Source organism: Vibrio sp. 10N.222.52.C12, assembly GCF_041474215.1.
GTDB lineage: Bacteria > Pseudomonadota > Gammaproteobacteria > Enterobacterales > Vibrionaceae > Vibrio > Vibrio crassostreae_C.
On the sequence record NZ_JBFRTR010000022.1, the window covers coordinates 1 to 51,653 of the forward strand.

Below are 51,653 nucleotides of genomic sequence, written 5' to 3' on the forward strand. Positions count from 1 at the left end.
TTTAGGCAACAACGCCGTTATTATATGTTCAGAAAATCAACTATTAGACGCTCGCCTCTCATTTGCCCTACAACACCAGACTACATAAAAATTTGCGTTTTTATATTTATTTCTACTTCAAAACTTCCGCAATATCCGCTGTACCGTTTAAGTAAATAATTGGCACTCCAAGTTTTTGGGCTAGGGGCTCAGCATGCTGCTTGAATAACTCGTACTTATCATTTTTGGATAACAACGTTTCTCCTTTCCAATCGGCTAAATCTTGGTGAGAGGCTGTTGGGGCGCTGTCGTTGAGGAAAAACCCTGCTATTTCCACCTTCTCGGTTGCCTTCTGCCCCTCGTGGAGATTTACACCTCCAGATGTACAGATAAGAATTTCATTGCGCATCCCATAGGTTTTCTTCAGGACTTCACTTGGAGTGTTGGTATGCCTTTGATGTCGCGGTAATTCCTTTTTTGCTAGTAACCCTGTACGTTCATAGTCAGGCATTGCCTCATAGCGGGTCTTTGTAGCGTTCTTATCTGAGACGTTGACAAGATCTTCAGTCCGATCAAGAAGACCAATGTTGGTTTCCGACATCAGATCGTTTGGACTAGCGGCAATAACATTTTGTTCCGGAACTTTCAGAATTACACCAACGGAGCCATAAGTGAAAGTCTTGCTCTGGTTTACGATACTAGTGCATGCTACATCCCAGGAGGTTAGCGCACTTTCTGCATCAATACTAAAAACGCCCTTCCCTTCCATCAAGTGAGTTATTGGTGCGGTGTGGACAATAAACTGAAAATCTTGTTTTGACTGATGCCCACGCACTCCCATTTCACCACTTACTACTGTAGGATCTGTAAAACCTCCACTATCCCACGAGCGCACAAAGTTTTCCTGAACTGCTGGGTTATCGGCTTTTTGGTGTAACGCTGCGGTCAGCTTTTTAGCATCTGAGGATGAAGCTCCTTGACCATGTAATGCTTTGATGAAACCTTCTTTCATCCGGCTTATCAAGCCCCCCTTGTTCTGTCTGATTACATGCATATCTCGAATTTCGAACTGTCGTCCGTCATCAAGAGTAAAACCTCCCTTCGCTTGTTCTTTGTTCATTGCTGTCATTGCTGTCATCGCTTCATCCATACTTATCGTGATAGCAGTTTTTTCTCCTGTGGTGGGTTGTTTCAGTGTAGGTCCTGTTGGCGCGATATCCTGCAGTAGTTTAGCTTTGTCAGGCTGAACCTTTAGTTCATATGGACTCTTGGTATGAGTTGAAGTGTTTGTGACATTAGTCGTTTGAACTGGATTCAATCCAATAGGCATGAATATTTATCCTTTTATAAACTGTTGAGAATAAGGCATGGTTACTTCATTTATCGGTTCTGATACCGAACTAAATTGAGTTCTAAGAGTACTCATAAGCACAATGAAGTTGTTCATCGTGTTCTCAAAGTCGATTTCATCGCAATCAACTAAGCTAAGCTCATGAATGAGAAGCAGTTTATTTTGATGCGTCGCTAACCAACAACGTTTCATCGTATCCTGTTGTCCGTTCAGTACCATACTGCTGCGGAGTATATACAATTCATCCTTCATAGAAATATCCGTTATCTCACCATGAAGTAGAAGCTCCTGTCCATCTTCAGAGAGTTGGACCAGGAGGGAATGAGCCTCGTCTACCCGCATATGGCACCGACGGTCAATTAGAGTTAGCTGCTCGTTGATATTTCTCAGCCAGTATTTGACATTACTTTCTCTGTCCATTTTATCCTGTTCAATTTGTCATGGTTTACCACTTAGATTAACGTGCAACAAAAAAACGGCAATCATATGTAGCCGTTATTTTTTATGTTTCTACGGGAACAGTTTCGATGGTCTCCGTAAAATGGTCGGAAATAGCATTTTCACCCTCAAATTACATCATCTTAATTATGTTTATCTAATTGAATTTTGTATACTTTTTTAAAGTTTTGGTAAATAATTATAATTTGCTTAGCCAGCCAAAAGCGAGACCCAATTCCATAGGCCTTGGAACGTAAATGAGTTGGTTAAGTGGTAAGATTAGCTTTGTTTCGCAATTCAGTGGAACTAAATTAAGAATCTACGACCTGAGCAGCTACGTCCACTCCCTCTCGTCGCCTTATTCCTAAACCTTGTTACAAAAAACTGGAAGCAATACAATCACTCATTAACCGCGGCTCTCTGACCTTTTGGATTGGTAAAGAGGCAATAAGTGGTAGACCTCGTCGATTCAGTGATTTAGCTATCACGACAGCACTCATGGTGAAACGAGTTTTTTCTATGCCACTGAGAGCGCTGCAAGGATTTATCGACTCGATATTTAGGTTAGCCCATGTACCGTTAAGTTGTCCGCATTACACCTGCATCAGTCGTAGAGCCAAGCAAGTTGAGGTCTCATTTAAGACTAAAGCGAGAGGAGCGATACAACACATAGCCATTGATGCAACTGGCCTTAAGGTTTATGGCGAAGGTGAATGGAAAGTCAAAAAACACGGGACGGATGGCAAGCGGAGAGTCTGGCGAAAGCTGCATATTGCAGTTGATACAAGCACTCATGAGATCATTGCCGCCGAGCTAAGTTTATCAACGGTTACAGATGGTGAAGTACTCCCGAACCTACTGAAACAAACACGTCGAAGCATCCTTGAGGTGTCTGGTGATGGCGCTTACGACACGAGAGCGTGTCGCGCTGCTATTAAGATGAAGCGAGCCGTTGCGCTTATTCCCCCAAGAGAAGGGGCAGCCTTCTGGGAGCGTGGTCATCCTCGAAATCTCGCCGTGGGTTGCTAGAAATTATACGGCTCAAATAAGTATTGGAAAGAGCGGTATGGATACCACAAACGTTCATTGTCAGAAACAGCGATGTATCGAGTTAAACAGTTGCTAGGAGGACGATTGAGCTTAAGAAATTACAATGCCCAGGTGGGTGAAACTTACGCGATGATAAAAGCGTTGAACAAGCTTACTGGGTTAGGTATGCCTGAAACTTGTCGTATTGATTAAGAAATACGCGAAACGGGGTTGTTCTATCTTTAAATTTAATTACGCAACAAAGCCCTATCACGACAACGCTCATGGTGAAGCGAGGTTTTTCTATGCCACTGAGAGCGCTGCAAGGATTTATCGACTCGATATTTAGACTTGCATCATGTTCTATTAAGCTGTCCGCATCAATGTGCATGATGCCCTCCCTAAAAAGGGAGCATATGATCACAGCTAAATGTGCTCGTCAAATCGAACGTAATTTTGTTTAAAAAACATTCGCGATCTCACCCTGCCTATGGGGTGGCTCTAAATTTAATTACGCAAAAAGCCGATTTTTATATCAAAGAGATAAACGAGACCGCCCTAAATGAGTTGTAACCTTACTCATCCATTAGCTACATAAATTTCACATTAATTAAAGCCAAATCAATATGAACATTTTCATTGCAGTCATCTAAAGCATGAACCTTATCTTTAATTAAATGCATGTTTTCAAAAATATTATTCAGCTCGTTATGGTCAAACTTATCCTTTGGTAAGGATACTCCTAAACATAGCTCTTTGTTATTTAGTCCTATCCAGCAGCTTCCAAGTAAGTCCCGCTGCATATTTAAGCTTAACCAATCACTCATTTTATAGCGGTCTACAGTGACATGTAGAGGGGTATACAAGGTAAATAAATCTGATTGATGTGGGAATTCTAGAACCCAAAGGCTTTCCTGATTATCGGTTATTTCAATCGCATCAGATTCAGTTGGGATCTCAATTCCCCATAGTTCAGCAAGCTCTGATAATACGGCTTCAAATTTCAACGTTACACCTCAATAATTTACTTTGCAAAAACAAGCAATCACGCGTGATCATCCAGTTTTACTTTTATGCTTTGCTCTGTGGCCATTCGTTTGATCTTAGCAGTGCATCTAGTTGTTTCTTCGCTGGCGAGGCGATGGTAAATGGCCCAAACTTATAACTTTGGCAATCCGATTTTAGTGATTCAACTTGCTTTGCCACTAAATATTGCATCCAAGGTTTATTCGATAGGTCGGTTAATTTCATTGCCTCCGAACTGGTTGATATATCATCTTTCAGTTCCTGTAAGTGTGAAATATCCATGTATTGATAAGAAAGACGTTCTGCTTCTTTTTCGGCCCCTTTAGGGTGAAATAGCTGAATTAGTCGACTTCTCCAACTTGGCTTTAGCTCTAACAGGAGAGTTTTTAGATTCGCTAATTTCGCCATCGTTTTATCTACATCAATATTTAATGGGCTAATGCCGAGTATGTTTATATTGGCGACTTCAGCTTCGTTTGGAAGTTTTTCGATATGGAAGCCAATACTCTGATTTAACCTTGATAGGTGGTTCTCGAATGAGTCTGTCTTTTCTTTGATTACAAAATTACTGCTTACAATATTATCAAAGTCGTCAATACCATAGGTTTTGTTCATATCGAAAAGCGTGTGTTTACTTTGAGCATTTACAGGTAAATCCATACTAGGGCTTATTTTTTTAAACACTACCCCTTGCCCTCTAAATACTGTTTTTCTTTGTAGTTCGTTATTTTTATCAGCAGAGTAAGTTCTGTTCACTGCTTTTACTAAAGCTTTGTGGAAGGTACGACATTTTAAGTCGGCTTCTGGAAACTTTTTTACATTAGACAGGTAGAGGTTAGTTTGAAGTTCAAGCTTTTGTAGCTGTGACGGTAATTGTTTCTGTTTTAGTGCATTAAGTTGTTCTTGTTCGCTCACTTCCTGTTTTACTACTTTTTGGAAGGTTGCAGCGGTTTCGGTAGATAAGTTGCTTTTTAATACCACCTTCAGTGTTGTAGGCAACAGTTGAGACATAGGACCTAGCGTAGAGGCCTTGTTAACTCTCAACATCTGCCCTAGCGTTGTCTTATTCGTTAACGCTTTTTTTACTAACTTCCCTAAGGAACCATTAGGGGAGTGCTCTTCAGTTAGCTTACAAAACTTACTTGCAAATTCTTCAGCCGTTTTAGGTAATGATTCAAGTTGGTAACACCCATTAGAGTATGTCATTGACCAATCATAAGAATAGCTCTGTGCGTATTCAGCATGTTTAGTGCTTGAGCTAGCATATGCGTTAAATAGTGATTCAAATTCTTTCTTGATAGAAGTGCTCTCATGCTCATAATAGTTTTGTAACTTAACGTCTGTTACTTGCTCTTTAGTCGCGTTTTTTTGATTGTCAGCTTGCTTGCTCTTTTCTATGGTTGTTTTTTCTGATGAGCTTATGCTGCCCTTAGATGTCTCTAGGCTTGGTTCTGATGTTACTCCTAGTGAAGTAGACGCGGTTTTTGATGTCACATTAGTATCTGACACAGGCCTATCAACTAAAGGTGATACGACCGATGGCGACTTGAGTTCGATAGTATCTTTATGGCCTTTCTTCGGTGCTAGAGAAATAATCTCGCTGAAAGATTGTTGGACTAGAGCTTTAAATTTAGGGTAGAACTCACCTTTAGTTGGAGAGTGTCCTTTTGTTATATCTGAAAGTAACTGTTTAAAGCCCCCGACTTTACTTGGAAGTGGGCAGGTGACGTTGAAATCTTTGCTTACCGTTACATTCGCAATGTTTGACAGTTCTTTTACTCTTTTCTTTTCACTGCCAGGTTTACTTATCAAATACTCGGATAAAAAGTTTTCTAGTTTTTGTGAAAAAGACATTTTGTTTTGCGAGTAGAATTCTTGTGTCCCTTTTGGTGATGTATAGGCGTGATTGAAATGAGACTTGCCAGTCGTTGGGCTTGCGACGCTTGAACCTATAGAGGTTTGTTTTGCTGATGAGGCATGTACACTTTTTACGATACTTTGAGTTGATTCTGCGTGGTTGCTTTTCTTTATTGCTGTTGAGTTCATCGGTTGATGAATCGCTGAGATAGTAGGCATTGTGACCTCTTAGAACCTATATAAACACCGAGAGGGTAGTATAGGTTAAGAGTGCCAAGGGGGGCTCTCAGTATTGGCCTATTTTTTTTATATATCGAAATGAAAGGGGGCGAGCTACCTCCTTACCTTGACTAAGAACAGCTAGATGAAGTAAAAACGATAATTTATAAGAACCAGTGATTTAGCCAGTTTGCTATACTCCCCCCTCCTGCTGTAAGTATGCTTGCAAGCTGGCAACTCACTAAATCCAATAGAACCGTTACTAAGCTCTGCTCTCGAATACTTCAGAGGGTAAACACAGACTCTGACGACAGAGTCCGATCCTTGTTTACCCACTGCGGTGAATCCAAACACTTCACAAAGAGCTTTACAGCATAACTCTTCTTGAGCATCAAGAACTGTTCAGGGGAACCTCACACTAGAGAGCTTAATTGCGTAACAAAGACGATTAAATTCATTTGTTCTTTGTGCTACACATCACGACAGTTTAGAAAATCAACAAAATAAAAGCCACTTTCGACATCGTAATTATACTATTTGTTGTTTACTAGTAAGATAAAACAGAAGGAATAAACGATGAACACATTACAAGTTCTAATAAAAGAGTTTTGTGAAATAAATGAACTACCTCCACTTTATTTTGCTGAAGAAAATCGTTGCCAATTATTAGTTGATGATCGTTACGTTATTTACTTTAGTGAGGCAGATCAAAACGATTTTGTTTTATCGGTGGTTTTTGGCGGTCTCGAAAAAAGCGGTGAACTGAGACTGAAAGGTCTTGAACTCATTGCGCATGCTAACTATTTCGGTATCGCGGATGGGAGCTTGACCCTTTCACTTGCACCAAATGGTAGGCAATTGGTTCTTGCGGGCAGAAAGCCGATTGAGTACTTAAACGCAGCGAGCCTATCAACTTGGTTTCACCTTCTAAATGAGCAAACCCTACTCTGGCAGGCTCGATTTGCAATGTTAGACCAAGACCCAACCCAATTTATCAATCCAGAACAATCCCACATTGAGACACTTAGAGTTTAAGGAGTTCACCCATGGTAATTTCAACTAGCCAAAGCCAGATTCCGAGCTTGGATCAATTTCGTACTGTCGCGGCACAAAAAGATAAGCGGGTGATCAGTAAGCACGGTAAAGCCAAAGAGCCGTCGACCTTTCATAAAGGGCAAAAGTTCACGGCAGTGAGTGACACCATATTGCGATCTACATATCAAAAGTACCACCAAGAAAATATTAAGACCCACCTTGATTTAAAACAGGCGCTGCTAAAAGAAGAAAAACCAGAAACGGCATTATTGGCATTCTCTCTTGTGAGCACAGCAGGGTATCGTGGCGAGCCTTTAACTGCGCGTAAGGTCCTCGAAGTCGTAAGCCTATTAGATGAAGTGAAGATTGACGATAAAGCTTATAAAAATCTAAAAAGCACGTTCGATTCGATCAGCAAAGACCCACGCTTACAAGTCAGCATCGAAAACCAATACCCAGGCAAAATGGACGGCTTAGGTGCTGAACTGCTTGAGATGGCAAAAGAAACAATTAAAGGGACTGGTATCAACGCAGTAATTAACTTGGCGTTACCAGGTGTTGGTTTGTTGATCGCCACGGGGCGTGAATTACATAAGTCGGCAGTCAATGGTGATGCTGAGGCGCACTATCACCAACTAGAACAGATTGCGCAATTGCCCGGTCATGACCAAAGGTTGGCATTGCCGATACAACAAGCATTAGCGCACGAGCACGCCACTCTATCTGCTGAAGGTGCGGTTGGAGCGACCTTAGGTATGGCGACGGGAAGCCTTGGTGCATTTGGTGTCACCTCTGTGGGCACAACTGGTGTCCTTGTTGTTGCAAAAGAAGCGCTAGGCAGTGTAGCAGCATCTGGCTTAATCACTGGTTCTGGGTTTGTAGCCGGTCAAGCGAGTTCCTACTGTCTGAACAACGAAGTTCAAGAGCAAATTCACCAAGAACCTATGTCTGGTGTGTTACCTCGAATTGAAGTGTCTAACAGCAAAGGGAAGTTCTCCTTTAGTATGCAAGATGCTGCATCAGGACGTGCTTTGATTGCGTACCTAGGCCCAAAAGAAGACAAATCTATGACATCACCTCAAGCACCGAAAGAAGCTCAGGATATGGAATTGGCGCGCTTAACGCTTAAGAAAATGTTGGGCTCTGATGCAAGTGAGAACTTGGTGCCAGATGTTGGATCAACGAATAAATTGAGTATCGAAGATACACCGAGCCAAACTGAGTCAGAGGCCAACAGTGCACTTAAGAAGTTGCTCAAAGAAGATTGGGACTGGCTAATGCCAGCAGTAAGATCTATCGACCAAGGAAAGGCACAGGATATCAATAAGACGTTGACTTACAAGCTCCCTCTAGATACACCGAACGGACGAGTATACTTGGATAAAAGCCCGAACCTCGATCAAGGCCAACTCTCGGCGCTAGAAAAGCTTGGTTCACCAAGTCAGCTAAGGTTGATGTACTTAGCAGAAGGCTGGATTTAATCGTAAATATCATACCCAAGTTATTGACGATGAAATTTTTCCGTTACACGCTCCCAAAGGACGAGTTCCCTTGGTTTGTATACCTTGTTTAACAGTTTTTGATTTAGAAGCATTGGCTCTACAAATTGTTGCCTCGCTTTCAAAACCCGACATTCTCGCCAAGCCAAGTATCTCGGGCAATAGATTTGAAAGAGGATAAGCAACTCAAGCTGAACTGAAGAACAGCTTCAATAGAATCATATATAAGGTTGGCCGTTGACGGATAGTCCCTCATTGTGTGCCAACCTTTGATATTCGAATAGCCTATTATTATCCGTTAATTTGATATCAGCGATGATTCCGAGCCTAGACGAGGTATTGAAAGGGCCCCGCGATAGTTAATCGCTATTGGCTTCGCAATCAAATGCCACTTAGCTTGTACTCAGTTTTTATCTGCTCCAACACGAGCTTATTTGATGAAGCATAAGCACTGATCATATGAATGGTGCCCGCTCTATCTTCACTATTGTATGAGCCTCGAAGCGTTTCGCCATTTATCGCAACGTCTTGGCCTTTGGTAAGAGTATAAATTGACTCCATCCAGTTGATGAAATACTCGTGAAACGGCTCGAGTTCAATCGTAGATATTATGCGAGCAATCGTCTCATCAGCGGGAATACCGTTCACAAAGACGCCATTACGCTTAAACCTATCATGGTGCCCGAGAATGTATTCACGAATATCAAACCAGCCTTTTGCGCCCGCACCGCACATAACGAGCCAAAAAGGACTTCAAACAGGCAATAAGTAACACCCATTAAAGTAAAAATATGATCTAATTGAGGTCGTCGAACTCTTGCAGAAAATAGCTATGGATAGCCTTAATAAGACAGATTTTAAAAAGCTAGCAAGCCAACAAAAAACCATTCAAATGAAGGTTTGTTTACTAGCACTTGCCCACTTCAAAGAAGGTCACTAGCACACTCAAATTGCTAAATACCTCAAAGTCAGTCGAACTAGTGTAAACAAATGGGTCCAGACATTTCTTGAAGAAGGATTGGAAGGACTTCAAGAGAAACCTCGCACAGGCAGGCCTGCATATCTCAATGTAGAGCAACGAAAACAACTCAGCGCGTTCATTAAGAAAGAAGCAGAGTCCCCTTCTGGCGGGCGCCTTGTCGGGAGCGATATACATGATTACATCGTGGAAAACTTTGATAAATACTACCACCCTAATTCTATCTATTATCTTCTCGACCACATGGGCTTTTCTTGGATAACTTCTCGATCCAAACACCCCAAACAATCACAGCAAATCCAAGACGATTTTAAAAAATTCAAAATAGAAACGATCCTTAAGATCCTCGGTCATATTGGGCTGGAGAGTGTTGATGTCTGGTTTCAAGACGAAGCTAGATTCGGACAACAAAACACAACGACACGCTTGTGGGCTGAAACAGGAACGCGCCCAAGGGCGACAAAACAGCAGCAATTTGAGTACGCTTACCTGTTCGGTTCTGTTTGTCCTAGCTGAGGGATTGGAGAAGCTATGGTTGTGCCTTGGGTCAATAAAGACATTATGATCGAACACTTAAAGCAAATATCCGATATCACAGACAAAGGAAGGCATGCTGTAGTAATAATGGATGGCGCAGGTTGGCATACCGATGATATCGCCCACAAATTTGATAATGTCAGTATCATCAAACTTTCCCCATATTCGACAGAGCTTAACCCGATAGAACAAGTATGGAGTTGGTTACGACAACACTACTTAGCGAACCAAAGCTTCGAAGACTATGAGGACATTGTTTCCAAGGTATGCGTTGCGTGGAATAGGTTTCTTGAAGTGCCGAAAAGGGTATCGAAAATGTTCGCTAGAGAATGGATAGACTTGAGCAGTTAATTTTCCAGATTGATATCACTTACATTAAAAAAATAAAAGGAGCAAAGTAATACTGCTCCTTTTTGGTAGTATATATTAGCAACCGATTATGGAATCTTTAGTCCAGTTTGTGGCTAGAAAAAATCACTTCAGATGGTGGGAACATGTTGGAAACCGGTGGATGAGCAATATCACCAAACATTCTCGCACCAAATGCTGAAGCTGCCCAAGGGTCTACAATTTTCACATCTTTATTCCATGAGCTTGGGTCTTTGATATCACTACCGTCCTGTCTACCAACCAAAACATACAAGTGCGTGCCTGAGTGTCCTTTCTTGAATGCCACTACTTCGACCTTAGTGTTTTGATTCGCATCACCCTGCATCCCTTGAATCATTTCAGCGGCCGCGGCAAAGGCAAACGTAGTACAGCAACCGGCTTTTGCGTCCTGAACGGATTTCGCAATGTTTTGAAGTGTCCCCATCTGAGGGCTATTGCCTCTTTGAGCCGCCACTTGAACCATGTTTGCTGACATGGTCGCTTTTTTATCTTGTTGAACTCTTGCTGGATTTGCGTAGAAGCCTTCTAGTCTTGGCTTCGCTTTCGCTTGATAGAACTCAGATCTCTTATCACCGAAGGTATTAAGGTCAGTACAAGCGAAATCACCCAACTTTTGCAGTGTAGCTTGGTGCTTTCTAATCAAGGCATCTGCTGGAGCGGTTTTACCTGCGCTGGATGGTTTTGAAGTGCTTGAAACACTTGGCCAATTCTCTCTAGGCCCTGTCGATAATCGCTCTAGGTCTTTAAGGTTTCCAAGAGTCAACTTATTTTCACCATTCAGTACGTTTTGCATCATAGCTTTGGCGACACCTTTTGGCAGACCTTGCTTAACCAATAGATCAACGACGATCGATTTCGCTTTGTTTTGGTGATTGATACGAGAGCTTACGCTTGTGTTTTTCGGCGCACCTTCTTTAACAAAGATGTCCTTGCCTCCGTGAGCCCGAACTTCTTTGTCGTCCGATTGGTTTTGTGTAGATAACTGTGCAGTGAGTTCGCTCAGCGAATGCATATGTGATGTATTGATATTTACCATAACCCTAACCTTTTAAACAGAGATGAAAGTATGCAGCTTTTTATGTTGCTCAATCGATTGAAACTGAGCCGTTAGATATTGCTTCCACAGTTCACAAAGCTCCATAAGCTGAGTAATCAGGATAGAAACACGACTCACTTCTGAGGTAAGTGGTATACTTATCTGCATGTGTACTTCATTGTTTTTAGGGTCTATACAGAACTGTACCCCACCTGACTCCCGGTATAAGAAGTTATATTCCAAAAGTGTTTTCAGTTTTTTAATTTCAAATGACTCTTCATCTTGGCAAACCTTGATTGAAAGTAACAGTTCTTCTCTCTCATCCAAGCCTTGAACTTCAATCTCTTTGCCAGCAGACATATATACTGTCCACATTTGATAATCATATGCAGTCACCCGTTCGATATCGAGTGTGTTACCAAGCTCAATTAGTAAGGTATTTACCTTATCCATACTCACCTACCATCCTGATATTTAATATTGATGTATCTATTTAAAATAACAGATATAAAATTTCTAATTTAAATACACCTATCACATTATTTTATTTTCCATTTCTGCTGGTTAATTTTGTTAGATTAACCGTTTTTAGAAAAACAAATTTAGTATTCTGAACGAACGTTACTCTCTTATGAGGCGATAGTTAATAGAGCCTTTAAGATAATCAGATTTGCCGTTGATGTGAGTATTGTGCTCAATAACAGTCACAGAATATGCCAGATATGGTCGGCTTTTTTTCATTTTAAGCCGTTTATAAAGATCGGATAGGAAGCTAAGATAAAACTAGAGAAATGGTAGAAAGGTACAGTGAATAGAAAGTAAAACTCAAAAAGCCCAGCGTTTGGCTGAGCTTTCGAGAGTTAAAGATAAGCACGTCAAGACTGTATCTGTTGGTGCTCACTGAATTGTTTGGTTATTGCCTGCTTGAGTGCTTGCAGCTGCCCGTCAATACTGGCATCAATAATACCGACCTCCGTTTCCAAGATACATCCGCCATTTTTAAGTCTCGCATCGGCAATGACCTCAACATAGCCTACCTCAGGAAAATCACTAAGTATTGAGGAAACCTTTTCTCGCACCTCTGCCACTTGCTCCGGATGCACATGCAGAATCACTTGCTTTTGGTTACTGACTAGTTGAAGCGCCTCTCTCACCACACTTGCAGTTGTATCAACATCATCAAAGCTGCTAATGATCTTTCTTACTGCCTCCAACACAACACCTGTCATTTTCTGTTCGACCTGTAAGTAGTACTCATTACATCGTGCAAGCGTCGACATCAAGATTTCTGCATTCTCGATCTTAGCCTGATCGATGCCGTCCTGATAACCACGCTGTCTTTCTAACTCATAAGCATCGTCAGCTTTTGTAATAATGCTTGCGGCTTTAGAGTGTGCAGCTTCAACCAAGTGTTGCGAATCTAAGTAACTCACATAGTCCTTTGCTTTGAGAATTTTTAGGCCCGGAGCTAACTGCAAGTTGTCAGTTTTTATTTCAACAAATGAAACCATTGAGGGATTACCTGTTTTGCAATTTTCTTTATAAGTCGATAAGCAAGATCTCGATGCGTTTCATCCAACCAATCAGCATTGAGTTTGGTTTGAGTTAGTGAGCGATCGAGTTTGAACTGCCACCTTTGCACTAGCTCTGATGGTGATTTCGCCAGTAAGAACGTTACCCATAGATAGCCAAGTTCACGAGCTGTCTTTTCAAAACAGGCTTCATCTAAACTCGGCGGCAATGCTTTTTGCCAACCGTTTGGCCAGTTTGAAATCATCATCGGCCCTTGCTGAATCAAAAAGCGCGTTTCATCGACACCAAAAACATGGTTGAGACACTGCTTTGGTTGTTTCAATACAACTTGGCGCATCGATTCACAATACATTGCACCACCAATCAGCAACAGCAATTTATTCGTCGTTTCGGCTGGGAGTAACACCAAACTGTTAAATTGGTGATTGAATACATGGTCATTAATCGATGATAACTGCCATTCTTCAATACACCACTGATTGATCGCAGCCTGGTCCCTCCAGCCTTGGAGTCTTAATAACCAAGGCTGTTTGTTGTTTATCCAACTCTCATCAATATAACTGCATGGACAATAGTTAAACTGATGATGGATCTGAGAAAGCGGCGTATCAGAATTAACCACGTTTCGCATTCCTGCGGCACCACGCAAACGTCGCTGCGTTAGAGCCAATGATAAGTAGTACCATGAAAACGAGGATAGCAAGTAAATGGCTTTTCGTGTTCTTTGTCACCTGAATAGACAAAATGCTTTCAAATTGCTTGCTTTGAGCCGTTACGCGAACTTCCGAAGATGGAACCATGACAACGCTAATACGATCGTAGTTAAGCCCTTCAATACTATTATTCACTAATAGCTTAATTTGAGGAACATAAGAGTCGAGTGCCACATCCGCTGCATGTTTAATAAACACAGATGCAGACGCAGGAGTCGGACGCTCACCTGGATGTATGTTTTTATCTTCGAGTACAATGTGAACACGAGCGACTAACACACCATCAATTTGTGACAACGTTGAAGACAGCTCTTGCGATTTCGCGTAGATAAGTCTCGCTCTCTCGGCAAGCGGTGACGAGATCAAGTCATCTTTTGGAAACACTTCTTTTAGCGTTGAGAATTGCTCTTTTGGGTAACCCTTACGTTTTAGTGCATCAATCGAAAACGCTATTTGAGCGCTATCTACCATCAATTTAACGGTGTTGTCTTTGTCTGGCTCTTTGGTTGCCACTACACCTTCGGTAAGCAAAATAGACAACATTTCATTGCCTTCTTTCTGACTGAGCCCCGTGTATAGTTCTGCCTGACAGCCTACTAAAAATAAAGCGAGTAACATGCACACTGCACGGATTTTTTTCATCATGCTATTGTGCCTTCAATAGTGTCTCTACATTCTGTGTAGTTTTACCTACCGTCTTAGCAATCAGCTCCTCTTGAAAGGTAATTCGAGTCAACGCCCATTGCATCTGCAAAAGCTGGGCAGGATCATCGCCAACCATTTTCATTCTGTCGGTTAAACTGATCTTTGCATTGTCGATGGTGTTTTTCAGTTCGCTAATGTTTTCTAACAAACCACCTTCTAAACCGTAATTTCCTTCAGGTGCTAACATCGCTTGCTCGAAACGTTCACTAAGCCCGCCTTCTGCTTGCGCATCTTGCAGCTGCTCTAGGTTGGTTTGCACCACTTCTGTGTACTGCGTATTGATCATATCCGTTCCTATGAGAGGTCTAGTTTATGGCTGTAAGTTAGCATATTCTTGACCATGGCATTCTTTTGTATAACAAAACTCAGCTCTTTTCTGACCAGGTCTAGTACTGGTGCTTTATCAGGGATGTCTTTCAACTCTGCCCAACAGTGCCAGAGCACTTGCTCTTTTTGCGCGCCAAGTGGGAACTGCTCAGAAAGCAAAGCTTTCAACTCTTGATTGTCTTTAGGGGGGGCAGCTATTAAACGCCCCGAAAAGCTCCCCAGTAGCTCTCGTTCTAACAATGCAAACAATTCTGGTGACGCTTTCTCAGTGTCCTTTGCGCTTTTCTCCTGACTAAAGGCATACCACAGCGCTACCTTTTTCTCACTAGGTGAAATAAACGCGTCTTTTAGTGTACTGCTAAGGGCTGCAGCGCTGAAGTTTCCAGAACGTTTTAGTGTTTCGTACCACTCTCTTATAGTTGTTGTTCTAGCCTTAGCTTGCGTGACATTATCTGTATTTTTTTGCGGCAATGATATGCTCTTGTCTGATGGTTTATCACCCATCAAACGGTTCATCTTGTTCGCATCAGATGTATCAACCCGAGGTGGTTGCTGTACCGGATTAAGCGCGTTGTTGAATCTGTGGTTTTCAACCTTCATTAAAGGTTCCTGAGGTCTTTAGAGAAGCTCATGGCAAAATCTTGGTTTTCTTTATTGCCTTTTAATGCCATATCTAGCCAAGATTCGGCTTTACTTAAGAGCCCGGCTTTTCCTGCCGCTAGCGCAGCCAGACCGATTAGGTCTGGGTATGTCAAGCAAAGCGGTTCAAGTAGACGATGAGCGTCTTCGTACAAGCCACGATTCATTAAACTCATTGAACGAATCATAGCAACGATTTCTTCTGTATCGCCTTGTAAATCAAGGTATTCCGTAATGGTGTTTACTTCTTCATGACGATGCAGACCGGCTGCCACCAACGCGGTTTCAGCAAGAAGTAAACACATGCCTTTATCCATTACTTATACCTTCTGCAGAATAGACTGCATCACATCTTTGATTGCACGAGTTGTGGTCGCGTTGATATTATATACCACAGACCATTTGTTGATTGTGTGCTGTAGTTCAGCCAGTTTCGAAGGGTCGTCTGCGTTCGTTTCTAAGTTTTTTATCGCAGTGTTTACCGATTCGTTCGCTGCTTTTGATTGTGCTACTAATTTTGATTTAACTGCGTCGAGGTTGACGCCTTTGCTCGAATCATAAAATGACATATATAAGGCCTTCTTTTATTTATTGTCTTTGAAAGTTTCAATTACAGTTAAAGCCGCTTGATACGCCTCATACTGTTTCTGTAGCAATAGGTATTCTTTTGGTGAACAGCCAAGATCGAGCTGACGCTTTACTGCTGATTGAGCTTGATCGAATTTGAGGATTAACGCCTCTCTTTCCTGTTCTCCTGAATCGCCTTGTAATAACTGCTCAAGATTTGTCATTGGTATTTTCATCTTCGTATCCTAGCTCAATAGTGACTACTTGCCCGCCTTTTACTAGTTCAATCCCTGCCGGAGTAACGCTAGAAATACGGTATCCTTGAGGAGTGCGAGCTCCTACCATGTAACGAACATTGTCAGTGAGGATGACATAAGGGGATCGACCAAAGTTCACGCTACGAAACGGAAAATCAATATTGGTTCCTTTGCTTACTTTAGGGATAGACTTCAAAACCAAATAAGGTTTCTCCCCATACTGCTCACGAAAATCTCTTGTTACACCATAAAATCGAGTTGTTTCAATATCGTCAAGCTCGCCGCGAACTTCAATACGGTCACCACTAGTAACAAGCTGAACTTTCTTTGAGAGCTCTGCTTTCTCTAACAACTCTTTTAGAGTGTCCATGTACGCCCCGGCTCTTTGTAGCTCAACTTTCCAAGCGACAAGTCCTGGTACATCCCGTTCTAATATCTGCTCGACTTGACTCCAACGACTTGCATCATCAATGTAGCCCGTTAACAATAGCGTGCCTGTTTCATCACCATTTTCTACTTTGACTTGGTGATAACCGAGGTTACGTAAGATAAAGCGCACACCACGGCGTATCTCTTCCATCGTTCTCAGGTCACTTTTGTAGTTGATACTTAAAGCATCAATTCGACCTAGCAGTTGTAACTTTTGCGTTCTATCTTCGACGTAACCTTCAAGCACTGCCTGTCGAACGCTGGCATTCCATTCAACGCGAACATCGTCAAGCTTGAGTTCGTTAAGAATATTGCGCACTAAGACAATTGGCTCAGCTTCGGTGATAACGTCTTTGTCGTTCGCTTGCATCTGATTGAACAAAACACCTATAAATATGGCGCTTGGGATCAGGCCGCACAGCAATCCGATGAGCAGCGTTCTTTTCCCACCCGATGGCCGTTTATGGTTGACTGGTGTAACTTGCTTGTTTATTACATCATTTGCCGCCTCAATGACTAAATCATCTTCCAGATAGCCAATCGCAAAGGTTAAACGACCTACAGAGACTAAGGCCTTTCTCGGCAAAACAACGCCATCAGCATCAACAACGGTAATTTCGTTGCTGATTGAGACCTCTTCACAGTCGCGTAGCAAAACCGTTTCGCCATCGAAAACCAAAACGAGGTGACTTGCTTTTATGTCAGAGTCGGTTAATACCAAATCGGCGGTGAAATCATCACTACCCAAGACCAATGAATCGTTAGGTAACGTGACTTCTACCCCGGAATGAACACCAGAGAGAATACGAATTTTCCACTGCTGCATTGAGGTTACTGCTCCTCTAATGGTCGGACGCAATGACTTTCTGAGCCAACACAGTCTTTAATTTGTAATCGCCATCCTTTCTTCCCTGTAGGAAGTTCACATTCTACCAGCAACGATGACTTCCCTTGTGACAATAAATCTTGCTGATAACGTACTGCTTGTACTTGAGAAGTACAACTGTACAAAGCAAGCGCTGATTTAAGGTCTGCACTGTTATTTGAAATATTATTCAATGTTCCAATCTTTGGTCTTAAGTCATATTCATTGCCGATAAGTACGTTATCTCCGATTCCATCAACAACGATTCTTGGTTCAATAATGAACATACGTACAGTTCTTCTCGTGGAGTTTTCAGTGCTTCTAAACAAAGCGCCAAGGTATGGAATATCTCCTAATAAAGGAACTTTTCGCAGCTTGTTGCTAATTTCATCACGGTACACCCCTCCGATGAGTAAGCTTTGTCCCTGTTTTACCGTCGCCAGTGTGCTAATTTCTGTTTTACGAATTGAAGGGACACCATCTATGTCGCCATCAGGAATTTGCGCACCATCTTCTAAGTGCAGACTCAAATTGATTTCTGGTCTTTCCACAAATCGGTCGCCGACGATACGAGGTATAATTTTTAATAACGTCCCGTAAGTCACTTTCTCTAGTGCAGCGGTTTCTTTGCCTATCAACTTGACGTAAAACGTACTGCTGTTGTTCAGAACCGCTTCCACGTTTTCTTGTGTTAACAAGGTTGGTCTTGAAACTACCTGGGCGCTACCACTAGATTCAAGCAAACGAATTTGAGCCAATAAATAATTTAAGTTCGTTGCATCAAGCAGAGACTTAAAATTTTGTCCACTGCCAAGCGTGACATCACCGTTACCTACATCACCGGTTGTTTTGAGATCCAAAACACTGTTGTTACCCATTGCTACACCAGCTCGCCAATCAACACCCAGCTGACTTAAATCATTAGCACTAATATCAACAATAGAAAGTGCCACTTCGATTCTTGATTGCGGTTGATCTAACTGCGCAACCAACTTGCGATACAATGGCAATCGAGCTTGTGTATCACGCACAATGATTGCGTTTAAACCGGGTTCTGCTTCAACCGATGCACCGTTATGAACAGAGGCACTTTTAGTTACATTCGCTGGCAGATTGGTTACTGCTTCTTCAGTTTTTTTCGCCACTTTAACTTGAGTTTGAACACCTGTGAGCACTCGACTTAGTACCGAGGCAATCCCCGGAACCGTAACACCTTGGTCCCGATAAGTGATCTCTCTATCAGTCGCAGAGGCATACTTTAAAGGAATAATGTCGACAAACAATTCATCTGTAGAATTGGATTTCTGTATCAGCCGGCTTTCCAGCGCCTCTGCAGTTTTCACAACCAGGTCGACGTATCTCGGGGGACCTGCTAAGTAGACCAGCCCCTTATTTTCCGCTGCGCTCCAGCCGTATCGGGAATCCCAGATCCCTGTTGAGATCAGAGTGCTACGTAATTCACGAGCAGTTAGCAGTTCGAGCTGCAACAACCGTGAACGGGTTTCTGTTGCTTTGTATACATGTAGCACAGCACCATCGAAGTACCACATCAAGTTGTAAACTTGTGCCAGATAATCGAGGAACTCGGCAGGATCTTCTGGTGTAAATCGACCACTGGCTCGGTCATTCACTTTGTCGCTAACCGACACCGAAACACGGTAGTTTGCGCCAAAGTTATTCAACAGTTCTTTTAGGGAGTCATTGTCCGCGTAGTAACGAAACGGTTGCTCGGACCAATTGAGCTCCGAGGCATGAGAAGAAACCGCCATCGTTAAAATTGCACTATACATCATTGATAGTACGAGTCTGGCTGTTTTTGCCTTTAAAACTACAAGCATTATGGGATCCAAACACTGTGACTAACAGTATGATTAACACGTTGGTGTTCGAGCAAATCAATGAACTGCTCCACTAAATTTACATGCAGAGAAAGTTGTGTGCAAAACTCTTCTGTCGTCGCACTTTCCATAATCATCTTGCCTTGTATAACCAACTGCTCTTTATCATTCACCGTCAACGTGCTGCGTGTATCTCGCAGTGTTTTCAAAGAGAGCTGCATACAGTGTTTTAGCGCCTGACCTTTTTGAAAATCAAAGTGCGGTTCAAACTGAAATGGGAGCACGGTTTCCCAAAAGAGCCATGATGAGTGCTGTCGAATATTAAGCTGCATCTGGTCGACTTCGATGTCATAGGAACCATTACTCGAGGCAATAAAATCCCCCCCACCTAGCACTGCAGCTAGAGATTTCATCATTTTATCTAACATATTTAGCCCTATTTAAATCTGCCTGAGTCGGTTGTAAGCTTGACCGCACTGGTTGTTCTGACTATCAACGTAGTAATGATCCATGCTACAAACGGTTTGCATGTCTTGAAACCATTGCCAAATTTTCGCTACGGCGTTTAGGTCGCTGTACACAAGGTCGCACGCATCCCAAACATCGATTAGCTCTGGAGCTTTAGTTCTCGCCTCGCCACACCATATTTCCCATTCAGAGAAAAATTCATCTGATGTTCTGCTGTACTCAGATAAACCTTTGAGTTTTTCTAGAGTTAGCTTCCACTCTTCAAAAAATTCTCTATGATATTCAATAGCTTGTTTTTTTTGATCGTTGAGAACGCTAAGTTGTTCACATAGTTCTTTATGCTGACCCTTAATCAGTTCCAGCTGTTGTTCAGCAAAAAAAACGCTGCTCTCTTTTCCAGATAATCTCAACCAAAATTCTTTCTGAATCCTCAGTTGATTGATTAACCTTTCAAGCTGAAGAGAATCTTGTAGCACCGTCTGATCAGTTTGTTGTTTACCCCATTTCTCTAGGGTTAAATACATCGAAAGAATTAGTGTTTTAGGTGACGCTAAATTGAAGCAATAACCTAATCGATGATTAATGTAATCCAGTCTTTGTTCAAACGAACTCAACACACGATCTTCACTTAGTTGTCCACCTACCTCTAAAAAAAGCCGCATAGCAATTCGGTCTAAAGACGTGCCAAACTTTTGATATGTTTTAATTAGCTGGCTAGCACATAAACAATCGACAACATTGCGATCAAGCAAGCGCTGTAGTAAAGACAATTGGTCGCAACTCAGAACACCTTCACTGAGTAGCTGTCGGTAATTGACCTTAACAACACTGGGCTCTTGTGAGACTTGAGAGAAGCCCTCATATCTTGCGCCTCGCTGTAATACAGTGACCTTCCTTTGTGTAACAATGTTGTTAGGAAAAAGCGAACGGCGTCGCCAATGCTGCTTTTCCATTTTATTCTTCTCCGCATCTACTTCGAGCAATCCTGAAGGAAGTAGAGATAATAGTTTTGTTCGTTTCGTCGCTGATCATAATAAGGTTTAAGTGAGTTAATGCCTTTCAAAATTAGTCAGAAAATTTTAGTCGTCAGGCATTTCACTAAACAATTATTACTCTATCACCTCCAGACCGGGTCTTACTTGGTGTTGTTCCAAAGCGACGACGATAACTTTGTGTAAAGTAAGATTGGCTTGAAAACCCCGCTTCCATCGCAACGTCTACAATACTCATTCTGCTTGTCAGCAACAGTTTATGAGCATGTAATAAACGACGTTCACTGATCCACGCTCTAGGGGAAAGACCATAATATTCATTAAAAAGCTCTTTAAACGTAGTCAGACTCGCACCAAACTCTTGGGCATAATCTGTCAGTTTCCACTCTTTAAGATAATGAAGCTCCATAAACCGACGCAGTCTATCTGAGGTCCGATTTGTCAGTTGTGATAACAACGCGTAAAGGTATTCCCCTTGGTCACCGTGCAGTAACAAGATGAGCATTTCCTCATACTTTAAGCGTATTATAGCTTCAGGGAAAGACTGCTCTTCTAGCGTCTTAAGGCCTAATAACGTCTGCTCTATCAAGACGTTTAGAGTAAAAGGGAATAACCCAGACTGAACATTCTCAATCTTTGGCAACGACATCAAAAGGTCACTATGCTTTTGCAATAGTTGACTTACCAGCTCGTTGTCAAACGCAATAACCGAAGCCGTGTATTGACCACCTATCGGTGTATACTCTAGTAAGTAATCCCCTTGAGAGAGATAAATCCCACAACCAGCGACCACGTCTAGCGTAGAATCCCCGGTTTGGACCCTCAATTGACCATTGTGAACGAAAACAATGTGAGACTGACCGGAATGAAATACTTCATCGTGTTTATCATAGCAGCAAGCACTATGCATTTTTTGCAAGTGCGAGTCGACCCTTTCTATATTTAGTCGGCCTAACACATCCACTCCCTACCTTTCATAATTTTAATTTCTACAATTCGAAGCAGATAAACTGTCCAAGCCAGAAGTGCGATTGAGAATGCAGAACAAATCAAATAAAGAAGTATTTTCGATATCGTTGAGCCGTGCTTTTGAGAATTAATAAGCATTTTATAAAGATCAAATAGTAAAAAAGAAAACAGAAAAACTCTTTTATATTAGAAATAATGTAAGTGCCATTATTAAAAACCACTTAATTTATATTTTAACCATCCCACCAAGCCAACGTCTTAGTCTTAACACTAAAGACAAAAAATCACTTCCTAGTAATTATTATAAGCTTCTAGTTTTAAGTCCGCATGTACACTGCCTTGCTTAAAAGTATACCCCTCTTCTTTTACGGCGATAATTTCACCTTGAGAACGCAATATAGCACGCACTTTCATATCGCCATTTCCTGCTTGAATCGGAGCAATAACAAACGAGTACTGAACGGGTAACTGAACCCCTTGATACGCTTGCTGTAAAACTGTAATGCACTGACTATCTGAAACCTGGCACAATTCAACGCCTAGATGTGTACTCACTGGAGCAATGTAATCAGTAAACGTTATCCAACCAAATAATCTCCCTTGAAGGTTACTAGAAAACCCATTTGACACTGGATTTTTGGTTGCACAACCACTTAGCATCAATGCAACGAATATTAAGCAATAAGAGTTCTTTTTCATAGGAGACAAGTATTCATCTAAATTGTCAGTGACAAAGTTATGGTTACCCATGGCATCAAAGCGGTTTAATCCCGTAATAAGGGGCATTTCGCTATACTCGCTATGGTTATCCGTTGTTATCGGCGTTGTTGATCAAATCAATCTAGAGACAAAGCTACGCCGTCTATCGCTAACCGTTAGCTTCTAACAGGCATACCTAGAGTTACAACTTTGTTTATAGCTTTGACATTTTCCATGATTTCACCCACTTGAGCGTTGTAACATCTCAAACTCAATTTACCGCTCATTAGCCCTTTGTATCTGGACATCGCAGTCTCGGATCTTGAGCGATCGTGATAACCAGACTGTACTTTCCACTCCGCTATTTTTCCATTCTTAAGCGCATTTACCGCTTCATTTCTGGGGTGACTCTCTTCCCAAAGCGCAGCATTCTTTCGAGGTGGTATCAACGGGGTACAACCTTTCTTTTTCAGAGTCTCATGGCAATGTTTGGTATCATATGGGCCACCGCCTGATACTGCGTGAACCTTTCTGCGCAAAGGATTAAGTAATGTCGGTAGTACTTCGCTATCGCCAAAGACTGACTTCTGCACTAATGGTTTCGTGAGTATCGACATCAACAGCTAAGTGCAGTTTGCGCCAGTTTCTGCGTTTCTCTGCCCCGTGTTTTTTTACCTTCCACTCTCCCTCACCAAAAACTTTGAGACCAGTTGAGTCAATGGCTATATGGCGAATAGCCCCTCTAGATTTATTACGATATTTGACCTGAACCGTCTTCGAACGCTTGCTTATACAAGTGTAATCTGGAGAACTCAAAGGGACATCTATTAGTTCAAAAATAGAGTCGATGAAACCTTGAAGAGCACGCAGAGGTAGGGAGAAGATACCCTTAATCATCAATCCAAAACGTAACAGAGCCACGCTTGCGCAGAGCCTTATGTATTCAGCCCAGTTAGTTATTTTCTTTTTAGCCTTACCCATGTCACCACCGTTCTAACTACCATAAAGGATCAGATCGCAGGAATTAGAAAAGGTTCAACTGATTTAGGCAACAACGCCGTTGTTATCTATCAAGAGCTGGAGTAATTTGACCAATGCAATTAAGTATCATCAATACAGAGACACCCCTTTGTATGGAGCACGCATAGCCTCTTTGCACGGTCGCGACTATATACTTATGAAATACATCGTTTACTGGCACCATTTAGAAAAGGGCAATCGTTGCTTTGGCAGTTCGCCAAAGTAAATCAAGCAATCATGCTTCTCAAAAACATAACTGACCTCATCATGTAATGCGCTGAACCCTCGGTATGCAACATGCTTTCTATCCGTTCTTGCTAACTATCTATATTCTAATGAAATATATTTATAAATAAAGGATGAACTCGATTGCATCACTTTTACACAAATCAATAAAATCAATAATTTAACAACAAAAAATAAAAAAAAAGTCCTAAATACCACTTAGTTTTATCCTTATTACCCGCCATCACTCACAACGAAGGGAATACATTTCTGTCGTAAACAGGTCTTGTTAGCTAAAGTTAACAATCCAAAATTATAATTTATTGACAGCAGACGACTTTGTTGCGTAATTCAGTTTTAACCACTCGTTAATCCTTTATATCGACAAATTCTTGAGTTTAAACTTCTTCTATCCAGCGAAAATTGAAGCGAGCCAAGGCGAGCAGATCATGACAAGAAACGAAATGCGTCAAACGCTTTTTGAGTATATATAGGTTGATTACTATCGAACGAAAAGGCAATCTTACGATCACCTTTTGTATTCATCATTCCTATTCATCTAGATAGATTCACAAATAGGTATTCTGGTGAGTCTATCTTAAAGGTTGGCAATGAACTGCTGGTTAAACTGAGCGTTTACTTTGCGGTTAAGCTGTTCGTATTTCTCGGTCAATTCAATTTGTTGAGTCTGTAGTTGACCGGTGGTCAGGTTAGCAGTGTGAAGCTGACGCATCTCTTCCATAAAGCCATTTGTTAGCTGGCTAAAGATGGCATCTTTGCCGATGATAAAGCTAGTGAAGTTCTCTTTTACAAACGCTTGTTCATCGCTACTCAAGTTTTCTAGACCAAGGCGAGCTTGATTCGCTGAGGTCACATCATCAAACGTCGCTTTTGCCGGATCAGTACCAGGATTTAAGTACGCTGCTTCATTTTTGAAGTCTTCTGCTGTATGTGTTTGTGCGTTTTCAATCAGCTTTTGAGAGGAGCCTCTTACTTCAAATGTAGACTGTACTGGCTTGTGGTCGCTGACATTATCAAACCCTTCAGTGATAACACTGGTTTCATGGTTTTGTAAGTTGCCTGTTTTATTTGTTAAGCCAGTATTATCGAGCTCACCGAAGTCAGGGCGGTCACGACCTTCTTTTTGTTTAATATTACCAGTGTGCTTATCAAGCTGCATGTAAGTGTGACTATTAAGAGGATTGAACTTAAAGCCATGCTTGGCTAAATGCGTATCATCATGTGCGACTGGATCGTACATCACATCAGAACCTTGAGCGGTGCGTTTTTCACGCTCATTCAGATCACCAGTGATCAGAACCTCTTCATGCGGTTTGCTCCCTTCCATCAACTTGTTACCTTCGAATTCACGTTTGACTTCTTTGTTAGAATCCAAGTGTGCAGAAATGACGTTTAGAGCTTGACCATTGATCTCTAGAGCCGTTTTTACGCCACCTTTGTTACCAGTGATACCCATGAAGAATTCCATGTTTCGACCACCGATACCATGACGGTATTCAGACTCTTTTTTGACGTTAATATCGACGCCGTCTTTTGCAAAAACGGACATTGAAGTGTAGCTAACACCTTCACCAAGACCTTTCGTCATAACTTTCATTTTGTTTTGACTCAGAAGGTTCATACCATCAAGCTCAAGATCGTTAGCAAGCAATTTAGACTCTTGTTCCGCAAACAAAACCACATCATAGTCACCTTTTTGAATCAGGTTCTGGAAGTAGTTCTTTGTGTCTTCCGGCATCTTTTGGTTTGCTTGGTTATAGGTCAAAGTTAAGACCTTAACGTTGCCGCTGCCTTCTTTTTTATGCAGTTGTTGATTCATCTGATTCAGCTTTAAATCACCGTTTTTTGAAGAATCGGCTTTACTAAAGAAACGATTAAAAAAGCTTCGGTTTTCTTTTTGTTTTAGAGTAACGTCACCATCGCTATTTTTAGTTACGCTGTACTCTTTACCAAATACAGAACCAAATTTAACGGTATCGCCTTCTTTGGCGCTACTTTTAATATTTTGAATATCTGCGAGGTCTAAATTACCTCGATGCTGGCTATTAATTTGAATTGTAGACATACATTAAACTCGTATTTTAAATAAGGGAACTTAAATAAAGATCCCAGCAGGAAGTGTTTCTGGGATTGTCTCTGCGTTATCCGCTTGCTCAATAAAATGGTGCCATTGCTCCATTCTTTCTAACAGTTGCTGAAAAGTGTTCTGCACATAATCTTGAGGTTTGTTTGAGAGAAAAATAACCTTGTAGATCGTTAACCTTCGGCTATCGGGCATTAGACCGATACCGAAACCACCACGGAAAGGTTCCAGAGCATGTTCACCAATCGCGATAGCAATCGTTTCTGGAAGAGGGGTTGGCAACTCCACAGGGCTGGTGAGAGACATGTGTAAGTTAATGGTGGTTTCGTTCTTAAATACGGTTAAGAAAAGTGCTTCATCATGATTATTCGTATCCGATGATAACTCACATTGAAATAATCCGTTTTCATCAAAATCCACGCCGTTACCTAAAAAACTGATACTTTCCTGATAAATATCCATTGTGTTCCTTCTGTGTATTTTTCTGAGGGTTCTTATTCGTAGTGAGAAGAATTATAAAGATGAGGGAATGGCAAGATATTAAATACGGGCGGAAGTTTTTATACTCAATGAACTTTAAGAGGCTTTGATGCTTAATTTAGTTTAGAGACAGAGTCGCACCGTTTCGTGTGCTTCTTAGTCAATACGACAAGTTTTATAACCCAGTAAGCTTGTTCAACGCTTTGCTCATCGCATAAGTTTCACCCACCTGTGCATTGTAATTTCTTAAGCTCATCGTCCTCCTAGTAACAGAGAATGAATGCATTGTTGCTTAAATCAGTTGAACCTTTTCCAAGTCTTGTGATCTGATCCTTTATGGTAGTTAGAACGGTGGTGACATGGGTAAAGCGGAAAAGAAGATAACTAACTGGGCGGAATACAATAAGGCTCTGTGCAAGCGTGGTAGAGGTTTCCAGTATTCTGATACCGCGATTGAAACTGCCTTGATGATTAAGGGGATCTTCTATCCGCCATTACGTGCTCTTCAAGGCTTTATTGATTCTATCTTTGAGCTATTGGATGTTCCACTGACGTCCCCTGACTACACCTGTATCAGCAACCGTTCGAAGACAGTTCAGGTCAAATATCGCAATAAATCCAAAGGAGCTATTCGCCATATAGCGATTGACTCGACTGGTCTCAAATTTTTTGGCGTCGTTGAACCTCAAACTGATTTGATCAACAACGCCGAGAATGAGTGGATTCCATACATCGCGGAAAATCTAAAGTAAAATGGCTATGAACTTATGCTAGGAGTGGGTTTTATTATTGGGTTGATAATCGCAACAAAGCGTAGATAAGCGTAGATAAGCGTGTCAATGATCTCCTCAAGGAAGAGTTCTTGCTGACTCAGGACAAAAATCTTAACGAGTTAAAACGCTTATTGAAGAGTTGATACATACGTCTAACGAAATTAGGCGGCATTTCAGTCTAGGTGTGAATTTGCCAAATAAAATGCATGAAAAAAGCCAGTAACTTGCATTACTGACTTACTAAAAATTGCCAACCTACTTTAGAAGAAGGGGACTCTAATCCGCAGTGGTTTTAAACGGTAGGAGCAGATGCTCGCCATGCTTGGTTTTGGCTATCAGCAATTGAGCGAAACAGATCCCGCAGCTCTTTAAGCATACTATCTTGAAAACCAATATTTTCGTCAGCTTTCTGTTTCAATGCTTGTGCACGTGTCGCTAGAACTTCATCTTCTTTACCGCGAGCCTGAGCTTTAGTTTGCTCTACATTTGATGCTGAGTTTGCCATCTGACTAAGAGACTGAAGAATCGAATTTCGCGCTTGATTAGAGGTGGTAGCTTTGTCAAACTTTCGCCCCCCTTTTGTCAATTTATCAGTCAAATTACCAAGACGGTCTTGCCCGACATCCTGAACACGCTTTAACTGTTGCTGTTGAGTTTTCGATAACCCACCATTGTTCAACAAATCATTAGCCTTATCTACACCAGCTTTTTGTGTTTTCAGTAATGTATTAGTCGATGCTTCCGCTTTAATTTGTTTACCAGCTTTAGCAGAACCTATTCCGCCCAAAATTGCCGTTACACCGGCTAGAACTCCTGAAACTACAGCCATTGCGATCATCGCTTTAGCAGATTTATTTAGCTCTTGTGCTTGACTCTTAAGGCTCGCTACATTCGCTTCAACCGCGATTTCACGTTCAAGTGTTTGTTGTTCTCGGCTTAACTTCGAAACTTGGTACAGTAAGGTCATCAAAGCAAGAGATTCCGAAACCGTATTTGACGATGATTGAGTTCCAGATTGACCATGAAGTGCTTTTTCTAGGGTTTTCATAAGCAGATTTGCTGTTGGTGCCAAAGCGGTCATCAGCTTTTCAACCACGCGAGCTTGTTCTCCACTTTTCGGCGCTTTAGGACCTTCCAAAAGATAATGTTTAGCACCTGACACCGCCGTCTCATCGTTACCACGAACCGCTGCTTCGGTTTTTGTCTCGGGGGCTTTTTCAGCCTTAGTCGTTTTATCTATCTCACCCAAACCGTATAGATCTGCATTCCCAGTCTTACCAATTTTATCTAACATAAATCCTCCTTAAACCGTCGCTGGACGATTCATTACCGTTTCCATCGTTTCGCTTTTCGCCTGAATCATCTGCATGATGACATTCATCAACTCTTGGAAACCTTCCATCATCTTAGCGATTTCTTTTTTAAGCTTATCAATAACCGATTGAGTCAGCACCTTCTCCGCTTTCTGCTGAGTAAGATCCGCATTAATTTCTGTCACTTTAGCTTTATTATTGGAATGAACACTATCGGCAGCGCCTTTACCAACATTAGAAAGAAGATCTAATGACTCTGCAGCAAATCGAATACCTTTAGCTGTCGTCGTGGCTGCTTTAGAACCCATATCTGCAACTTTTGCCATATTAGCTGCCGCTTTAGTCGCAATATCAGTGATTTTTTGTGCTACTTTACTGGCACTTTTCCCCGCTAATTTAGCAATACCGCCCGCAGCCGCGCCGCCAAACGTCACAACAGCCCCAATAACCGCAACCGCAATCTCTAAAGCCATCATAACTTTGCTGAGAGCATCGACATTAATGCCAGCTTCTTTCATTGCATTTTGAACAGCTGGTTCTTGCATAGCCATACTGACTACACCCAATACACCACCGGCAATCATTAGTGCACCAGCTGCTGCTCCAACACCAGTTGCCACCATTACAGCGCCCACTATAATCGAAACTGCGGCACTGACCCACCCAAATATCTTGGAAACCAGACCCGATTTTTTCGCTTCTTTAGCCGCAGCTTCAGACTCTTTGAGTTTTTGTTCGTTATCCTTTATTTCTTGTTCGTGTTTCGCTTTCGCTACTTTTACTTCTTGGATCTTAAGCTTGTTTTGTACGCTCTTCAGTTTGTCTGTGATAGCAGCTAGCTCTACCTCAAAGTCATCGGCTGACCCTGCCAGGATTTTCACTGCTAGTGAGCCCGTGTTGTCGGCGACCGCATGTAAAACCTTGGCAATCGAATCAACGATTTTTTGTAGTTGATTCATGGCTTTCAGCGTTAATTCATTGACCTTATCGCTAACTGCAGCGTTCGGTGCATCAAGCTGAACTTTAACTTTACCAGTGTTCGGTACTTCAGATTTTTTACCTTTTACGTTTTCAACCGTTACTGAAGCTGACACGTGAGATGCAGTCTTAGTAACCTTATCTAACATTGTTTGACCAGAATCCGGTAAGTATGCCTGACTCTGAGTGCGGTCTAGTGCAATAGAATTCATATTCTAGTTACTCCTTTTGTTTTTCACCGCTTCTAACATGATGCCTGCGCGTTGATGCAAATCTGCATACTCTGGTTTTCCGGCAGACATCCCCTTCGCGCTGTAAAACCCACTCTCTGCCTCTGTTAATTGCTCAAGTTTTAGGTAACACTCTGCAGAGTGGAAAGGTGGGCGTGGGTCATTAATATCTACAAGCGCTGCATAACTGTAGGCGTCAATCGCCTGCAGGTACTCACCCAGTTCTTGACGAGCAGCTCCTAAACCAATAAAAAATCGTGCTTGGTAGTGGTCAAGCATGCTAAGCAGTTGGAATATCTTACCGGCTTGCTCTATTTTTCCTGATTGGAAAAAATTGAATCCAACAGCGTAAATGTGCTCAATGGTATCTGCTGATACATCGTGCAGCATTTTTAACGTTCCACCTTCCTCAAGAAACGAAAGGAGTTCCTCTGCTTGCATTTGAGATGGGTCAGTTACCGGGTTTTGTGTAGTCATGGTTATTTATCCTTAAATCGCTCGTAGGATTGCTTGCAAAATATTGTGGTACTTTTGAACAAATTTATTCATAGCTTCAACAGTTGCGTTGTATTGGGAACTGATGTCGCTTAACGCAGTAGTTTTTAACTGTACAGAATCGTTAATTGGCTTCGACTTACTTGAAACCGAGCTAGAAAAATTACTAAGGTATTTGTTATCTGTATTGTTATAATATACATCGCGACTAACAGTCACTCCTGCATTCTCTAAAAATTGTTTGTGAGTAAAGTATTTAACTCCATCAGAACCAACCCTTGGAGTTATATGTTTTTCTAAATACTTAAACTCCTTACCTTTTTCAAACTTTTGTTGAGTCTCATATCCGAAATGTTTATAAGTAAAATGCTGCCTGTCTGGATAATAATGCCCATCACCAGTACTTGAGTTAATTATCTCCGATAACTTTGTACTGATGGTAGTCTGGACTTGACCAAATATTTTTAGTTTAGTCGTAAGCTCTTGGAGTTCCTCTTTCTTCTCGTTACGCTTTTCAAGACGGTTCACTCGACGCTCATTTAAAGAAAACAGCACGCGCTCATCAAAACGATCGCCAATAGTCGAATCAATCACAGATAACAAATCACGAGAGGTTAACGAGTGCTCAGCTTTAACATCTGCTTTCCTTTGACCGTCAGTCCCTACCGTTATTTTCTTTTCATCTTCTGTGATTTTACTTAAACGAGCTTTCAGAGCGGCTAGGTTACTCATCATTTTTTTATGACGAGTGGCAAAGTCGATACCAACATCTTTCCTCAACATCATTTTTTCAAACTGAAATCTTATATCTCGTGCTGTATGCTGTTTTATTTGGTCAACCTGTTGTTGTGGAGTTTGGAACTTCTGCACTTCGTGAAGACTGCTATAAAAGGCATCGACTTGAGTGTTTATAAGACTCACAGCCATATTCGAGAATAAGCTAGAGAGTGTTATATCCGTAGATGAGCTCCTTAGCTTTGCAATTGCCGCATCAAGTACTATTTGCAGCTTACTAACCGAACCTGCTCCATAAGCATTTGCGTATTGACCTTTTACTTGGTTCACCAGATCGTTCAGCCCTCCTCTAAGCTCCTGCTTAGACATACCTGGAAGCCAAGTGATTTTATTTGCCAAAAGTTGTGCATCACTGCCACTTAGCGTAAGACCTGCATTATTTAAAGATTTAGTAAGCTGTGCTAAAACTGCTGCTTTGAAGCTTTCTTTCGTTAATAAATAATCCGAGTTATTTAGCTCGTTGATGTCTACCGAACCTAGATTGCGAAATGCATTACGCAAAAAAGAAATAGCGTTTTCACGAACCTTACTAGAGCTCATTTGCTGAGAAAGTGCATTTATAAACACTTTGATTTTCGCAGTAGCCTGTTTAAGTGCATCGGCATCTAAGTTAGCTATTTGTTGTTCTTGGGAACTCTGGCTTCCTAAGCGGAACTGGTTGATAAAGTCAGTCGGGAGCGAATTGTCGACCTTATCGCTTAACTGCTTTTCGAACCAAGTTCGGAATTGGTAAGTAAGTGTTTTGTTGACTCCGTTTATCAAGTCTTGAGGCGAAGTCTGACCATTTACCGCTTGATTTTGCAACGACTTCATCCAATGTGCAGCAGTTTCAACTGCCGCAGTGCCAGTAAATGCCGCTTGCTTCTCTAATAGTGTTCTCAATGAGTCAGCATAAAGATCTAGGCTTTCTTGTTCAGTGCGCCCTAAAATATTTGGCAATTTACTAATCAACGACTTCAAGTGAGCCGTATCTGGTTCCCCTAAAATAGTAGCCAATTTATCAGCCAAACGATCTTGAAACGAGGTCTGAGATTTAGGTCGGGGGCTTACTCCACCTACCGGGTTTCTGCTAGTTATATCCGTCATGTAAAAACCTTTAAATTACTATGCCACGTACTAACACAGGCCGCTTGCGTCTAGAGCCTTCGACACTAGTGGCTTGTAGCGGGCGTTGTTGTTGTCTGCGACGTTGTACTTCCTCAAGCAATTCATGTTCTGCTTCTTTCATCAACTTGGGATCGACACTTAACCCATCGAGCAGAATATTGCCTGCTACTGAACCAACGCCTAATCCTTCAAGTAATTCCTCGAAGACTTCAGCTCTATCCTCTGCATTACGGATAACAAGTTCTGATTTTTCAATGGTTTCGGTAAAGGGGTTATTCATCTTGATACCTATCTTAATGCGAAGCATCGCTTGGATGCTGTCAGTAACAGTCGAGAGTTTTTACTTTTTAAGTGGGCGGTAGTCACTCAGACGCAAGAAGTACCAATCTTCTTGTTCATCGTGGCTCGCACCACAGGCTTCCAAATAGAACTGCGCTAATCTTTGGTTGCTCATGCTACTACCACGCATTACGTCAACGTTGCCACGAATGATCCAGTCAAGGGGGTAACGTTGGATAGCATGTTCTGCGAGCATGAACAGGGCAGAAAAAGGGTTCCTCAAACCTTGATTAGGAATGATTCTTCGCAGCAAAACGATGATGATTTCGCCAGCTTCTACTCGGAACACCAACTCCATGCCATCGCATTCGTAGCGTTGCCCAAGTAAGATTGTGCTTTTCTGCCAAAAATAAGGCGTCACTTTAATACCTGACGCCACTAAAGACTGTGTGAGTTCACATGCCATTACATTCCCACCCTGCCCAACGGTTGAATATTAATTTGTTGCGTCAGCTCTTGAAACGACAGTACCGGGAGATCGTAGTATTCAGATTCAATCAACTTGCGCACGTAACGGCGTACGTCCATTGACACAACCAGAACCGGCTTATTTGGCATACGGCTCAAATCACCAATTGTTTGTTTAACGTCGCTGACAAACTGTTGAGTTACAGAAGGATCAAGCGCTAAGTAACTGCCTGATGAAGTCTGACGAATACCGTTACGGAGCGTATCTTCCAAGCTCTGATCCAACAGGTATGCAGGTAACATATTTTGACCACTGGCGTACTTGTAACAAATGTAGCGTTTCAAACTTGAACGAATGTATTCGGTCAACTGAACCACATCTTTTTCTTTTTGTCCCCACTCCACCATGGCTTCTAAGATTACGCGTAAGTTACGAATAGAAATATCTTCAGAAACAAGACGTTGTAGTACTTCCGTCATTTTTTGCAGAGGCAAAATACGCTGCGTCTCCTTTACTAATTCAGAATAACTACCTTCCATTTGCTCAAGTAAGTAACGAGTCTCTTGGATACCGATAAAGTCTTGCGCGTACTCTTTCAGCACGTGAGAAAGGTGATAAGTCAGAATACGGTCGGGAGTTAGAAAGCCCACTTGGCTGTTTTGCAGTTTTTCTCGATAGCCGTGGTCGACCCAAACACTCGAAATGCCTGGTAGAAAATCATCATCTTTTTCGTAAGGTACACCAATTAAATCGATCTGATCACTGCCTTCTGTCACCAACAGCTTTAAGCTTTCAATTCGACCGCGAGCAACCGGCACTTCTTGCAATTGAATCAAGTATTCACCGTTACTCATCCCCTCGTTAAATCGTAAATGAATCCCCGGAAATGGCACGCCGAGATCGAGGTATAACGCGCGTCTTACACGTGCGAGCTCATCATTCAATGCCACGGCTTCTAAGCTCTCTTGTAAGCGAGAATCCAAGTCGATGAGCAGCGGCACTGTCATCGCGAATTCTTCTTGTTCACCCAACTTTCCTTTGCTGTTCCGCGAAGGAGTCAACTTGTTTGATTTGGTTGCTGGCAAACCCGCCCCTTGGGCAACAAAACTTGGTAAGTCGGCACTACTTAATTCACTCTGTTTTTTTTGTCGATGGAGTATGAAGAAGCCGCCCCCACCGACTAGAATAGCAAGGACAGAGAAGGTGATCTTCGGGAAACCGGGAATCAGCGCAAACAATACCAGCAGCACACCACCAATCAACAAAGCTCTTGGTTGTGCGGTAACCTGGTCACCAATATCCGAGCCTAGATCAGAAGAGTCTTCATTCGAAACGCGTGTAACGATGATGCCAGCAGTAATGGCGATAAACAGAGCCGGGATTTGTGATACCAGACCATCACCCACGGTCAAAACAGCAAATAGCTCCAGTGCTTCAGACGCTGACATGCCTTTTTGAGTCACCCCAATGGTGACACCACCAAGAAGGTTCACCACGATAATCACCAGACCAGCAATAGAATCCCCTTTTACGAACTTCATTGCGCCGTCCATCGAACCGTACATTTGGCTTTCTTTTTCAATCAATGAACGACGGTTACGTGCCTCATGAACATCGATAACCCCAGCGCGCATATCGCCGTCGATACTCATTTGCTTACCCGGCATCGCATCAAGGGAGAATCGAGCACTTACTTCAGCTACCCTTTCTGAACCTTTGGTGATCACCATAAACTGAACAATGGTGATGATCAGGAAGACGACGATCCCCACGACCAAGTTACCACCAACAACGAAGTTACCGAAGGTAGAAACTATTTGACCAGCATCACCTTGCAGCAGGATAAGTCGCGTTGTAGTGATAGAAAGTGACAAACGAAATAGAGTTGTGATCAAAAGAACCGCTGGAAATGCAGAGAATTCCAGCGGTGATGTAATGTAGATAGCAATCATCAATAAGACGACCGCTATACTCATGTTGGTACCAATAAGTACATCCACTAATGCCGTAGGTAAAGGCAAGATCATCATAAAGACGATTGCCAGTAACATCACGGCAAGCATGATGTCTTTGCGCTGCCCAACTTTGTTAAGAATATCGATCAACTTATTCATTTTATTCACTATTTATAGATTGGATATATCGGCGATGAGCACGGCGCGCACCCTCAGGATCATCTTGTTTCCAGCGCGCTTGACTAAGGCAAAACCATAAACCAGCTTCATTAGAATTGCTGGCTTCCAACAGGCTTTCGCACAGCTCAATTGAACGAGTGTAACGCCCTGAATCTAGGCATGCTACCGCCAATGCTTGGCGAGCTTCTAGATGCTGAGGTTCGATTTCCAACAGCGCTTCGAGTAATATAATCGCTTGTTCGGGCTTTTTATATTGAACTTGGAGAGCCGCGTGGATAAGCAATAGTTCAACATCTTTTGGTTGTAACATGGAGGCTAAACCTGAATCAGTAGATTCAACGCCATTGTGAGATAACGTTGGTCTAATTGAGTGTTTTGCAACGTTTCTACGGCTTGATTCAGCGCATGAGAACCATTTTGCTGCGCTAAATTCTGAAGTCGTTGCTGAGTGGTCTCAAACTGCTGACGGTACTTATCAGGACGAAGTAACTCTGTATGGATAATCTTGGGCTTTGCGAGCGGCATCAAGTACTGCTCAGATGGGCGAAGTTCATACAGCTTCTCTAAGTGCGTCGCGATGGCTTTCCCATCAGGCAGTAGTTGAAAGCGCTGCGGGAAGTCGTTTTCAACCTGATCAAGCGAGACATGTGCAAAGCTTTCAATACCAACGTTTAATCGACTTATCCGATTCATGAATTCGCCACATCGTTATGCAAACGAACCAGCAACGCGAACGCTTGTTCTATGGATGGTAATGTCACTTCATCCCCCTCAATTTGCGTTGATAAAACCAACATGTCTTCCTCGAATAGCCCAGCTTTAATAGTAAACGGCCAACCTTGCCCTGCATGACAAAAGCTCAGGGCTTTTTTAATTGACTCATTAAATTGGTGCCATGGCAGCGCTCTTACCAACATAAGAACCAAACAATCCTGATATTTCTCAAGGTACAAGGTGCCGCTTTTTTCAAAGTTCAACTGAACACGTCCAGCCGACGAGAAATCTACGGCTACAAGTCCCATTCCTTGGCAAAAATCGTCCACTGACGCATCAATCCAACTCATCGTCCCAACTTTCCTCTTCTTCTAAATCAATCGCTTCATCAAGCGCTTTTTGCACTGCTTGGATTAGATTTTGTCGCTGCTCTTCGTCATTAAATACATCAATGGAAATATGCCGGACTAGTTTGTGCAGCTCTCTGCAAAAACCAATTTTTCGCTCAGTCGCTTCCAACTCCATAGCATTCACTAAGTTCCAGATCTCTTCACTTCCCACCCAGCGCTGCTCAACCAAGTCGATGATATCTGACATCAAATCAGTAACTTGATAAGCCATGGCTTGCCTGCTGAGGTTTAAACATCTGGTAGAGATTACCAACTTGATCTTGAAGAGTGTTCAGCGTCTTAAGTTTTTGCATATCTGACATTAAAAGCTGCAGCTTAACCGGATCAATATTGCTGCCTTGAACGCTTAAATCGGCGCTCATACCTTGCAACATAAAGTCGACTGCGGTGTACACTTCTTTCTCACCAAAACGCTCAACTACATCCTTGTATGCCGAACCTAAACCTTGGTAGCTGTGCACCGTGTCACGATAGAAACCACGTAGTTGGTGCAAACTGCTGAAGCCTTGCTCTCGGCTATATTCGTCAGCAAAGCTCGATACACTAATTTCGGTATCAATCTGAGACCAAGAATCTGGATTTTTCTCAAAGTTCAGAAGTGCTTGGTCAATTAACGCCAGCAGGTTCTTACTTTCTAAGTTAGCCCCGAGAAATTTTTTCACCGCTTTCAATGCAAGGTACTGGTGACTTTTCTCTTCAGAAAAACCATTAAGGTACGCTTGTAGCTGGGCAATCGTTGATAAATTACCACTTGCCATCTTGGCAGCAAGGTCTTTGATCTTTTGATTCTTCTCAAGATCGGGCACTTTCCTCAAATAATCAGAAACCAGGTCATGAGCTTCATTAATCCGAATACCGCCATCTTTCACTTTACGTTTGGTTAGATCTTTTTCCGCTTTTTCTGAGCCTAATGATGTAAGCTCTTCCATCGCGTCAAACAGTGATTGAGTAGCATTGTGCACTCGGACGCTTTCGCCTCGATAGTTGCCGCCAATAGACTCCCCTGAACGTGTGTGTTCACGACCGCTTCGAATTGGCGTGTCAAACTTGTTACCCGTTGCAATTTGATTATTGATGATACTCACTCACTTGCACTCCTTTCGTACAGTAAGATCCGATTATAGGAGTTGCATTTGCAATAAACTGTCAAAATCAGACGTGTTTTTTTAGGGCGTTTTAAGTTTTCTAAAAACTCTCGACCAATAGTAACTATAAATACTGCACCATCCTTTCTATTCTACCATTATCAGTTATTACGCATATTTCCTAAATTGAACGATTTCTCATACATCACCGAAACGCAACAATCTGCAATCAGACAGACACGTTTGATACAAATCCGAGGTCGAGTTACTCAAGTTACCGGAACCATCATCAAAGCTGTGGTCCCTGGTGTTCGCATTGGGGAACTTTGTGAGTTGCGTAACCCTGATCAAACCTTGTCGTTACTCGCGGAAGTGGTTGGTTTTCAGCAACACCACGCGTTGCTTACCCCGCTTGGAAACATGCTTGGTATTTCCTCTAATACCGAAGTGAGTCCGCTAGGAAAGATGCACGAAGTGGGCGTTGGTAATCACTTGTTAGGGAAAGTATTGGATGGGCTGGGGCGTCCGCTTGATGGCACCCAAAACAAAGAGCCGAGTGCTTGGTATCCGGTTTACAAAGATGCGCCGCCGCCGATGCAAAGAAAGTTGATTGAGACCCCGATTTCCATGGGGGTTCGTTCGATAGACGGATTGATCACCTGCGGCGAAGGACAAAGGATGGGTATTTTTGCCGCCGCTGGCGGTGGTAAAAGTACCCTACTTGCAAAGTTTATTCGCTCTGCTGATGTTGATGTAACAGTTCTCGCCCTTATCGGCGAAAGAGGTCGTGAGGTTAAAGAATTTATCGAACACGACCTTGGTGAAGAAGGCATGGCAAGGTCGGTGTTAGTCGTAGCGACCTCCGACAGACCCGCGATGGAACGTGCCAAAGCTGCGTTTGTGGCGACCTCCATCGCGGAGTACTTTCGTGACCAAGGTAAACGCGTCCTACTGCTTATGGATTCAGTCACGCGCTTTGCCCGAGCTCAGCGTGAAATCGGCTTGGCAGCAGGTGAACCACCAACACGACGAGGCTATCCGCCTTCTGTTTTCGCGGCATTACCAAGACTGATGGAACGTGCTGGTCAATCAGAAAAAGGCTCCATCACCGCACTATACTCCGTACTCGTAGAAGGTGACGACATGACAGAACCGGTTGCCGATGAGACCCGATCAATACTTGATGGTCACATTATTCTTTCTCGGAAACTGGCTGCAATGAACCACTACCCAGCCATAGACGTGCTTCGTTCAGCAAGCCGTGTAATGAACCAAATCGTTGACAAAACTCATCAAGCGTCGGCTGCACATATGCGTGAAATGCTGGCAAAGTATGAAGAAGTTGAACTGCTGATCAAAATTGGTGAATATCAACATGGAGCTGACAACCGCGCGGATATGGCTATTGCACAAAGTGATGATATCCGAGCGTTTTTACGTCAAGGCACACACGAACCAAGTGAACTTAACGAAACCGTGACTCAGTTACGAGGACTCGCGAGCTTATGATCGAGCAGTTGCTAGAGATAAAAAAGATTCGTGCCGATCGAGCTGACACTGCAGTTCAGCAGCAAGAGTATCGAGTTAACAGCTCACTCTCTATGCGACGAAAAGCCGAGCAATCCGTGGTAGATTATCGCCAATGGCGAAAAGAGGAAGAAGAGCGGCGCTTTTCCAAAGCGAAGCAGGAAATGGTGGTACTAAAAGAACTCGAGATGTTGCGACAAGAAATTGCTCTATTAAGGGAAAGAGAAGCCGATTTAAAACAGCGTGCCGCTGAGGCTAAAAAGACATTGGAGCAAGAAACCCAACGCCTCAAAGAAATAAAAAAAGAGGCTCTCGTCGCTCATAAAGCCAAAGAAAAATTCATTCAGTTAAACGAACAAGAAGTTGCTGAAAAAACTCGCCAAGTTCAGTACCAAGAAGAACTCGAACAGGAAGAGTTTCGTAGTGCCATTATTTCATAGAAGGTAAATATGCGAGTTAAACACGACCACCCAAACACAGCAGAATTTCCCCAAAAGGTTCGACAGAGTCCCGAAACTAACGTCTCGGAAGCGCTTAAATCTCGCTTTAACAATGCCCTTAAACAAAGACCTATAGTACCAGGTCTTTGCCAAAAGCCCTCTCCCTTGTACACCGCGGCCTTTAATTTGGATAAATTAGAAACCGTGAAGTCTAAATTTCAGCATGCGCATATTCAACAAGAGAGTACAAAGGATCAAACTTCTAAAGGCGGGTCGAATAGTGGCATCTTAGGACAGCCAAAGACTGCAATAGAGGCTGACTCGAGTACTAAGAAACACGTTAAGCCCAACTCCTCATTGACCGAGCCTGCTATCGCCGATAAAAAATACATAAAGCATAAGAGCGACTCGCCAGTAGAAAACAAAGATAAAAACCTAGGTCAATCACTATCTGAGAAAGCTGCTTTAAATAATGCGGCGGGTGAACACATGCAACGACAAGAAGAAGTTATTGTAAAAAAACAATCCGTCGTCTCATCGGCAGAAAAAAAACAAATCACACATGATAACCAGGCAGATTTAGTAAGTTCAATCCCATCACCCGATGGTCTATATCGCGACCCCAAAGCCATTTTTTCCAGCTTTCAAAAAGACTTAAAGCATCAAACCACACCAATACAGCTAGATGGTAAAACCGCTACCGCCGTGCAAAAGGTATTGAACAGTCAGTTACAAAAGCCAAATTCAGTAACAAAAGAGGTGAGTACCTTAAGCAATACAGAGATTAATGTGGAAGCTAAAACTGCCTTATCAGCGTTTAAAGATAAGAAAAACCAAAAAAATAACAACAACTTAAACAATAATACAGCAGAAGCGGATCCCAAACTGTACTCGACAAACAATCTAAACCAACCGACAACCCTAGGCGAGATCATCCTAAAGAACATGGACGTAAGCACGCCGCAAAGCTCGACGAGAGACGTGAACAAACTAATCAGCAAGTTAGTCAACAAGATCTATGTTTCTCTTCCAACAGCGAATGAGAAAGAAGTTCGATTGTTTCTCAATGAAGGGCAGCTAAAAGGCGGCGAGATCTCCATTAAACATGATAGTTCTGGTTACAGCGTCTTGATAAGACAAGAGCATGCCCTTTCGCTAATCAACCCAAATTCTAAACAAGAATTGGTTGAGCGCTTACAACGCTTAGGGATTGATCAACCGATTCGAATCTCGGTCAGCGAACAAATGAATCAACAACAAGATCAACAACGCTCTCGACAACAACGCAGTATTTATGATGAATGGAAGCCTGAGGACGAACGATGATACTTGATTTACCTAAGGTCGACGCATCGAGCATCGCACTAAGCAATCAACTATGTACGAAACAATGTCACTTTCAAGATGGCCAGAGCTACAGCCTGTCGGTTACGCTCGGGCAAGAACCTGAATTTATAGGCTATCGTTTGACACTCTTCATTGGCGGGCAAACGATTAAAATCGACTTTTGTGCCGCGCAATTACAGCTGTGGCTACATGATATGCTTGACTCAACGGCTTTTAAATCACTCCCAAACTCATTGCAATTGGCGTTACTCAGTAGCCAAATCGAACCATATACCGATGTAATTAAACGTCTATTTGGGCAGCTTCCTGTCTTGAGCAAGTTACAGGCCCATGAACAGCAAACGCAACAAGATAATGTATTGATGCTCACCATCAACCGTGACGACGCATCTCTTAGCCTCTGGGTAAATGAAGGTCGAGATGTTCTGATTGATGCGTTGCCACAAACACCATCTTACTTAAGCCAAAACATTGCGCTGCCGTTCTGGTTGAGCCTTGGCAGAACACGCTCGGTCCTCAGCCAAATCGAACAACTGGAATTGGGTGATGTAGTGTTTTTTGATGATTGCTACATAGCACAACATCAAGTTCTCTTTCAGATATCCAATCAAAACCTTTGGCAATGTCAACTCGACGAAACCAGACTACATATCCTAGATAAAGAAACCAATATGAACAATATCAATAGCTCTGAAGCACTTACCGACCACCAGAAACTGCCAATTGAACTTACTTTTGATGTGGGTCAACAAACCATTACTTTAGAACAGCTTAACGCACTTCAACCTGGTTTTACCTTTGAGCTTAACCAACCGATTTCAAACCCAGTCACCATGCGAGCAAACGGAAGAATTATTGGTGAGTGTGAACTTGTGAGCATCAATGAACGCTTAGGTGTTCGCGTTCTCGAATTGTTTGGCGGTAGTCAGGAGCCAGCATGATCCAGTTACCTGATGAACTGAACCTAATCGTCACGCTCGCCCTACTTGCTTTGGTTCCTTTCATTGCAATGATGGCGACCTCTTTCGTAAAGCTTGCTGTGGTGTTCTCTCTATTGAGAAACGCACTGGGTGTACAACAAATACCACCCAATATGGCGCTGTACGGATTGGCGATAATTTTGTCGATCTTCATTATGGCACCAGTAGGATTTGAAACCTACGACTACGTTACACAACATGAAATATCCCTAGAAGATTCCGACAGTGTTGAAGGGCTGATTGAAAGCGGACTGCAGCCGTATCGAGAGTTTCTGAAAAAACACATCCGTGAAACTGAAACGGTGTTTTTTACCGATGCTGCGAGAACCTTGTGGCCACAGAAGTACTTCGACCGCTTAGAGTCAGACAGCTTATTGTTGTTACTCCCCGCCTTCACGGTCAGTGAACTAACTAGGGCATTTGAGATTGGTTTCTTGTTGTATCTGCCCTTCATCGCTGTCGACCTAATCGTGTCCAACATCCTACTGGCAATGGGGATGATGATGGTATCGCCGATGACAATTTCGCTACCATTCAAACTACTGCTTTTTGTGTTACTTGACGGTTGGACCAAGCTAACTCATGGCTTAGTACTCAGCTACGGATAGTGAGGAGAGAAATATGAATCCGGCCGAAATAATCCACTTTGCCACTCAGGCTTTAACGCTTGTTCTATTCTTGTCGCTGCCACCGATTCTGGTTGCGGCGTTTGTTGGCACCTTAGTCTCACTCATCCAAGCACTGACTCAAGTTCAAGAACAAACGTTGGGGTTTGTCGTTAAACTGATTGCCGTCATAATTACCTTGTTTGTTACCGCACAGTGGTTGGGCGCCGAGCTGCATTCGTTTGCAACATTGACCTTAGATAAAATCCCGCAAATACGATGAGTTACGATGATTTGCACCACGCACTGTTCCTGTACAGCTTAACGCTTCCTAGGTTAATGGCTTGTTTTATATTCCTGCCGATCTTAAACAAGCAAATGCTGGGTGGCACCATGGTGAGAAATGGAATCTTGTGTTCTCTTGCACTTTTTATATTTCCTATAATTAATCAACAAAATTTACCTGCAGAAACGGATGGAATCTGGTTAATGGTTATCTTGGGGAAAGAGGTGTTATTGGGTCTGCTCATTGGCTTTATTGCGGCGATCCCCTTTTGGGCAATCGAGGCGGCAGGCTTTCTCGTGGATAACCAGCGAGGCGCAGCCATGGCGAGCATGTTTAACCCCACCCTCGGTTCGCAATCGACGCCAACGGCGGTATTGTTGACTCAAACTCTGATCACTTTGTTCTTCTCGGGTGGTGGCTTTGTCACTTTTCTTTATGCGCTATTTTCCAGTTACTCGTCATGGCCTGTGATAGGTTTTTTTCCAACCATAACAGAAGGGTGGGCACGCTTTTTCTACGACCAATTTGAGCAATTAATGTGGCTTGGAGTTTTGATGTCTGCGCCTATAGTACTGGCGATGTTCCTTGCCGAGTTTGGGCTTGCGCTCATCAGCCGATTCGCACCACAACTCAACGTTTTCTTCTTGGCAATGCCGATCAAAAGTGCCATCGCCAGTGTGTTATTGATTGTGTATCTGGCTCTGATGATGAACCACTTTCAAGCACTTTTCTCTGAAATCGCACTGTTCTCAGAGCAGCTAAACACTATTTGGTAATCGCTAGAGTCTGCTTATCTCTCGAACTTATTTTTGCAGCGACTTGTGGATTGTTCTTGCAAAAATAGATGCTTTGAAATGTGGTAACTCTATTCGATAAACCTATAATGCAGTGGAAAGAAACCACAAACGCCGTCCAAAGAGTTCAGCTAAAACGTTTTACTCTTTGTTGAGAGGGATTTACTTAGAACGATTCGGCGAAAAGGAATTAGCCGTCCGCCTCTCACCTGATTAAAACGCTTTATCTCGAACAAAATTCAACCAAAATAAATAAACAGGTCCTAGTAATGAGCGGAGAAAAAACTGAACTCCCCACCCCAAAAAAACTCAGGGATGCCCGCCAAAAAGGGCAAGTTGCAAAAAGTCAGGAAATCATTTCATCTTCATTGATTCTGTCTTTGATTATCGTGTTGTTTGCATTCGCCGATTACTATATGTCGCACATATCTGCCCTAATTTTACTGCCAAGCAAATTGGCATATCAGGGCTTTCAAGATGCACTACTCGACGTAGCTATCGCCATCGCCAAAGAAATGGTTTATCTGCTTGCGCCGATCCTCTTGATTGCAACCTTAGTCGCCATCATGGCTAACATGGGACAGTTCGGCTTTCTATTTAGTGGCGAGTCTGTCAAACCAGATATCAAGAAAATCAATCCTGTCGAAGGGGCCAAGCGAATTTTTTCGTTAAAGAGCATCATTGATTTTATTAAGTCCATTCTCAAAGTTTCGTTACTTTCATGCATTATTTGGATAACGCTGAAAGGTAACTTAAACACGTTACTGCAGATACCTACCTGTGGGTTAGAGTGTGTACCGATCATCACTGGCGTATTAATCAAACAATTGATGATGATCTCTGCGGTAGGCTTTATTGTGATTGCCGCAGCCGATTTTTCTTACCAAAAGTTCGACCACACTAAACAGTTAAAGATGACCAAAGATGAAGTGAAACGTGAATACAAAGAGATGGAAGGCAGCCCTGAAATAAAAAGTCAACGTCGTCAACTGCACCAAGAAATGCAAACTTCAAGCCAAAGAGATAACGTTAAACGCTCGAATGTGTTGGTTACAAACCCAACGCACATTGCCATCGGTTTATACTATAAAAAGGGAGAAACACCTCTGCCTGTAGTTACCCTTAAAGAGACCGATGCGATTGCAAAACGTATGATTGCGATTGCCAAAGAAGAAGGGGTTCCGGTGATGCAGAAAGTACCGCTCGCACGTGCGTTATATGCGGATGGGCAGTTAGACCAATACATTCCTGGCGATCTTATTGAAGCCACCGCAGAGATCCTGCGCTGGGTTGCGTCTCTGGAGCAATCTGAAGAGCAATAAGCGAGAAAACTATGTGGTTCAAGGTAAATATCGCTAGTACTCGACTCACTCAACTTGAAGATACAATTTTTAAGACATGAAAATGATCCATCTCTCCGTAAGCTATTGGTTGTGCATTACACCAGGCTCAATCGTAGAGCAAAGAAAGTAGAGGTCTCATTTAAGCCAAAAACGAGAAAAGCAATACAGCACCTAGCCATTGATGCGACTGGCCAATGGTTGATGGCGAAGGTGAATGGAAAGTCAAAAAACACAAGACAGATGGCAAGCGGAGAGTTTGTCGATATCGTATAACTCAAAGCATGAGCCGTCGCAGTAATTGTTGGAACGCCTGTTTTGAAAGCTTTTTCCACTCAATGAAAGTAGAAGCTGTCCAAGACGAGCCGATAATGATGCGAGAAGAGATGCTTCAAGCACTCTTTGAATACATCGAAGTTGTTTATAATCGAACAAGAAGGCACAGGGCTCTTGGGTATCTAAGCCCAATTAACTTTGAAAAACAATATGTCGCTTAATGCCTTCTCCAGTCTAACTGGAGCAGATCATTAGGGCGAATGTCAAAGCTATAAACAAAGTCATAGGACTAGGTATGCCTGTTAGAAGCTAACTATTAGTCAAATATGGCGTCGTTGAACCTCAAGCTGATTTGATCAACAACGCCTACAAGAACAGATTCACACGATTGAACATAATGATAGTGGCTATATACCCAATCCACTTGAAGATGCAGGCTTGAGAACTTGAAATTATCATTAATTCGAGATGTCAAAGAGCCTGCGATCTCTGGAAGAGTCACAGTAAAAAATTGACCTATTGCCACCTTGAAATCCCGTTTGCTTTTGAAGTAAACATTGTTCCTCGACTTCTCATTCATTACTTTCCATAGCCACTCTATTGGGTTTAGGTTTGGGCTATAAGGTGGAAGATAATGCAGTTCGATATTTAGGACAAACGCCGCATCTTTGACTAAGTCACTGCGGTGATATCCTGCACCATCTAAGATGATATGAAGCTTATGGGCTAACAGATAGCTCTCTCTTAACTTACAGAAAAAGCGAACAATACTTTCACTGTTAATGCTTTCGTAATCGTGAACAATGGTGGCACCAATATCCGACAGGTTCAGTGCACCAATAATGTTCAACCTGCTGCGATTACCCGTTGTTTCAATCACTTTATCCTGACCAGTACGTATCCAGCCATGAGATATTTTGGTTGATAAGGTTGGGTGAACAGCGTCGATAAAAACTATCGTTTCACCCTTGCCACAGCTTGCCTTTAGTTATTTATAACCATCTATGAAGGCTTGTTGTTTTGCTTCATCAAACTTGTGTGGAACGCCTTTCGGCTGCTTGTAGCTAAAGCCATTGTGGTGAAGCCATTTGTTCATACCAGAAACCGTGTAATCAAGTCCAAATGTCTCTTTAACATAGGCGACAATTTGATGAGTATGAGAATAGGTTTTCTCAGTCAAATGCTCGATTAGGTGCATGGTTTGAGTAGCAGAAAGTTTACTTTGGCTTCCGCCATTTTCAGGCTTAAGTTTTTCAGAAAGAACGTAGTCACTGAGGTGACGTGCAACGGTCGATTCATGAATACGAAGGGCTTGTGAAATCATAGTCTGACTCCAGTCTTCAGAAGCTAGCAAAACAGCCTTAATACGGTCGCAAACTCGACTGTCACGTTCATTGTCGTGCATTTGTCCGAGTTGTAGTTTCTGTTGAGGAGTCAGTGTAATTTTCATGGTTCGTAGCATGATCCTGATTCTAAAGAAAATCAAGCATCTTCAATAATCACGGGTATAAATACCAATCAAATTTGCTCTAATTATTCATTTTTTGAATTGATATTAAATTTAAATTGATATTAAATCTGAATTGGGTTTCTATATATGCGATTTAACGTAATTATAAATATAATGGAAATATAAATGAAAAAAATCATTGCAGTAATACTTCTAGGAGTAACATGTTCTGTCTTAGCTAAAGAAGTGCCGGTTAATTCACCAGAAGTAGATTTGTTGCTTAGCAATAATACTATTCATGGTGTTCATTACGGGAAAAAAACAGTTCAATATTTTTCCGATTCAGGCACAACGTGGTGGATGAGTAGTGGTGATGTAAAACCCAGCGAAGGCACATGGCGCATTAAAAATAATAAATATTGTTCAAACTTTGGTAGTGGGGAAAGCTGCTACGAGGTTGTCCATGATAACTCACAAGATATCTATTACTTTTTAAAAGGCGATTTCCGAGCTCCGTTTATCCCTCGTGAGGGATACACGTTTAGCTCGGTAGACTAGTTGTTTCATTTATTTAACGTAACGGCACTTAGTGCGCACTCTAGTCCAACCTTTTTGTAGCTTTGTTTCCTAATTCGAGTTCAGGTATAAACTCGCCTAATATGGAGAATTGTTAGGCGATTACTATCGTTTTAGGCATGCCTAGCCCAGTGAGCTTGTTTAACGCCCAAGTTGGCGTAAGTTTCGCTAACTTGGGCGTTGTAATTTCTTAAGCTTAATGTCCCTCCGAGCACTTTCTTCACACGGAACATCTCCGTTTCTGATAGTGAGCGTTCCCAGAAGGCGGCCCCTTCCCTCGGAGGGATTAGGGGACGGTTCGTTTGATACGAATAGCTTCCTAACACGACCTTGTGTCGTAAGCTCCATTGTAGTGGCCAGTTTTACTTGACCACTACAATACGACAAGTTTCAGGCATACCTAACCCAGTAAGCTTGTTCAACGGTAAGCGTCTGCGAACCGACTCATTGACTTTCTAATATCTACGCAGATACCGCCAACTAAGGCAGTATCTGTCATTCTGAGCGGTATTCTGTAGGGGCGGACTATTCCGTCTTTGGCATGTTCCAAGGTAGAAGATGACCATGGTCATCCTCACTCTTCAGTTTCGGGATTTCTCGTAGCACGTATTCGAGGTACTCATACGGCTCACAGTCGTTAGCCTTCGCGGTTTCGATAAGACTGTACAGCAAGGCACTGGCGCGTGCTCCATTATGACTCTTCGAGAACAACCAGTTGTTCCGTCCTACCGTAAAGGGACGTACTGAACGTTCCGCTCGGTTATTATCCATGCTTAACCGGCCATCATCGATAACTCGTACTAGCTTCGACCATTGATTGAGATGTAGCTAATCGCCTCACCTAATTTACTTTTAGGGGCTCCTGAGTGACCGATTTATCTAACCACGCCTTGAACTCATTGAGCAGAGACCGAGTCTTTGATTGGCGGGTAACATATCGCTCTTCCCTCGGCTTATCTTTGAGTGCTTGTTCAACACGATAGAGCTTTTGGAACCAACTGACTGCCCACTGGATTTTACCCCCCTTTTCCTTGCTTCCCTTTTGGTTGGCTCTGCTCTGCCTCAATGAACTTACGTCTTGCATGAGCCCAGCAACCCACCAACTTCGCCTCTGTCTTTTCATACGCTTTATATCCATCAACATGAAGGTATCCAGTGTAGTTTGACAGATACGATTGGGGGCAGTGATGCCCCCACCCCCCTTCCTGATAGTCGAACAAGACGATACCAGGGGATTGCGCATTACCGCCCCTGCCTGAACCACACCCATATAACCAGATGTAACTTTTCTTTCTTTCGTCATCGAGCACGGTCAACGTGGTCTCATCCGCGAACAGAACATCCTGAGCAAGGAGGGTTTCTTTCAATAAGGCGATTAAAGGCTGTACCTTGTCAGCGCAACGCAGTATCCACTGACTCATCGTTTTGCGGCGGAGCGCTAGCCCATATTGTCTAAACAGCGATTCTTGACGATAGAGAGGTAGGGCGTAGTGGTATTTGTTCGTGATGATTTGCGCAAGTAAAGAGGGCGTCGCGATGCTTTTCGGGATAATCGCTGGCGGCGGCGGGGTCATCAACACGAGGCTATTTTCTCCTAGCACGTCACATTGACGACAGACGTATTTGGGTCTTTCGGTGACTTCAACGTACAACTTAGCTGGGATATACACCAGTTTTTCACTGGTGCTTTGTCCCATCCTGCAGAGCATCGACTGGCAACATGCGCAGACTTTGCCTGATTCTGGAAGTCGACCACGACACGCTCTCGTGGTAAGTCTTCGGGAAGCTTCGGGCGACCACGACGTTTTGGCTCGGATGAAGTATTTTTAGCGTCCGATGTTTCATCATTCTGATTGCTGGTCGCTTCACCACCTGTCGTATCGGCATGAGTCTCCGCCTCATTGAACTCTAAATCCTGAGGGGGCATAGTTTCACTACTGCTACCAAAGCGTTTACGCCGCGCTAGGTTGAGTTTTTCAACCAGCGATTGGATGGTTAATTCGCTCTCGTTTAGAGACTGGCGAAGCGTGAGTACGTTCGATTCACTGTCGCCTAGAGATTGGCGAAGAGTAAGTATGGTGGCTTCAAATTCATTGAGTTGCTTATCTTTATCAGCCAATAATGCTTGTAAGAGAACTAACTCATTTTTATGATTTTCATATGTCATATAAGGAAGATCGCAGGGCTCCGCGAAAGTTCCTTATACGCTATTATTTTTTAAATTTAATTAAGACTTGGGAAATTCAATGTTTGATGGGGTTTCATTTTTTCGATATCGAGTCCATCAAGTAACCAATGCCACTGCTCTTCAGTTAATGAGAGTGTTTGCCCTGGCATTTTCCTTGGCCAAGCGAACTTGTCTTTTTCGAGTCGCTTTTTCCAGAAGCAAAAGCCATTACGCTGCCAGTAGAGGACTTTGAGCTTATCACGCGTACGATTACAGAAGACGAATAGGGCTTCGGAGAAGGGATTAAGGTTCATATTCTGTTCAACGATAAAACTCAAGCCGTTAATGCCTTTTCTAAAATCGACGGGCGCCTTGTGGAGATAGATAACAGAGGTATCAGGGAACATTTTCATACAACAGCAAGCTCCTTCAGTAAAAGTGCCAGCCACTGAGGAGTGACATCACGGGGTATACGAAGAGAGCATGCCCCCGCCTCAAGGCGTAATTCGGTGGGTAACGTAGAGGATGGCTGCTGCTCGTTTTTTAGGCATGCTGACTAAGTGGTGTAGTTTACGGCGGTTGTTGTCAAACGTTTTTGGGTGAAGGTTGTGCTCTAAACAAAACTGAGCAGCGGGCTGTTCACCATTGTAATACTGCAGCACAAGGCGTAGCCATTCTTGTTGAGATCTATGCTGAGACATTTTCGAGTACCTTTAATGATCAAGGTTAAAGGTTACGACGTTTATTGAAAAGATTGAATGAGTCGATTTAAAGACGCTTACGAACTAACAGCAATCGCCCTGACAGAATGCTCGCTCGAGCTTTTTTTCTGTGTTTCCTGCTCAAAATAAGAACTAATAGCCTCTTTAAGTCCACCAACTTGAGCAGTTCATTTTCGGTCATTGAATAGGTTTCAGCGACAATGGCGAGTTTAGTTTGAGCAGACCACTGCTCTGATGAAGTGTTGCTCTTTGGCACGGTGGCTCCTGAACTTCTGAGTTGCTGGCGCCAATAATACAGGGTCGCAGTGCTAATTCCTTCCTCTTCGGACACTTCTTTAACTGACATCGAATAGGGAGGCAGCAGCTTCTTCAATATCGCTTCTTTTCTTTCTACTGAGATACGAGACACAATTACTCTTTATCGCCCAAACTGGTTAAATTTTAACAGTGACAACTATCCTGCCAGATAGGGATATTGTGAACCCAGATTTAGACACAAGAACAGCTCCCGATTGGGAGCCGTTCCCCTTTCAAAAATGATAATGTGCTTTCACACTATCATTCTCCTTTAGCAGCTTTATTATCTTTGGTGCTTGTCTCTTCAGCCTTATGCTCTAATACATCACAGTTTTTATTGATAGTGATGGACTTAGGCTTCATAGCTTCAGGTATCTCTTTCACCAGAGTAATAGTTAACAATCCGTTAGAAAGATCTGCATCCGTAACTTCAACATAATCAGCTAAGTTGAACTTACGTTCGAATGTACGATTGGCGATACCCTGATACAGATATTTATTTTCTTTATCAGCACATTTTTGCCCACGTACACTTAGCACGCTCTTTTCTACTTGAATATCAAGCTCTTCCTGAGTAAATCCGGCTACGGCCAGGGTGATGGCATAGCGATTCTCTTTTAGAACTTCAATGTTATATGGTGGGTAACCGTTGATAGCAGTTTCACTGGTCATGGCATGATCAATTAATGATGCTAGACGGTCAAACCCAACACTACTACGGTATAGTGGAGATAGGTCAATTGAGCTCATAATATATCCTCCATAAGAAGCAATACAAAATAAAAACAAGAGTGATGAAAAGGCCTCTTGATAAGACAACCTTTTCAAGGTTTTTTATAGTGTTTACGAACAATTATTTCAATAGTTTTTATATAGCAATTTCTCATTGAATTAGTTTTTTTATATGAAATTGTTATATCCTATCTATAATGACGAGAAAAAAATAGTTCATAATTAGACGGTCTCTCTACTCTCTGATGGGCAATATTCCACGATATGAATTACGCGGGTGGCATGGGGTCGAGATCGGTTGGTTGAGTTAGAAATGAAAAAAAGGCAGACTTTCAGTCTGCCTTTTTTGAGTCACAAGAGATTACTATCAAATCAAATGGAAGGTGATTTATGAATGTGACTCTATGCTTATGTGCGGGTTATGTTTGAAAAATCAATAGCCATGTGATGATTTATTTAACGTAATGGTACTTAGTGTGAACCCAAATTTAGACACAAGAACAGCTCCCTATTAGGAGCTGTTCTGCGTTACGGAGTCACGCAATTGAACATAGGAATAATGAACACCAATAATTTTTTTTAGTGAGTTTTTTAAAATGTATGTCTTTTTACGGCATAACCTTGTTTTTCTTAGATTCATCACTACATCAGATATGAACAATGTTGCTGTTAAACTAGTTTAAAGGTTTTGTATGGCTATCTATGTAGCGCCTGGTAATAAAGTCGGGCGAGATGGGGCTCTTTTCAAGAGTGTAAAATTAATACAACAAATCATACGGTTGTAGTAAAATATGGTCGGTATTGTACTATCCGTGATCATGAAATAGCGCCTCCAACAAGTACTGCAGCGCGACATTGGTTGCAGATTTATAGAACACCAGATAATACGGAGTAATGTCCGTAACATTATCGTAGAAAGGTCGCTTAGCGGCCTTTCTGCATTTGTAAGTATTAGGTAGCCTCCTTGCGGCTTTGTTGCGTAATTAAATTTAGAGATAGAGCTACCCCGTTTCGCGTATTTCTTAGTCAATACGACAAGTTTCAGGCACACCTAACCCAGTAAGCTTGTTCAACGCTTTTATCATCGCGTAAGTTTCACCCACCTGTGCATTGTAATTTCTTAAGC

At 42.4% G+C, this 51,653-nt stretch carries 53 protein-coding genes and 10 pseudogenes; 16 read left to right on the forward strand and 47 right to left on the reverse strand.

The features are described 5' to 3' along the window. Positions 1–112 precede the first annotated feature (112 nt). Both AB4623_RS04585 and AB4623_RS04590 read right to left on the reverse strand, forming a co-directional pair. Entirely contained in the window at positions 113–1,309 is a 1,197-nt protein-coding gene (locus tag AB4623_RS04585) for a hypothetical protein (protein WP_017098097.1), read from the reverse strand. Between the two features lie 6 nt (positions 1,310–1,315). After that, the gene (locus tag AB4623_RS04590) at positions 1,316–1,750 is read right to left on the reverse strand and encodes a CesT family type III secretion system chaperone (protein WP_102534047.1); all 435 of its coding nucleotides are present in this window, start codon (positions 1,748–1,750) and stop codon (positions 1,316–1,318) included. Between the two features lie 378 nt (positions 1,751–2,128). Between AB4623_RS04590 and AB4623_RS04595 the strand changes: the two are divergent. Both AB4623_RS04595 and AB4623_RS04600 read left to right on the forward strand, forming a co-directional pair. After that, positions 2,129–3,010, forward strand: a pseudogene (locus AB4623_RS04595) (IS5 family transposase). Between the two features lie 56 nt (positions 3,011–3,066). Then, a pseudogene (locus tag AB4623_RS04600) lies at positions 3,067–3,178 on the forward strand (transposase); the annotation flags it as partial. 209 nt (positions 3,179–3,387) lie between these two features. Here the strand turns inward: AB4623_RS04600 and AB4623_RS04605 are convergent. Beyond that, the gene (locus tag AB4623_RS04605) at positions 3,388–3,804 is read right to left on the reverse strand and encodes a type III secretion system chaperone (protein WP_102534046.1); all 417 of its coding nucleotides are present in this window, start codon (positions 3,802–3,804) and stop codon (positions 3,388–3,390) included. A gap of 64 nt (positions 3,805–3,868) precedes the next feature. After that, on the reverse strand, positions 3,869–5,869 hold the full coding sequence (locus AB4623_RS04610) for a hypothetical protein (RefSeq protein WP_372145843.1): 2,001 nt from the start codon (positions 5,867–5,869) through the stop codon (positions 3,869–3,871). A gap of 606 nt (positions 5,870–6,475) precedes the next feature. On the opposite strand from AB4623_RS04610, the gene AB4623_RS04615 reads away from it, so the two are divergent. Together AB4623_RS04615 and AB4623_RS04620 are read left to right on the forward strand one after the other, a co-directional pair. Next, positions 6,476–6,934: a CesT family type III secretion system chaperone gene (locus tag AB4623_RS04615; RefSeq protein WP_017096480.1), complete on the forward strand. Its 459-nt coding sequence runs from the start codon at positions 6,476–6,478 to the stop codon at positions 6,932–6,934. Positions 6,935–6,945: 11 nt separating this feature from the next. After that, entirely contained in the window at positions 6,946–8,415 is a 1,470-nt protein-coding gene (locus AB4623_RS04620) for a cation transporter (RefSeq protein WP_102534044.1), read from the forward strand. Positions 8,416–8,817: 402 nt separating this feature from the next. Here AB4623_RS04620 and AB4623_RS04625 read toward each other — a convergent pair. After that, positions 8,818–9,206 (reverse strand): annotated as a pseudogene (locus AB4623_RS04625) (ISAs1 family transposase); the annotation flags it as partial. 59 nt (positions 9,207–9,265) lie between these two features. On the opposite strand from AB4623_RS04625, the pseudogene AB4623_RS04630 reads away from it, so the two are divergent. Continuing rightward, positions 9,266–10,300, forward strand: a pseudogene (locus AB4623_RS04630) (IS630 family transposase). 97 nt (positions 10,301–10,397) lie between these two features. Here the strand turns inward: AB4623_RS04630 and AB4623_RS04635 are convergent. The 19 genes and pseudogenes from AB4623_RS04635 to ati1 all read right to left on the reverse strand — a co-directional run bounded on the left by AB4623_RS04635 (position 10,398) and on the right by ati1 (position 26,187). Continuing rightward, the gene (locus tag AB4623_RS04635) at positions 10,398–11,375 is read right to left on the reverse strand and encodes a hypothetical protein (RefSeq protein ID WP_017096476.1); all 978 of its coding nucleotides are present in this window, start codon (positions 11,373–11,375) and stop codon (positions 10,398–10,400) included. Positions 11,376–11,387: 12 nt separating this feature from the next. Further along, positions 11,388–11,828: a type III secretion system chaperone gene (locus AB4623_RS04640; RefSeq protein WP_017096475.1), complete on the reverse strand. Its 441-nt coding sequence runs from the start codon at positions 11,826–11,828 to the stop codon at positions 11,388–11,390. A 422-nt stretch (positions 11,829–12,250) separates the two neighbouring features. Further along, positions 12,251–12,886: an HrpE/YscL family type III secretion apparatus protein gene (locus AB4623_RS04645; protein WP_102560534.1), complete on the reverse strand. Its 636-nt coding sequence runs from the start codon at positions 12,884–12,886 to the stop codon at positions 12,251–12,253. After that, positions 12,865–13,539, reverse strand: coding sequence for a SctK family type III secretion system sorting platform protein VscK (gene vscK / locus AB4623_RS04650; RefSeq protein ID WP_277869463.1), 675 nt, complete (start codon positions 13,537–13,539; stop codon positions 12,865–12,867). The genes AB4623_RS04645 and vscK overlap by 22 nt, the downstream gene beginning before the upstream one ends. Then, the gene (gene sctJ / locus AB4623_RS04655; RefSeq protein ID WP_371691304.1) at positions 13,523–14,266 is read right to left on the reverse strand and encodes a type III secretion system inner membrane ring lipoprotein SctJ; all 744 of its coding nucleotides are present in this window, start codon (positions 14,264–14,266) and stop codon (positions 13,523–13,525) included. Before sctJ ends, vscK begins: the two co-directional genes overlap by 17 nt. 1 nt (position 14,267) lies before the next feature. Then, a complete protein-coding gene (gene sctI, locus AB4623_RS04660) occupies positions 14,268–14,612 on the reverse strand; it encodes a type III secretion system inner rod subunit SctI (RefSeq protein WP_372145847.1) in 345 nt (114 codons plus the stop codon). An 8-nt stretch (positions 14,613–14,620) separates the two neighbouring features. Then, positions 14,621–15,253: a YopR family T3SS polymerization control protein gene (locus tag AB4623_RS04665; protein ID WP_372145848.1), complete on the reverse strand. Its 633-nt coding sequence runs from the start codon at positions 15,251–15,253 to the stop codon at positions 14,621–14,623. Next, the gene (locus AB4623_RS04670) at positions 15,253–15,609 is read right to left on the reverse strand and encodes a YscG family type III secretion system chaperone (RefSeq protein WP_102534037.1); all 357 of its coding nucleotides are present in this window, start codon (positions 15,607–15,609) and stop codon (positions 15,253–15,255) included. Before AB4623_RS04670 ends, AB4623_RS04665 begins: the two co-directional genes overlap by 1 nt. Before the next feature lie 3 nt (positions 15,610–15,612). Further along, positions 15,613–15,861 (reverse strand): type III secretion system needle filament subunit SctF, encoded by a 249-nt coding sequence (gene sctF / locus AB4623_RS04675; protein WP_102534036.1) that lies wholly within the window; start codon positions 15,859–15,861, stop codon positions 15,613–15,615. 15 nt (positions 15,862–15,876) lie between these two features. Then, positions 15,877–16,083, reverse strand: coding sequence for an EscE/YscE/SsaE family type III secretion system needle protein co-chaperone (locus AB4623_RS04680; RefSeq protein ID WP_371691310.1), 207 nt, complete (start codon positions 16,081–16,083; stop codon positions 15,877–15,879). After that, on the reverse strand, positions 16,070–17,371 hold the full coding sequence (gene sctD, locus AB4623_RS04685; RefSeq protein ID WP_372145849.1) for a type III secretion system inner membrane ring subunit SctD: 1,302 nt from the start codon (positions 17,369–17,371) through the stop codon (positions 16,070–16,072). The genes AB4623_RS04680 and sctD overlap by 14 nt, the downstream gene beginning before the upstream one ends. Before the next feature lie 5 nt (positions 17,372–17,376). Beyond that, complete coding sequence (gene sctC, locus AB4623_RS04690) at positions 17,377–19,203, reverse strand: type III secretion system outer membrane ring subunit SctC (protein WP_372145858.1); 1,827 nt, start codon at positions 19,201–19,203, stop codon at positions 17,377–17,379. Between the two features lie 44 nt (positions 19,204–19,247). After that, positions 19,248–19,676 (reverse strand): YscB family type III secretion system chaperone, encoded by a 429-nt coding sequence (locus tag AB4623_RS04695; RefSeq protein WP_372145850.1) that lies wholly within the window; start codon positions 19,674–19,676, stop codon positions 19,248–19,250. 12 nt (positions 19,677–19,688) lie between these two features. Further along, complete coding sequence (locus tag AB4623_RS04700; RefSeq protein ID WP_372145860.1) at positions 19,689–20,669, reverse strand: T3SS regulon anti-activator ExsD domain-containing protein; 981 nt, start codon at positions 20,667–20,669, stop codon at positions 19,689–19,691. A gap of 145 nt (positions 20,670–20,814) precedes the next feature. Next, a complete protein-coding gene (locus AB4623_RS04705; protein ID WP_102534031.1) occupies positions 20,815–21,672 on the reverse strand; it encodes a helix-turn-helix transcriptional regulator in 858 nt (285 codons plus the stop codon). A gap of 296 nt (positions 21,673–21,968) precedes the next feature. Continuing rightward, entirely contained in the window at positions 21,969–22,463 is a 495-nt protein-coding gene (locus AB4623_RS04710) for a YscW family type III secretion system pilotin (RefSeq protein WP_102534030.1), read from the reverse strand. An 89-nt stretch (positions 22,464–22,552) separates the two neighbouring features. Beyond that, positions 22,553–23,357, reverse strand: a pseudogene (locus tag AB4623_RS04715) (IS5 family transposase). 862 nt (positions 23,358–24,219) lie between these two features. Further along, complete coding sequence (locus tag AB4623_RS04720) at positions 24,220–25,707, reverse strand: VPA0450 family T3SS effector inositol phosphatase (protein WP_017096459.1); 1,488 nt, start codon at positions 25,705–25,707, stop codon at positions 24,220–24,222. A gap of 30 nt (positions 25,708–25,737) precedes the next feature. Continuing rightward, entirely contained in the window at positions 25,738–26,187 is a 450-nt protein-coding gene (gene ati1, locus AB4623_RS04725) for an Ati1 family type III secretion system chaperone (RefSeq protein ID WP_102534028.1), read from the reverse strand. 377 nt (positions 26,188–26,564) lie between these two features. On the opposite strand from ati1, the pseudogene AB4623_RS04730 reads away from it, so the two are divergent. Continuing rightward, a pseudogene (locus AB4623_RS04730) lies at positions 26,565–26,879 on the forward strand (transposase); the annotation flags it as partial. Between the two features lie 391 nt (positions 26,880–27,270). Here AB4623_RS04730 and vopD read toward each other — a convergent pair. Genes vopD through sctW form a run of 12 tightly spaced genes read right to left on the reverse strand, consistent with a single transcriptional unit; the run spans position 27,271 to position 36,988 of the window. Continuing rightward, positions 27,271–28,272, reverse strand: coding sequence for a type III secretion system translocon subunit VopD (vopD, locus tag AB4623_RS04735; RefSeq protein WP_305373704.1), 1,002 nt, complete (start codon positions 28,270–28,272; stop codon positions 27,271–27,273). Between the two features lie 9 nt (positions 28,273–28,281). Continuing rightward, positions 28,282–29,481 carry a type III secretion system translocon subunit SctE gene (gene sctE, locus AB4623_RS04740; protein ID WP_305373702.1) on the reverse strand — a complete coding sequence of 400 codons (1,200 nt, stop codon included), beginning with the start codon at positions 29,479–29,481 and terminating at the stop codon, positions 28,282–28,284. A 3-nt stretch (positions 29,482–29,484) separates the two neighbouring features. Beyond that, the gene (locus AB4623_RS04745) at positions 29,485–29,976 is read right to left on the reverse strand and encodes a SycD/LcrH family type III secretion system chaperone (protein ID WP_017096454.1); all 492 of its coding nucleotides are present in this window, start codon (positions 29,974–29,976) and stop codon (positions 29,485–29,487) included. Positions 29,977–29,988: 12 nt separating this feature from the next. Next, positions 29,989–31,875: a virulence-associated V antigen gene (locus AB4623_RS04750; RefSeq protein WP_371714977.1), complete on the reverse strand. Its 1,887-nt coding sequence runs from the start codon at positions 31,873–31,875 to the stop codon at positions 29,989–29,991. 10 nt (positions 31,876–31,885) lie between these two features. Beyond that, on the reverse strand, positions 31,886–32,176 hold the full coding sequence (locus AB4623_RS04755) for an LcrG family type III secretion system chaperone (RefSeq protein ID WP_371714976.1): 291 nt from the start codon (positions 32,174–32,176) through the stop codon (positions 31,886–31,888). Between the two features lie 60 nt (positions 32,177–32,236). After that, complete coding sequence (locus tag AB4623_RS04760; protein ID WP_102534025.1) at positions 32,237–32,641, reverse strand: LcrR family type III secretion system chaperone; 405 nt, start codon at positions 32,639–32,641, stop codon at positions 32,237–32,239. Beyond that, positions 32,641–34,767 carry a type III secretion system export apparatus subunit SctV gene (gene sctV, locus AB4623_RS04765; RefSeq protein ID WP_102534024.1) on the reverse strand — a complete coding sequence of 709 codons (2,127 nt, stop codon included), beginning with the start codon at positions 34,765–34,767 and terminating at the stop codon, positions 32,641–32,643. The genes AB4623_RS04760 and sctV overlap by 1 nt, the downstream gene beginning before the upstream one ends. Further along, positions 34,760–35,089, reverse strand: a complete 330-nt coding sequence (vscY, locus tag AB4623_RS04770) for a type III secretion system chaperone VscY (protein WP_102534023.1) — start codon at positions 35,087–35,089, stop codon at positions 34,760–34,762. The genes sctV and vscY overlap by 8 nt, the downstream gene beginning before the upstream one ends. A 5-nt stretch (positions 35,090–35,094) precedes the next feature. Beyond that, complete coding sequence (gene vscX, locus AB4623_RS04775) at positions 35,095–35,472, reverse strand: type III secretion system protein VscX (RefSeq protein ID WP_102534022.1); 378 nt, start codon at positions 35,470–35,472, stop codon at positions 35,095–35,097. Beyond that, positions 35,469–35,843, reverse strand: a complete 375-nt coding sequence (sycN, locus tag AB4623_RS04780) for a type III secretion chaperone SycN (protein ID WP_102534021.1) — start codon at positions 35,841–35,843, stop codon at positions 35,469–35,471. The genes vscX and sycN overlap by 4 nt, the downstream gene beginning before the upstream one ends. Continuing rightward, positions 35,830–36,114: a TyeA family type III secretion system gatekeeper subunit gene (locus AB4623_RS04785; protein WP_102534020.1), complete on the reverse strand. Its 285-nt coding sequence runs from the start codon at positions 36,112–36,114 to the stop codon at positions 35,830–35,832. Before AB4623_RS04785 ends, sycN begins: the two co-directional genes overlap by 14 nt. Next, positions 36,095–36,988: a type III secretion system gatekeeper subunit SctW gene (gene sctW / locus AB4623_RS04790; RefSeq protein ID WP_102534019.1), complete on the reverse strand. Its 894-nt coding sequence runs from the start codon at positions 36,986–36,988 to the stop codon at positions 36,095–36,097. The genes AB4623_RS04785 and sctW overlap by 20 nt, the downstream gene beginning before the upstream one ends. Positions 36,989–37,174: 186 nt before the next feature. Between sctW and sctN the strand changes: the two genes are divergently transcribed. From sctN to AB4623_RS04835, 9 genes and pseudogenes are all read left to right on the forward strand, one after another. Then, positions 37,175–38,497 (forward strand): type III secretion system ATPase SctN, encoded by a 1,323-nt coding sequence (sctN, locus tag AB4623_RS04795; RefSeq protein WP_102534018.1) that lies wholly within the window; start codon positions 37,175–37,177, stop codon positions 38,495–38,497. After that, positions 38,494–38,955 carry a type III secretion system stalk subunit SctO gene (gene sctO, locus AB4623_RS04800; RefSeq protein WP_102534017.1) on the forward strand — a complete coding sequence of 154 codons (462 nt, stop codon included), beginning with the start codon at positions 38,494–38,496 and terminating at the stop codon, positions 38,953–38,955. Before sctN ends, sctO begins: the two co-directional genes overlap by 4 nt. A gap of 9 nt (positions 38,956–38,964) precedes the next feature. After that, positions 38,965–40,281, forward strand: coding sequence for a type III secretion system needle length determinant (locus tag AB4623_RS04805; RefSeq protein WP_408063734.1), 1,317 nt, complete (start codon positions 38,965–38,967; stop codon positions 40,279–40,281). Next, complete coding sequence (gene sctQ, locus AB4623_RS04810) at positions 40,278–41,243, forward strand: type III secretion system cytoplasmic ring protein SctQ (protein ID WP_102560523.1); 966 nt, start codon at positions 40,278–40,280, stop codon at positions 41,241–41,243. Before AB4623_RS04805 ends, sctQ begins: the two co-directional genes overlap by 4 nt. After that, a complete protein-coding gene (vscR, locus tag AB4623_RS04815; protein WP_017096440.1) occupies positions 41,240–41,890 on the forward strand; it encodes a SctR family type III secretion system export apparatus subunit VscR in 651 nt (216 codons plus the stop codon). The genes sctQ and vscR overlap by 4 nt, the downstream gene beginning before the upstream one ends. 13 nt (positions 41,891–41,903) lie before the next feature. After that, positions 41,904–42,170 carry a type III secretion system export apparatus subunit SctS gene (gene sctS, locus AB4623_RS04820; protein ID WP_017096439.1) on the forward strand — a complete coding sequence of 89 codons (267 nt, stop codon included), beginning with the start codon at positions 41,904–41,906 and terminating at the stop codon, positions 42,168–42,170. Beyond that, positions 42,167–42,949 (forward strand): type III secretion system export apparatus subunit SctT, encoded by a 783-nt coding sequence (gene sctT, locus AB4623_RS04825; protein ID WP_029222875.1) that lies wholly within the window; start codon positions 42,167–42,169, stop codon positions 42,947–42,949. Before sctS ends, sctT begins: the two co-directional genes overlap by 4 nt. A 287-nt stretch (positions 42,950–43,236) precedes the next feature. After that, on the forward strand, positions 43,237–44,289 hold the full coding sequence (sctU, locus tag AB4623_RS04830) for a type III secretion system export apparatus subunit SctU (RefSeq protein WP_102534015.1): 1,053 nt from the start codon (positions 43,237–43,239) through the stop codon (positions 44,287–44,289). A 114-nt stretch (positions 44,290–44,403) separates the two neighbouring features. Beyond that, positions 44,404–44,804 (forward strand): annotated as a pseudogene (locus AB4623_RS04835) (IS3 family transposase); the annotation flags it as partial. A 186-nt stretch (positions 44,805–44,990) separates the two neighbouring features. On the opposite strand, the pseudogene AB4623_RS04840 reads toward AB4623_RS04835, so the two are convergent. Further along, positions 44,991–46,045, reverse strand: a pseudogene (locus AB4623_RS04840) (IS630 family transposase). Positions 46,046–46,219: 174 nt separating this feature from the next. Between AB4623_RS04840 and AB4623_RS04845 the strand changes: the two are divergent. Next, complete coding sequence (locus AB4623_RS04845; RefSeq protein ID WP_017097360.1) at positions 46,220–46,591, forward strand: hypothetical protein; 372 nt, start codon at positions 46,220–46,222, stop codon at positions 46,589–46,591. A gap of 112 nt (positions 46,592–46,703) precedes the next feature. Here the strand turns inward: AB4623_RS04845 and AB4623_RS04850 are convergent. The 10 genes and pseudogenes from AB4623_RS04850 to AB4623_RS04895 all read right to left on the reverse strand — a co-directional run. Beyond that, positions 46,704–46,958 (reverse strand): annotated as a pseudogene (locus AB4623_RS04850) (IS5/IS1182 family transposase); the annotation flags it as partial. Positions 46,959–47,134: 176 nt separating this feature from the next. Then, positions 47,135–47,380 (reverse strand): transposase domain-containing protein, encoded by a 246-nt coding sequence (locus AB4623_RS04855; protein ID WP_241904835.1) that lies wholly within the window; start codon positions 47,378–47,380, stop codon positions 47,135–47,137. 70 nt (positions 47,381–47,450) lie between these two features. After that, positions 47,451–47,732: a transposase gene (locus AB4623_RS04860; protein WP_372145853.1), complete on the reverse strand. Its 282-nt coding sequence runs from the start codon at positions 47,730–47,732 to the stop codon at positions 47,451–47,453. Then, positions 47,626–48,318: an IS66 family transposase gene (tnpC, locus tag AB4623_RS04865; RefSeq protein ID WP_372145855.1), complete on the reverse strand. Its 693-nt coding sequence runs from the start codon at positions 48,316–48,318 to the stop codon at positions 47,626–47,628. Before tnpC ends, AB4623_RS04860 begins: the two co-directional genes overlap by 107 nt. Next, the gene (locus AB4623_RS04870) at positions 48,204–48,776 is read right to left on the reverse strand and encodes a transposase (protein WP_241909562.1); all 573 of its coding nucleotides are present in this window, start codon (positions 48,774–48,776) and stop codon (positions 48,204–48,206) included. The genes tnpC and AB4623_RS04870 overlap by 115 nt, the downstream gene beginning before the upstream one ends. Positions 48,777–48,832: 56 nt before the next feature. Then, a complete protein-coding gene (gene tnpB, locus AB4623_RS04875; RefSeq protein ID WP_372145856.1) occupies positions 48,833–49,189 on the reverse strand; it encodes an IS66 family insertion sequence element accessory protein TnpB in 357 nt (118 codons plus the stop codon). An 81-nt stretch (positions 49,190–49,270) separates the two neighbouring features. Next, positions 49,271–49,477 carry a hypothetical protein gene (locus tag AB4623_RS04880; RefSeq protein ID WP_241909561.1) on the reverse strand — a complete coding sequence of 69 codons (207 nt, stop codon included), beginning with the start codon at positions 49,475–49,477 and terminating at the stop codon, positions 49,271–49,273. 67 nt (positions 49,478–49,544) lie between these two features. Continuing rightward, positions 49,545–49,907 (reverse strand): transposase, encoded by a 363-nt coding sequence (locus tag AB4623_RS04885; RefSeq protein ID WP_157939825.1) that lies wholly within the window; start codon positions 49,905–49,907, stop codon positions 49,545–49,547. Between the two features lie 149 nt (positions 49,908–50,056). Then, entirely contained in the window at positions 50,057–50,545 is a 489-nt protein-coding gene (locus AB4623_RS04890) for an Hsp20 family protein (protein WP_017098606.1), read from the reverse strand. A gap of 1,004 nt (positions 50,546–51,549) precedes the next feature. Next, positions 51,550–51,653: pseudogene (locus AB4623_RS04895) on the reverse strand (IS5/IS1182 family transposase); the annotation flags it as partial.

Excerpts from the sequence above, each read along its gene's own strand:
- AB4623_RS04585 (WP_017098097.1), bottom strand. The coding sequence starts at position 1,309 with ATGCCTATTGGATTGAATCCAGTTCAAACGACTAATGTCACAAACACT.
- AB4623_RS04590 (WP_102534047.1), bottom strand. The coding sequence starts at position 1,750 with ATGGACAGAGAAAGTAATGTCAAATACTGGCTGAGAAATATCAACGAG.
- AB4623_RS04610 (WP_372145843.1), bottom strand. The coding sequence starts at position 5,869 with ATGAACTCAACAGCAATAAAGAAAAGCAACCACGCAGAATCAACTCAA.
- AB4623_RS04615 (WP_017096480.1), top strand. The coding sequence starts at position 6,476 with ATGAACACATTACAAGTTCTAATAAAAGAGTTTTGTGAAATAAATGAA.
- AB4623_RS04620 (WP_102534044.1), top strand. The coding sequence starts at position 6,946 with ATGGTAATTTCAACTAGCCAAAGCCAGATTCCGAGCTTGGATCAATTT.
- AB4623_RS04635 (WP_017096476.1), bottom strand. The coding sequence starts at position 11,375 with ATGGTAAATATCAATACATCACATATGCATTCGCTGAGCGAACTCACT.
- AB4623_RS04640 (WP_017096475.1), bottom strand. The coding sequence starts at position 11,828 with ATGGATAAGGTAAATACCTTACTAATTGAGCTTGGTAACACACTCGAT.
- AB4623_RS04645 (WP_102560534.1), bottom strand. The coding sequence starts at position 12,886 with ATGGTTTCATTTGTTGAAATAAAAACTGACAACTTGCAGTTAGCTCCG.
- vscK (WP_277869463.1), bottom strand. The coding sequence starts at position 13,539 with ATGCGAAACGTGGTTAATTCTGATACGCCGCTTTCTCAGATCCATCAT.
- sctJ (WP_371691304.1), bottom strand. The coding sequence starts at position 14,266 with ATGATGAAAAAAATCCGTGCAGTGTGCATGTTACTCGCTTTATTTTTA.
- sctI (WP_372145847.1), bottom strand. The coding sequence starts at position 14,612 with ATGATCAATACGCAGTACACAGAAGTGGTGCAAACCAACCTAGAGCAG.
- AB4623_RS04665 (WP_372145848.1), bottom strand. The coding sequence starts at position 15,253 with ATGAAGGTTGAAAACCACAGATTCAACAACGCGCTTAATCCGGTACAG.
- AB4623_RS04670 (WP_102534037.1), bottom strand. The coding sequence starts at position 15,609 with ATGGATAAAGGCATGTGTTTACTTCTTGCTGAAACCGCGTTGGTGGCA.
- sctF (WP_102534036.1), bottom strand. The coding sequence starts at position 15,861 with ATGTCATTTTATGATTCGAGCAAAGGCGTCAACCTCGACGCAGTTAAA.
- AB4623_RS04680 (WP_371691310.1), bottom strand. The coding sequence starts at position 16,083 with ATGACAAATCTTGAGCAGTTATTACAAGGCGATTCAGGAGAACAGGAA.
- sctD (WP_372145849.1), bottom strand. The coding sequence starts at position 17,371 with ATGCAGCAGTGGAAAATTCGTATTCTCTCTGGTGTTCATTCCGGGGTA.
- sctC (WP_372145858.1), bottom strand. The coding sequence starts at position 19,203 with ATGATGTATAGTGCAATTTTAACGATGGCGGTTTCTTCTCATGCCTCG.
- AB4623_RS04695 (WP_372145850.1), bottom strand. The coding sequence starts at position 19,676 with ATGTTAGATAAAATGATGAAATCTCTAGCTGCAGTGCTAGGTGGGGGG.
- AB4623_RS04700 (WP_372145860.1), bottom strand. The coding sequence starts at position 20,669 with ATGGAAAAGCAGCATTGGCGACGCCGTTCGCTTTTTCCTAACAACATT.
- AB4623_RS04710 (WP_102534030.1), bottom strand. The coding sequence starts at position 22,463 with ATGCCCCTTATTACGGGATTAAACCGCTTTGATGCCATGGGTAACCAT.
- AB4623_RS04720 (WP_017096459.1), bottom strand. The coding sequence starts at position 25,707 with ATGTCTACAATTCAAATTAATAGCCAGCATCGAGGTAATTTAGACCTC.
- ati1 (WP_102534028.1), bottom strand. The coding sequence starts at position 26,187 with ATGGATATTTATCAGGAAAGTATCAGTTTTTTAGGTAACGGCGTGGAT.
- vopD (WP_305373704.1), bottom strand. The coding sequence starts at position 28,272 with ATGTTAGATAAAATTGGTAAGACTGGGAATGCAGATCTATACGGTTTG.
- sctE (WP_305373702.1), bottom strand. The coding sequence starts at position 29,481 with ATGAATTCTATTGCACTAGACCGCACTCAGAGTCAGGCATACTTACCG.
- AB4623_RS04745 (WP_017096454.1), bottom strand. The coding sequence starts at position 29,976 with ATGACTACACAAAACCCGGTAACTGACCCATCTCAAATGCAAGCAGAG.
- AB4623_RS04750 (WP_371714977.1), bottom strand. The coding sequence starts at position 31,875 with ATGACGGATATAACTAGCAGAAACCCGGTAGGTGGAGTAAGCCCCCGA.
- AB4623_RS04755 (WP_371714976.1), bottom strand. The coding sequence starts at position 32,176 with ATGAATAACCCCTTTACCGAAACCATTGAAAAATCAGAACTTGTTATC.
- AB4623_RS04760 (WP_102534025.1), bottom strand. The coding sequence starts at position 32,641 with ATGGCATGTGAACTCACACAGTCTTTAGTGGCGTCAGGTATTAAAGTG.
- vscY (WP_102534023.1), bottom strand. The coding sequence starts at position 35,089 with ATGTTACAACCAAAAGATGTTGAACTATTGCTTATCCACGCGGCTCTC.
- vscX (WP_102534022.1), bottom strand. The coding sequence starts at position 35,472 with ATGAATCGGATAAGTCGATTAAACGTTGGTATTGAAAGCTTTGCACAT.
- sycN (WP_102534021.1), bottom strand. The coding sequence starts at position 35,843 with ATGAGTTGGATTGATGCGTCAGTGGACGATTTTTGCCAAGGAATGGGA.
- AB4623_RS04785 (WP_102534020.1), bottom strand. The coding sequence starts at position 36,114 with ATGGCTTATCAAGTTACTGATTTGATGTCAGATATCATCGACTTGGTT.
- sctO (WP_102534017.1), top strand. The coding sequence starts at position 38,494 with ATGATCGAGCAGTTGCTAGAGATAAAAAAGATTCGTGCCGATCGAGCT.
- AB4623_RS04805 (WP_408063734.1), top strand. The coding sequence starts at position 38,965 with ATGCGAGTTAAACACGACCACCCAAACACAGCAGAATTTCCCCAAAAG.
- sctQ (WP_102560523.1), top strand. The coding sequence starts at position 40,278 with ATGATACTTGATTTACCTAAGGTCGACGCATCGAGCATCGCACTAAGC.
- vscR (WP_017096440.1), top strand. The coding sequence starts at position 41,240 with ATGATCCAGTTACCTGATGAACTGAACCTAATCGTCACGCTCGCCCTA.
- sctS (WP_017096439.1), top strand. The coding sequence starts at position 41,904 with ATGAATCCGGCCGAAATAATCCACTTTGCCACTCAGGCTTTAACGCTT.
- sctT (WP_029222875.1), top strand. The coding sequence starts at position 42,167 with ATGAGTTACGATGATTTGCACCACGCACTGTTCCTGTACAGCTTAACG.
- sctU (WP_102534015.1), top strand. The coding sequence starts at position 43,237 with ATGAGCGGAGAAAAAACTGAACTCCCCACCCCAAAAAAACTCAGGGAT.
- AB4623_RS04845 (WP_017097360.1), top strand. The coding sequence starts at position 46,220 with ATGAAAAAAATCATTGCAGTAATACTTCTAGGAGTAACATGTTCTGTC.
- AB4623_RS04855 (WP_241904835.1), bottom strand. The coding sequence starts at position 47,380 with ATGGATAATAACCGAGCGGAACGTTCAGTACGTCCCTTTACGGTAGGA.
- AB4623_RS04860 (WP_372145853.1), bottom strand. The coding sequence starts at position 47,732 with ATGAAAAGACAGAGGCGAAGTTGGTGGGTTGCTGGGCTCATGCAAGAC.
- tnpC (WP_372145855.1), bottom strand. The coding sequence starts at position 48,318 with ATGCTCTGCAGGATGGGACAAAGCACCAGTGAAAAACTGGTGTATATC.
- AB4623_RS04870 (WP_241909562.1), bottom strand. The coding sequence starts at position 48,776 with ATGACATATGAAAATCATAAAAATGAGTTAGTTCTCTTACAAGCATTA.
- tnpB (WP_372145856.1), bottom strand. The coding sequence starts at position 49,189 with ATGAAAATGTTCCCTGATACCTCTGTTATCTATCTCCACAAGGCGCCC.
- AB4623_RS04880 (WP_241909561.1), bottom strand. The coding sequence starts at position 49,477 with ATGTCTCAGCATAGATCTCAACAAGAATGGCTACGCCTTGTGCTGCAG.
- AB4623_RS04890 (WP_017098606.1), bottom strand. The coding sequence starts at position 50,545 with ATGAGCTCAATTGACCTATCTCCACTATACCGTAGTAGTGTTGGGTTT.